We start from the raw sequence: 56093 nt of genomic DNA on the forward strand, positions 1-56093 counted from the left end.
GGAGCCCGCCCACGCAGGGATCAAGCCTGACCGCCCGGAGTGGGCGGGCTCCCCCGGAAAACCCACCCCGAGCGCGCGGGCTCTCCCGGAAAACCCAAAGGCCGAGGACAGACGATCACACCCCCTTGGGGTGCCACACCGTCTTGGTCTCCAGCAGCGCAGTCATCCGGGTCACGCCCGGATCGGCGGACCAGTCCGCCTCGGCCGGTCGGAGCACCCGCTTGAGGTTCTCCGCGGCCTTGACCTCCAGCTCGGTGGCGAGCGACGCGTCGGTCACCCCGGTCAGGTCGATCGCGTTGACGTCCATGTGCGCCGCCAGCGCCGGCGCGGTCTCGGTGATCGCGCCGGTGAGGATGTTGACCACCCCGCCGGGCAGGTCGGAGGTCGCCAGCACCTCGGCCAGCGTCACCGCCGCCAGCGGCTCCGACGGCGAGGCCGCCACCACCACGGTGTTGCCGGTGACGATCGCCGGGGCGATCACGCTGACCAGGCCGAGCAGCGCCGGGCGCTCCGGGGCGACCACGGCGACCACGCCGGTCGGCTCCGGCGCGGAGATGTTGAAGTACGGGCCGGCGACCGGGTTGGCGCCGCCGTACACCTGGGCGAGCTTGTCGGCCCAGCCGGCGTACCAGACCCAGCGGTCCACCGCGGCGTCCACCTCGTCGCCGGGGATGCCCAGGGCGACGAACTGCTCGCGGCGGCCCTCCAGCATCTCGGCGGCCCGGTAGAGGATCTGACCCCGGTTGTACGCGGTCGCGCCGGCCCAGCCCTTGACGGCGGCGCGGGCGGCGACCACCGCGTCCCGGGCGTCCTTGCGGGAGGCCAGTGACACATTCGAGGACTGCACGAGATACGACCGTCCCGACTCGCTGCGCGGGAACTTCCCGCCGATGAAGAGCTTGTACGTCTTGCGTACCGCGACCCGCTCAGACATTCAGGTACCCCTCCAGCCCGTGCCGGCCGCCCTCGCGACCGTAGCCCGACTCCTTGTAACCGCCGAACGGCGAGGTGGGGTCGAACTTGTTGAACGTGTTGGCCCAGACGACGCCGGCGCGCAGCCGGTCGGCCATCCACAGGATGCGCGAGCCCTTGTCGGTCCAGATGCCCGCCGACAGCCCGTACGGAGTGTTGTTGGCCTTCTCGACGGCCTCGGCCGGCGTGCGGAAGGTGAGCACCGACAGCACTGGGCCGAAGATCTCCTCGCGGGCGATGCGGTGGGCCTGGGTGACGCCGGTGAAGATGGTGGGCGCGAACCAGAAGCCCCGGTCGGGCAGGTCACACGGCGGTGACCAGCGCTCGGCGCCCTCGGCGGAGCCGGCGTCGGACAGCTCGCGGATCCGCTCCAACTGGGCGGCGGAGTTGATCGCGCCGACGTCGGTGTTCTTGTCCAGCGGGTCGCCGACGCGGAGCTGAGCCATCCGCCGCTTCAGCGACTCCAGCACAAGGTCGGCCACGTTCTCCTGGACGAGCAGGCGGGAGCCGGCGCAGCAGACGTGCCCCTGGTTGAAGAAGATGCCGTTGACGATGCCCTCGACGGCCTGGTCGATCGGCGCGTCGTCGAAGACGATGTTGGCGGCCTTGCCGCCCAGCTCCAGGGTGAGCTTCTTGCGGGTGCCGGCGACGGACCGGGCGATGGCCCGGCCGACCTCGGTGGAGCCGGTGAAGGCGACCTTGTCCACGCCGGGGTGCTCGACCAGGGCGCGGCCGGTGTCGCCGGCGCCGGTGACGATGTTGACCACGCCGGCCGGCAGGTCGGCCTGCTGGCAGATCTCGGCGAACAGCAGCGCGGTCAGCGGGGTGGTCTCGGCGGGCTTCAGCACCACCGTGTTGCCCGCGGCGAGCGCCGGGGCGATCTTCCACGCGAGCATGAGCAGCGGGAAGTTCCACGGGATGACCTGCGCGGCCACGCCGATCGGCTGCGGGTCGGGCCCGAAGCCGGCATGGCCCAGCTTGTCGGCCCAGCCGGCGTAGTAGAAGAAGTGCGCGGCGACCAGCGGCAGGTCGACATCGCGGGATTCGCGGATCGGCTTGCCGTTGTCCAGCGACTCCAGGACGGCCAGCTCGCGGGAGCGTTCCTGGATGAGCCGCGCGATCCGGTACAGGTACTTCGCCCGGTCGCGGCCCGGCATCGGACCCCAGACCTTGTCGTACGCCTGACGGGCGGCGCGGACCGCGCGCTCCACGTCCTGGGCGCCGGCCTCGGCGATCTCGGCCAGCACCTCCTCGGAGGCGGGGTTGATCGACTTGAAGCTGCCGCCGTCGGTCGGGTCGACGAACTTACCGTCGATGAACAGCCCGTACGAGGGCTTGAGGTCCACCACCGAGCGGGACTCGGGGGCGGGGGCGTATTCGAACATCGGCTATCAGTCCAGGGTGAAGTAGTCGGGACCGGAGTAGACCCCGGTCGTCAGCTTGGTGCGCTGCATGAGCAGGTCGTTGAGCAGGCTGGACGCGCCGAAGCGGAACCAGTCCGGGTCGAGCCAGTCCGCGCCGACGGTCTCGTTGACCATCACCAGGTACTTGATGGCGTCCTTGGTGGTCTTGATGCCACCGGCCGGCTTCACGCCGACCTGCCGCCCGGTCGCCGCCCGGAAGTCGCGAACCGCCTCCAGCATCACCAGCGTCACCGGCAGCGTCGCCGCGACGGGGACCTTGCCGGTGGAGGTCTTGATGAAGTCGCCGCCGGCCAGCATGGCCAGCCAGGAGGCCCGGCGCACGTTGTCGTAGGTGGCCAGCTCGCCGGTCTCCAGGATCACCTTGAGGTGGGCGTCTCCAGACGCCTCCTTGGTGGCCACGATCTCGTCGTAGACCTCCTTGTAGCGCCCAGCCAGGAACGCGCCCCGGTTGATCACCATGTCGATCTCGTCGGCGCCGGCCGCGACGGCGGCCCGGGTGTCGGCCAGCTTGATCTCCAGCGGCGCCTGACCCGACGGGAACGCGGTCGCCACGCTGGCCAGGTGCACGCCTGAGCCGCGCAGCACCTCGGCGACGTACGGGACCATCGCCGGGTAGACGCAGACCGCGCCGACGTGCGGGCAGGACGGGTCGGCCGGGTCCGGGCGCAGCGCCTTCGCGGCCAGCGCGCGCACCTTGCCGGGGGTGTCCGCCCCCTCCAGGGTGGTCAGGTCGACCATCCGGATCGCCAGGTCGATCGCCTGGGCCTTGGCGGTGGTCTTGATGGATCGGGTGCCGAGCTGTGCCGCCCGCTGCTCCGCGCCGACCTGGTCCACGCCGGGCAGGCCGTGCAGGAAGGTCCGCAGAGCGGTCTCGGATCGTCCCAGCTCGGAGAGGTCCGACCGGGCCGACGTCGTTGTCGCCGTCATGCCGAGAAGTCTACGCACGGAACCGCTGAGTGATCTTGGTCACGGTGGGCCCGACGTGAGCGGCGTCGCCGGTACGACCGCACCCGCACCAGCACGCCGAACGGCCCGGTAGGTTGAGCGATCGTGGACGTACACGTCATTGACCACCCGCTGGCCCAGTCCAGGTTGACCGCCATGCGGGACGCGCGCACCGATTCCTCGACGTTCCGGGCGGCGCTGCACGAACTGACCACCATGCTGGTGTACGAGGCGGCGCGCACCTTCCCCGTCGAGCGGTACCCGGTGCAGACGCCGGTCACCGCCACCGAGGGCACCCGGCTGGCGAACCCGCCGCTGCTGGTGCCGGTGCTGCGGGCCGGCCTGGGCATGGCGGACGCCGCGCTCGGCCTGCTGCCCGAGTCCTCGATGGGCTTCGTCGGCCTGGCCCGCGACGAGGAGACCTACGAGCCGCGCGCCTACATGGAGTCGCTGCCGCGCGACCTGACCGGCCTGCCGGTGCTGGTGCTCGACCCGATGCTGGCCACCGGCGGCTCGCTGGAGCACTGCTGCCGGCTGCTGGCCGATCGGGGCTGCACCGACATCACCGTGCTCTGCGTGCTCGCCGCGCCGGTCGGCATCGAGCGGCTGGAGCGCTCCGGCCTGCCGTTGCGCCTGGTCACCGCCGCGATCGACGAGGGCCTCAACGACCGCATGTTCATCGTTCCCGGGCTCGGTGACGCCGGTGACCGCCAGTTCGGCGGCATGCCCCGGTTCTGATCTTCCACCCGGTCCGTGCCGGGTAACGGCGGGTCCGCGCGCGGTGGTGCGCGGACCCGCTACCGTCTCGGGCCATGACTGGTGTTGCGCTCGCCGAGGAGCTGCTGCTCCTCGCCTACGACGACTCGACCGGTAAGGCGACCATGCCGCGGATCAGCCTGGACCTGGGCATGGCGGCCGCGGTGCTGGTCGAGCTGGCACTGGCCGGCCGGATCGCGTACGCCGACGGGAACCTGACCGTCGTCGACCCGACGCCCACCGGCGAGCCGGTCACCGACGAGGTGCTCGGGCGGATCGCCGCCGACACCCCGCACACCCCGGCCTCGTGGGTGCAGCGCCTGCGGCACGGCCTGCGCGACCGCATCCTCGGTGACCTGTGCGCCCAGGGCGTCGTGCAGGACGTCGACGAGACCGAGTTGGGCTTCATCCACGTACACCGGTATCCGGTGGTGGACACCTCCGTCGAGGCGGACACCCGCCAGCGGCTGACCGAGGCGCTGACCGGCGCGGCGGCCCCGGACGAGCGGACCGCCGCGCTGGCCACCCTGGTCGTGGTGCTGCGGATGGAGTCCGCGCTGGGCATGAGCGGCGAGGACGTCGCCGACGCCCGCCGCCGGCTTCAGGAGATCGCCACCGGCGCCGGCTTCTCCGGTGACGTCAGCATCGACGACTCGGTGGTCCGCCCGTCGGTGGGCCTGGTCGTCGCCGCGTTGGGCATCGCCGTCGACCAGGCCCTCGGCCCGCGCCGCTGACCCGCGAGCGGAGGTTCCCCGAGGTGCGACCGGGCGTCGGCCTGGCCCTCCTGCTGCGTGTCCTTTGCTCTGCTTCACCGGAGGCAACAGTCCGGGCCGGTTTTCGTAGCGTGGGTTGAAGCAGAGCAAAGGAAACAGGCAGGGGGCGGGCGGCCGGGTGGTCGGCCCCGGCGTGGCCCGTCGGTCAGAGCCCCAGAGCTGTGGCGATCTCGCCGCGCACGGCGGCCACCGCCTGCGCCGCCCGGCGGCGGGCGGTGGGGACGTCACCGTCCACGACCGGCTCCACCACCTCGAGGTACGCCTTGAGCTTCGGCTCGGTGCCGGAGGGCCGGATCACCACCCGGGCCCGTGCGGTGCGCAGGATCACCACGTCCGCCTCGGGCAGCAGGTCCCGGACGCTGTCGACCGGCTGTCCCAGCAGCGTGGTCGGGGTGGCCGCCCGGATCCGGGCCATCGCGTCGGCGATCTCCCGCAGGTCGTCCACCCGTGCGGAGAGCTGGTCGGTGTGGTGCACGCCGAACTCGGCGGCCAGCTCGTCCAGCCGGTCGGTCAGCGTACGACCCTGCGCCTTGAGGCCGGCGGCCAGCTCGGCCACGGTCAGCGCTGCGGTGATGCCGTCCTTGTCCCGGACGTGCTCCGGGGCGACGCAGTAGCCGAGCGCCTCCTCGTAGCCGAAGACCAGCGGCGCGCTCCCGCCGCCGGCCCGGACGATCCACTTGAACCCGGTGAGCGTCTCGTCGTAGGGCAGGCCCCGGGCCGCGCACATCGCCCGCAGCAGGGACGACGAGACGATGGTGGTGGCGTAGAGCCCGGTCACTCCGCGTCGCATCAGGTGGTCGGCGAGCAGCACGCCCACCTCGTCGCCGCGCAGCATCCGCCAGTCCTGCCCGTCTTCGCCTTCCCGGACGACCACCGCGCAGCGGTCCGCGTCCGGGTCGTTGGCGATGGCGAGGTCCGCGCCGGTGGCGTCGGCCAGCGCGATCAGCCGGTCCACCGCCCCCGGCTCCTCCGGGTTGGGGAACGAGACGGTGGGGAACTCCGGGTCCGGCTCGGCCTGGTCGGGCACCACGCCGGGGATCGGAAAACCGGCCCGGACGAACGCCGCCGTGAGCACCGCCGCACCCACCCCGTGCAGCGGGGTGTACGCCACCGACAGGTCCCGCGGCCCGTCCGGGTCGATCACGGCGGTGGCCCGCTCGACGTACGCGGCGACGAGGTCGTCCCCGAGCACCTCGCCGGGCCGGCCCAGCGGCACCTGGGTCAGCGGACCGACCGCCCGGATCGCGGCCTCGATGCCGGCGTCGGCCGGCGGCACGATCTGCGCCCCGGCGCCCAGCTCACCGCCCAGCTCCGCACCGAGGTAGACCTTGTAGCCGTTGTCCTGTGGCGGGTTGTGGCTGGCCGTGACCATGACACCGGCGACCGCGCCGAGCTGGCGCACCGCGTACGCCAGCACCGGGGTGGGCAGCGGGCGGGGCAGCAGCAGCGCCGGTCGGCCGGCGCCGGTGGCCACCTGGGCGGTGCGCTCGGCGAACTGGCGGGAGCCGTGCCGGGCGTCGTACCCGATCACCAGGGGGCCGGTGCCGCCCTGGGCGGCGAGCCAGCCGACCAGCCCGGCGGCGGCCTGGGTGACCACGGCGAGGTTCATGCCGTTCGGGCCGGCGCGCAGCGGGCCGCGCAGGCCGGCGGTGCCGAAGGTCAGGGGACCGGCGAACCGGTCGGCCAGCTCCGGTGCGCTCGCCGGCAGCCGGTCGAGCACCGCCGTCAGCTCGTCCCGGCTGGCGGGGTCGGGGTCGTCGGCCAGCCAACGTCGGGCTTGCTCGCGAATGTCGTTGATGTCAGTGGTGTCCGCCGCCATGCCCCTTGATAGCACGGCGGCGGATCACCGCTGTCGGTTCCCTCGGCTCAGCCGTCGCCGGTGAGCTGGAACGTGCGCACCATCTCGTCGAAGATCGGCTTGCTCTCGGCGAACTTGGCGTCGTTCGCGGTGAGGTAGAACGAGTACGCCTTGCCGTCCTGCGCCACGCCGCGCCAGATGCCGTGCCGCATGGCGTCGCCCGTGCCGCAGGTGTACTCGAATTCGGCGGCCGGCTTGTCGGCCAGCTTGGTCTCCGTCGACGCGACCTGCGCGTACGGCTTCACGCAGGAGGTGCTCCGGGTCTTCAGGCCGTTCTCGGCCGTCTCGGCCCACCGGGTGGAGCTGCTGGACCACTTCTCGGTGATGATGCGCACCTTGCGGCCGCTGTCCTCCGGGTCGATGTAGTCGGTGTACGAGCCGCCGGTGGCCTTCTTCCAGCCCTTGGGCACCATGACCTGGATGCCGCGGGCCGTGTGCTCCTGCATCTCGACACCCGAGGCTGCGGGCGCGGACGGGGTGGGCTGCGCCTGCGGGGCGCTCGGGGCGGGGTCGTCGCCGCTGGAGAGCGCCACGATGCTGATCAGCAGTACCACGGCCAGGCCGCCGGCCGCGGCGAGCTGCACCTTGCGCGGCCAGCCCTTCACTGTGGTGACGAGCTGGCCCCCGGTGGCGCGGACCTTGTCCAGGGCGCCGCCGCCGGAAGCGGTGGACGGCGTCGTCCAGGGCTGGCCGGTGCCCGGCACCGACCACTGGTTGCCGCCGCCGTAGGTGCTGCCGCCGATGCGCTGGGTGGCCTCGGGCGCGCCGTAGCCGACCGGCTGTGTCGCGTCGGGCCGGTTGCCGTAGGTGACCCGCTGGGTGGCATCGGGGTGGGCGCCGGCATCCACCCGCTGGGTGGCGTCCGCGCTGCCGCCATAGGTGCGCCCGGCGGCGGGACGGCCGGCGGTGGGCATCGCGCCGGTCGGCGTGTGCAGCGGACCGGCGAGCGCGTCGGCGCTGGTCTCGTCCAGCGCGGCGGCAGCGGTGGCGGCTGCGCTGGCCGGCTGCGGACGTTCGCCCCGGCGCAGCGCGGCCAGTCGGTTGGTCAGCGACTCGCCCGGGGCCAGCATGGCCCGGCCGCCGATCTGGTCCTCCGGCTTCGGCTCCGGCTGGGCCGGCTGGTGGACGGGGGCCGGGCGCTGCTGCACGGGCACCACGGCGTACGGGTCGGTGACCGAGTGCACGGCGGTGGCGGTGCTGCCCAGCGGGCCGGCGAGCAGTTCGCGGAGCATGGCCCGGGAGGTGTGCACGTCCAGTCGGCGGGCCGGGTCCTTCTCCAGCAGACCCATCAGCACCCGGGTCAGGGCGCCGCTGCGCTGCGGCGGGGCCGGCGGGTCCTCGACGACGGCGTGCATGGTCTCGATCGGGTCGCCCTTGTCGAACGGCGGACGCCCCTCGACGGCCGTGTAGAGCGTCACACCCAGCGAGAAGAGGTCGCTCGGCGGGCCGAACTCCTGGCCCATGGCCCGCTCGGGCGAGATGAAGTGCGGTGAGCCGAGCACCATGCCGGGGGTGGTGAGCTGCACGTCGGTGGGCATCCGGGCGACACCGAAGTCGGTCAGCACGCAGCGCCCGTCGGAGCAGATCAGCACGTTGGCCGGCTTGACGTCGCGGTGCAGCACGCCGATGGCGTGCGCGACCTCCAGCGCGCCGAGCAGCGCGATGCCGATCTTGGCGACCGCGCGGGGCGCGACCGGACCGTCCTCGATGACCATGTCGGCGAGGCTGCGGGCGTCCAGCAGCTCCATGACGATCCAGGGCCGACCGGCCTCGGTGACCACGTCGTACACCTGCACCACGGCGGGGTGCTGGATGGCGGCGGCGGCGCGGGCCTCGCGCAGCGTCCGCTCGTACATGGCGTCGCGGTCGCTGGGCGCCAGGCCCGGGGGAAGGACGACCTCCTTCACCGCCACGTCGCGGCGCAGCAGGGTGTCTGTGGCACGCCACACCGTGCCCATGCCGCCGTTGCCCACCGCGGACCGCAGCGAGTACCGGCCACCGATGGTGGTGCCGGGCGCTGCTCGTCCGCTGGCGGGACTTACCTGTCCGCCGCTCCACGTCGGGATCTGAGTCACAGAAAAGCCACCGGGGGAAATCGAGGGGGGCTGGGACACAACCCCCCTATCTTGCTGGTTCCGACGCCCGATGCGAAAGCCGACGCGGCGGACGTTTACCGAAGTCCACAGATCGTGCCCAACCGTTCACCTCCCGTCGAGGTGTCGGGACGCACTGTGCGGTATCCCTCACCCGACCATGAGCCGGCGCGTCCTACCATCCGGGGATGAGTGAACGGCGGTCAAGCGAGTCCGGTTTCCCGATCAAGGGCGTCTACACGGCGGCCGACCTTCCGGAGGACCTGGACTCCCGGCTGGGCGGCCCGGGCGAGTTCCCGTACACGCGAGGGGTCTACCCCACGATGTACACCTCCCGCCCGTGGACCATGCGCCAGTACGCCGGCTTCGGCACCGCCACCGAGTCCAACGCTCGTTACCACCAGTTGTTGCGGGCCGGCACCATGGGTCTCTCGGTCGCCTTCGACCTGCCGACCCAGATGGGGTACGACTCCGACGACCCGATCGCGCACGGCGAGGTCGGCAAGGTCGGGGTGGCCATCGACTCCATCGAGGACATGCGGCTGCTCTTCGCCGACATCCCACTGGACAAGGTGTCCACCTCGATGACGATCAACGCTCCCGGCTCGGTGCTGCTGCTGCTCTACCAAATCGTCGCCGAGGAGAACGGGGTGCCGGGCTCGGCGCTCAACGGCACCATCCAGAACGACATCCTCAAGGAGTACATCGCCCGCGGGACGTACATCTTCCCGCCGAAGCCGTCGCTGCGCCTGGTGGCCGACACCTTCGCGTACTGCCGCAAGGAGGTGCCGAAGTGGAACACGATCTCCATCTCCGGCTACCACATGGCCGAGGCCGGCGCGACGCCCGCGCAGGAGATCGCGTTCACGCTGGCCAACGGCATGGAGTACGTCCGGGCCGCGCTGGCCGCCGGGCTCGCGGTGGACGACTTCGCGCCCCGGCTGTCGTTCTTCTTCGTGGCCCGTACGACGCTGCTGGAGGAGGTGGCGAAGTTCCGCGCCGCCCGGCGGATCTGGGCCCGGCTGATGCGTGACGACTTCGGCGCCAAGGATCCGAAGTCGATGATGCTGCGCTTCCACACCCAGACCGCCGGTGTGCAGCTCACCGCCCAGCAGCCGGAGGTGAACCTGGTCCGCGTCGCGGTGCAGGGCCTGGCCGCGGTGCTCGGCGGCACCCAGTCGCTGCACACCAACAGCTTCGACGAGGCGATCGCGCTGCCCACCGAGAAGGCCGCCCGGCTCGCGCTGCGCACCCAGCAGGTGCTGGCGTACGAGACGGACCTGACCGCCACCGTCGACCCGTTCGCCGGCTCGTACGTGGTGGAGGCGATGACCGCCGAGCTCGAGGCCGCCGCCGTGGAGCTGATGGAGCGGGTGGCCGACCACGGCTCGGCCGTCGACGCGATCGAGGCCGGGTTCCAGAAGCGGGAGATCGAGCAGTCCGCGTACCGGATCGCCCAGGAGATCGACTCCAGCGAGCGGGTGGTGGTGGGGCTCAACCGGTTCACGATCGACGAGGAGGAGCCGTACGAGCCGCTGCGGGTCGACCCGACGATCGAGGCCGCGCAGGCCGAGAAGTTGGCCCGGCTGCGCGCCGAGCGGGACGCCGACGCGGTGACGCGTGCCCTCGCCGAGCTGCGGGCCGCCGCCGAGGGCTCGGACAACGTGCTGTACCCGATGAAGGAGGCGCTGCGGGCCCGGGCCACGGTGGGCGAGGTCTGCGGGACGCTGCGCGAGGTGTGGGGGCTGTACCGCCCCACCGACCGGTTCTGACCGACCGGTTCTGACCGACCGGTTCTGACCGAGACGCCCCCGGGTGTGTCCGCCCGGCTTCGGGGGTACGCCGACGGGATGCGTGCCGCAACGCACACGGTGTGCGGTCGGGATGGGCGGACGTATGTGAGCGTCCTTGTCCGGCCCGTTGCGGAGCGTGGTCGTCTTATTGTCGGAGTGTCAGTTCATCACCCCGACTAATGCGACAATTCGCAGAGCGGGTCCAGGGGCCGTAGCGCGATTCGTGGCCGCCCGGTCTGGTTACGCGTTGTAGGAGGTGAGGGGGCAGATGACGGCGTTCGAACGCGATCTACCTGCGGTCCCGCACCTTGACGTGCGCCCTCAGCAGGGCATACGTGACGCTACGCGGTCCGATCATCACCGTAACGAGGTTGCGCAGCGTCACCGCCGGAGGTCTAGGCTGTCTGCTGTCCCCGATGATCCATCCATCTCTAGTGATCGAGAATTCGACGTGACGAGTGCGTTGACGCTGCCCACGGGCGGCCAGCTGGCGTCGTCCTGGCCGGAGACTCCGCCCGGGTCCCAGCCCCTGCCCCGCGACCTGGACCACCTCCTCGCCCTTCGGGTACCGGGGCTCATCGCCACGCGCCGTCACCTCCACTCGCACCCCGAGTTGTCCGGTACGGAATTCGAGACGGCGGCCCTCATCGCCCGGGAGCTCTCCCTGGCCGGCCTGCACCCTCGGCTGCTGCCCAAGGGCAACGGCGTGATCTGCGACGTCAACGGCCGTCCCGACGGCCCGATCATCGCGCTGCGCGCCGACATCGACGCCCTGCCGCTCGACGACCCCAAGGACGTGCCGTACCGCTCCACCGTCGAGGGCGTCTGCCACGCCTGCGGCCACGACGTGCACACCTCGATCCTGCTCGGCGTCGGCATGCTGCTGGCCCAGCTCGCCGACCTCGGCGAGCTGGACGGCCGGGTCCGGCTCATCTTCCAGCCGGCCGAGGAGATCCTGCCCTGCGGTTCGCTGGAGGTCATCGAGGCCGGCGGCCTGGACGACGTCGTGCAGATCTTCGCGCTGCACTGCGACCCGAACCTGCCGGTGGGCCAGGTCGGCCTGCGGGTCGGCCCGATCACGGCGGCCGCCGACAACGTCACCGTCCGGCTCTCCGGGCCGGGTGGGCACACCGCGCGCCCGCACCTGACCGTCGACCTGGTCGACGCCCTCGGCCGGCTGATCACCGAGGTGCCGGCCCTGGTCAGCCGCCGGGTGCCGGCCAACAGCGGGCTGCTGCTGGTGTTCGGCCACGCCTCGGCCGGCACCCGTTACAACGTCATCCCCTCCGAGGCGTCCGCCTCGGGCACGCTGCGCGTCATGGACCGCGACACCTGGGAGCAGGCTCCCAAGATCGTGGCTCAGGTGGTGCGGGACGTGATCGCCCCGACCGGCGCCACCGTCGACCTGGAGTACCTGCGCGGCCGGCCGCCGGTGAGCAACGACTCCCGGGCGATCCAGGTGCTGACCGCCGCCACCGGCGCCGCGCTCGGGCCGGAGGGGATCGCCGAGACGCCCCAGAGCATGGGCGGCGAGGACTTCTCCTGGTATCTGGAGTACGTCCCCGGCGCTCTCGCCCGCCTCGGTGTGGGCCGTACCGGGCCCAACGTCGACCTGCACCGCGCGTCCTTCGACGTGGACGAGCGGGCCATCCCGGCCGGCGTACGCGTCATGGTGCAGACCGCGCTGCGGGCACTGGCGGCGGCGCGCTGACTCCAGCGCCGAGCGCTGGCGTCTTCCGTCGCCGGCTCAGCACCAGCAGCAGGATAGCCAGCGGTACGCCGAACGCCACCAGCCACGGCAGCAGCGCGCCCAGGACGGTGAGCAGGATCGTCATCGAGGAGACGAACGCCTCCCAGCCCCCCTTGAGCCCGACCAGGAAGCCGGTCTCGGCCTTCTCCTCGCTGGTCTTCGCCGCCGGCCCGGCCAGTGACACCGTGATCGTGGACAACGCGGTCAGGTCGGCCAGCCGCCGCTTCTTGGCCTCCAGCGAGGCCAGGTCCGCCTCCCGGCGACCCAACTCGTTCTCCAACGACACCAGGTCGGTGATCGAGTTGGCGCGGGCGAGCAGCCGCCGTGCGCTGTCCACGCGCGCCCGCTGAGTGATGATCCGGGCCTCCAGGTCGACGGTCTCCTCGGTGACGTCCTGGGTGTTGATCTCCCGGTTCTGCTGCCGGCCGAGCTTCGCGACCTCCTCCACGACCCCGGCGAACTTCGCCGCCGGGACTCGCAGCTGCAACTCCGCCACGGCGTCGGCCTCGGCGCTGCGCCGCTGGTCGCCGCCGATGAAACCACCGGCCCGGGTGACCACGGCGCTGACCTCACGGGCGGCGTCGTCCACATTGGCGACCTGCACCCGCATCGATCCGGTGTAGATGATCGCCCGCTGGTCGACCCGCAGGTCCGGAGCACCGGCGCCGGCGCCGGCCGCCCCCGCCGCGTCCGCGCCGCTGTCCTTGTCGGCCGCCCCGCCCGCCGCGGCGGGCGCCTCGGCCGCCGAACCCGCCGAGTCCGCCGAGCCGCTGTCGCCGGCACCGCATCCCGCCAGGGCCAGCGCCGCCGCAAGTGTGACCGCCGCCAGTAGTGCGCCGCGGCGTCGTCCTTCTCGTCCGTCCATCCCCGCTCCCATCGTCGTCAGCTTCAGTGGCGATAGCTCGGACGCGACGCGCCCGCCGGCTGGTTCCGGCAGACTGCGCTGAGGACATCACGATTCGACAGCCGAGGAGTCACGATGCGGCTCACCAAGTACGCCCACTCCTGCCTCCGGGTGGAACACGACGGGGGAGTGCTCGTCGTCGACCCCGGGGTGTTCAGCGACCCCGCGACGGCGTTGGACGGTGTGGACGCGGTGCTGATCACCCACCAACACCCCGACCACCTCGACCTCGCCGCGCTGCGCCTGCAACTGGACCGGCAGCCGTTCGCGATCCACGGGCCCGCTTCGCTCGCCGAGGCCCTCGGCGACGCGGCCGAGGCGTTGCGCCCGGTCAGCGCCGGTGAGTCGTTCACCGCCGCCGGGGTCGCCATCCGCGCGTACGGCGGGCGGCACGCCGTGATCCACCCCGACATCCCGGTGGTGGACAACCTCGGCTACCTGATCAATGACGTGGTCTACCACCCCGGAGACTCCCTGGTGGTGCCCGACGAGACGCCCGTCGACACGCTGTTCGCGCCGATCCACGCCCCCTGGTCGAAGTTCTCCGAGGTGGTCGACTTCATCCGCGCGGTCGCGCCGCGGCGCGCGTACGCGCTGCACGACGCGTTGCTCAACGACAACGGGCTGGCCGTGCTCGACCGGCAGTACGCCGCGCTGTCCGGCACCGACTACCAGCGCCTGGAGCCCGGTAGCCGGGTGGACGTCTGACCGATGCCGGGCCCCTCCGCGGAGCTGGTGCAGCAGCTCTACCGCACTCCACCGGACCGGTTCGTGGCCGCTCGGGACGCCGCGGTGGCCGAGGCTCGCCGGGCCGGCGACCCGACCACCGCCCGGGAGCTGGCCCGGCTGCGTCGCCCCACGGTCGCCGCCTGGCTGGTGAACCTGCTCGCCATCCGACGCCCCGAGCTGGTCGCCGACCTGGTCCACCTCGCCGACGCCCTGCGAGCCGCCCAGCGGGAGCTGCGCGGGCCCCGACTGCGGGAGCTGTCCGCCCAACGCCGGGCGGTGGTCGGGGCCCTGGTCGCCGAGGTCCGCAAGCTCGCCGCGGCGGAGCCGGAGGCCCCTCCGGCCGGCCGACTCCCACTGGCCGAGGTGGAGGCGACCCTGAACGCGGCGCTCTCCGACGCCGAGGTCGCCGAGCAGGTCCGGACCGGGCGCCTGCTCCGCTCGGCCAGCTACGCCGGCTTCGGTGAGGTGCCCCGACCGCAGCTGCGGCTGGTCACCGGCGACGAGGAGGAGCCGGAGGCCCAGCGCCCTGCCCGCCGGCCGGGCGCCCAGCGCGAGGGTCGCGAGCCGGCCCCCGACCGGGCCGGGGAGCGGGCCGCGCAGGCCGAGCGTGCGGCGCAGCGGGCGGCTCGGGCCGAGCGAGCCCGACGCCGCCGGGCACTGGACCGCGAGTTGGACCGCGCCCGGGCCGACCAGCAGCGGGCCGAGGACGAGTTGACCGAGGCGACCGGGCAGGAGCGCGACGGCGCCGCCGTACTCGACGGGATCGAGACCGAGCTGGCCGAGCTGGAGCGACGGCGGGCGGTCGCCGAGCAGGACCTCAGCCGGGCCAAGCTGGTCCGGCGGGCGGCCGAGCGGGCGGTGACGGTGGCCCGGCGGCGCTCGGGTGAGGTCGAGGCCGCCGTCGAGGCACTGGCGGCCGAAGAGGGGGATGCGGACGCGGGCGGTGGCGCGGCAGACTGACCATCGATGGACGACGACGAGCGGGCGGGCCGTCCGGGGCCGGCCGTCCCCGACCGGAACGCCGCCGCCGTGCCGCGACCCCCGCAGGCGGCGCCTCGATGACGCCGGAGCAGATCGCCGCCGCCAGCAAACCCGTGATCCTCGATCTCGGCGACGGATTCAGCAGGTGCCCGAGCACGCTGCGCCGGGCCCGGCAGCTCGGCATCTCCGGCTGGGCCTTCTACATCACCGGTCGGGCCGGCGCACTCGGTGACGTACGGGCGGAGACGGCCGCCGCGGCCATCGGCTTCGTCGCACCGGACGCCGTCGCCGACGGCTGGGACGCCGCCGCGCGGGTCCTGAGGCCGGCCGAGGTGGCCGCCGCGAGTCTCGTCGAGTGCTGCCGGTGGGGGACGCAGCAGCTGGCGGTGCTGCCGGAGGCCGAGCGCCTGGCCGGCCTCGTCGAGCGGGCGGTGGCCGCCGCGGACGCCAGCGGCATGCCGCTCTTCGCCGCGTGGCGAGCCATGCCGCTGCCAGATCTCTCCCCGGGCGCCCGGAGCGCCGCCGGGCTGCGACTGCTGCGGGAACACTTCACCGGCGCCTACCTGCTGGCGGTGCGCGCCGCCGGCATGACCCCGCTGGAGGCGGTGCTGGCCGGGCCGGAGGGGGAGGCCGGCGCGGTGGCGTGCGGTTGGCCGCCGCCGTACCCGCCGGTCGGGCCGTTGGTGCGTCGGCGGCTCTGGGCGGAGGCGGTGACCAACCGGCTGGCCGCACCGGCGTTCGCGGCGCTCGGCCCCGCCGACGGCGCCGAGCTGGTGGAGCTGCTGCACCGCACCCGCGCCGGCCTCGCCGGCTGAGCATCCCGGGGCGAAATCGGGCGGCGTCGTCGGCCGGCAGCTGCCAGGATGTTCTGCCGTGACTCTTCCCGCTGGCTGGACCACACGCCGCCCCACCCTCGACGACGTGCCGGCGATCCTCGCGGTGGTGCACGCGGCCGACACCTTCGCCATCGGCCACCCCGACTTCGACGCCGAGGACGTCGAGCAGTCGCTGACGGCCCCCAGCTTCGACCCGACCCGGGACTCCTGGCTGGCGCTCGACCCGGACGGCACCGTGGTCGCCTGGGCGACGGTGGACAACCCGACCGGGGTCGGCCGGGAGTTCGTGGAGGTCTACGTCGACCCGGAGCGGGCCGCCACCCTCCGCGCGCCACTGCTGGCCCGTCAGCTCGACCGGGTCGCCGAGCGCGCCGCCGAGCGGCGACTGCCGGCGCTCACCGTCCGGTGCGCGGTGTTCGCCCCGGAACGCGAATGGGCCCGGGACCTGCGCGCCGCCGGGTTCACCGTGGCCAAGCGGTACGTCCGGATGCGCCGCCCGCTGGCCGACCTGCCGACCGAGCCGTCGCCGCCGCCCGGGGTCACGGTGCGGCCGGTCCGCCCGGACGAGGCCGAGCTGCGGGAGTTCCACCGGATCCACGACGTCGCGTTCGGCGACACCCCGGATCACGAGCCGCTGTCGTACGAGCGGTGGCGGGCCCGGATCGGTGACGCGACCGCCTGGGACGAGTGGTTCGTCGCCGAGGTCGACGGGGTGCTCGCCGGCGCGTTGCAGTCCTCCGACCAGGCGCTCGACCAGCAGCAGGGCTGGGTGAAGCGTTTGTCGGTGCTGCCCGCGTACCGTCGGCGGGGTGTGGGTGCGGCGCTGTTGCGCCGCGCGTTCGCCCGCTACGCCCAGAAGGGGCGGGAGTCGGCCGGTCTGGGAGTGGACCTCACCAACCCGACCACCCCGCTGTCGCTGTACGAGTCGGTGGGCCTGCGGGAAACCCTGTGGACCGACATGTACGAACGGGTCGTCCCCGCCGCCGGTGTGTGATTGACGACGCCGGCCGGGCCCGACGGGCACTCGGGTCGGCGACGGTTGCAGACTGGGGGCGTGGGATACGCGCTACGGGGACGCGGTGGCGGTGGGACGGGACCGCAGCTCGGTGACGTAGTCGTCCGGCGCACCCGCCTTCTCGGCGGCGTTCGCGATCTCGGACAGGTACCAGGAGGTCGGCAATCCGCCCTCGTACCCGTCGAACACGTAGACCCACGCGGTCACGTCGCCGTCGAGGGTCGAGATCCGCACGTGCAGCTTGCGGTACGTGCCGGCGGTCACCCCCTCGATCTCGTCGAGCTGGGCGGCGTCGTACGGGTGGATGTCGTAGATCGCCACGAACACCCGGTCGCCGGGGGACTCGACGACGGTGCTCACCGCGCCCTCCCAGCCGATCACGTCCGCTCCGGCGAAGGTCAGCCGCCACCCCTCCAGCCAGCCGGTGCCCACCATGGGCGAGTGCGGGCAGTAGGCCCGCATCCGGGCCGGGTCGAGGTTTGAGCCGTAGGCGGCGTGATGACGCACGGCGATGACGATAGCCCGGCGGGCCGGTGGGGGAGAATACGACCGTGCGTGTCGGACGCGTTCGGGAAAAGAAAGTCACTGTGAGCATCAACGAAGGGCGAACGCTGTGAGCCGGATCGTGATCATCGGCGGTGGGCCGGCCGGGTACGAGGCGGCGTTGGTCGCCGCCCAACTGGACGCCGATGTCACCGTGGTCGAGGCCGACGGCGCGGGCGGGGCCTGCGTGCTCTCCGACTGCGTACCGTCGAAGACGTTCATCGCCAGCTCTCAGGTGGTCACCGGTTACCGGGACACCGAGGAGTTCGGGGTGCACTCGGACGGCCTGGAGGCGGTCACCGTCGACGCGCAGGCCGTGCACGACCGGGTCAAGCGTCTGGCGCTGGCGCAGTCCGCCGACATCCACGCCAAGCTGCTCAAGGCCGGGGTCACCTTCGTGGCCGGCACCGCCCGACTGGGCGAGGATGCCCTCGGGCACACCCACCGGGTCGTCGTCACCCCCGCCGACGGGGGCGAGGAGTACTCGATCGCCGCGTCCACCGTGCTGGTGGCCACCGGCTCGACACCCCGCCAGTTGCCCACCGCCGTGCCCGACGGCGAGCGCATCCTGACCTGGCGTCAGGTGTACGACCTGCCGGAGCTGCCCGAGCACCTGATCGTGGTCGGCTCCGGCGTGACCGGCGCCGAGTTCGCCAGCGCGTACCTGGCGATGGGGGTCGAGGTCACCCTGGTCTCCAGCCGGGACCGGGTGATGCCGCACGAGGACGCCGACGCGGCGTCGGCCATCGAGCGGGTGTTCCGCAACCGGGGCATGAACATCCTCAACAACTCCCGCGCCGACGCGGTCCGGCGTACCGCCGACGGGGTGGAGGTGGAGCTGTCCGACGGTCGCAAGGTCACCGGCTCGCACGCGCTGATCGCGGTCGGCTCGATCCCCAACACCGCGAACCTGGGCCTGGCCGAGTACGGCGTGGAGCTGGGCCGGGGCGGCTACGTCACGGTCGACCGGGTCTCCCGGACGAACGTGCCCGGCATCTACGCGGCGGGTGACTGCACCGGCGTGCTGCTGCTGGCGAGCGTGGCCGCCATGCAGGGCCGGATCGCGATGTGGCACGCCCTCGGCGAGGCCGTCCGTCCGCTGCGGTTGCGGACCGTCGCGGCGAACGTCTTCACCGACCCGGAGCTGGCCACCGTGGGCGTCTCGCAGGACGAGGTGGACGCGGGCAAGGTGCCGGCCCGGCAGGTGATGCTGCCGCTGTCCGGCAACGCGCGGGCCAAGATGGACGACCTCTCCGACGGCTTCGTGAAGCTGTTCTGCCGGCCGGCGAGCGGCCAGGTGGTGGGCGGCGTGGTGGTCGCCCCGAAGGCCAGCGAGCTGATCCTGCCGATCACCATGGCCGTGGAGAACAACCTGACGGTCAACGAGTTGGCGCAGACGATCACCATCTACCCGAGCCTGTCCGGCTCGATCACCGAGGCAGCCCGCCAGCTCATGCTCCACGAGCTGGAGTGACGGCGGCGGGCGCTCAGTCCCAGAAGCACTCCAGCTGCCCAACTAGCAGGAGTAGTAGACCGATCGCAAGGCCGATCGGCCGGTCCCTGATGCCCACCACGCCCACCCTTCGTCGTCTGGGCGTGGGAGCTTAGCCGGCGACGACCCGGGTCGATGATCCGGAGCGCGCGAGGACGAGTGCCACTGCGGTGAGCACACCGACCTCGGTGAGAATGAGCAGCCGCTCGGCCAGTCCGATCAACACGCGCTCCCCGGGGTAGGCCGACCACATCATGGCTGCGGCCAGGACGAGACTGGCCACTGCCAACCCGCGCAGCCACCGGGCGGCCGGTGTCAGCTGGTCCCGGCGGGCCAGCAGCCAGCCGCCGGCCGGCAGCGCCAGGAAGGCGACCACCGACGCGTACCGGTGGAGGTAGGCGGCGGTGGTCATGGCGGTGCCCGGCTCGTTCGTCGGCACCACGGCGGCCAGCAGCAGCCCCGCCACCCAGGCGCCGAGTAGCAGCTCGACCGCTCGACTGGGCGGCGGGCCGGTGCGGCGCAGCCCGTACATCACTGCCACGGTGGCGAGCGCCAGCACGACCATGGCGACGTCGATGACGCCGCCCCGGTCGGAGACCGCGAAGTCGCTGATGGTCAACGCCCACGGGTTGAGGTCGTCGTTGACTTCGAGGTGACCGATGACGGTGAGCAGCGCCGCCACGGCGATCCCGCTGAGGGCCACCACACCGGTGTTCCGGGTTCCAGGCATGCCTCAGCCTGTCGCCGCGAACACCCCAGCCAGATCCGGGACCGTCACTGACTTGGCCCCCAAACCCCACCCCTAGAGGCCCCCGCGGCCTGTCCAAGATCTACCCGCCGAGCGTCTCGCGCTACCACTGCGGGCCGGCCCCGGTGGATCGGACCTAGGCGACGTTCAGTTGGATATTCCCGATCCGGGCGACGACGTCGAGGTGGCCGCCCAGGCCAGTGACGTATGCACGAAGGGTGTCCAGGCTGGTGTGCTCGCCGTTCTCGATCTGGCTGATCCTGGCCTGGGTCAACCCTGCGGCCTCGGCCAGTTGAGCCTGGGTCATCCCCAGGTGCTTGCGGATCTCCGCCAGTTGCGCGCCGCTGACCAGTGCCAACATATGTTCACGGTGCTGAGCCCGGCGGGCGACCCGGTCCGGATGTTCCCAGGACGGATCAAGTTCTCGAGCCCTGGCCCGGACGTCCCGCCAGTCCACTCCGTCGGTCATCTCTGTGTGTCCTTCAGCCTCGAGAGGTGCTCCTGGAATCGGTCATCCGCCAACGGGACCGCCGCCTTGTACCAACTCTGCCACTGGCCTGACTTGTCGCCAGCGACCAGGAAGACTGCTTCCCGAATCGGATCAAAAGCGAAGATCATGCGGATCTCGGTGGAACCGGCCGAGCCGGGTCTCAACTCCTTCATGTGGTGGAAGATGCTGCCTTTGAGGCGGTCGACCAGGGGGCGTCCAAGAGCGGGGCCGTGTTCGGCGAGGAGGTCGATGGCCTCGCTGACGAGGTCGGCGCTGGCAGGTTCCGTCTCGCAGAGGTGGAGAAACCACTTCTCGACCTCGGGATGAAGTTTGACCTCCCACATGGCGTCAATATAAGTCCAGCTTATACTCGGCCAGTCTCGCGACACTCAGTCGAGCGGGACTTCGGCGGCGGTGCGGGCGTGGCGGGCGCTGACCAGGGTCATCGCCCATCCGGCTGCGGCGAAGCCGGCCGCCGCGGCGGTGGCGATGATGGCCAGCCGCCAGGCCGACTCGGTCAGCGCGGTGCCGCCCAGGTGCCCGACCAGCGCCCCGTAGGTGGCCCAGCCCAGCGCGGCGATCGTCTCGTAGAGCGCGAACAGCCGGTACGGATACCGGCTGCGGCCGGCCGAGAAGCAGGCCGCCATGCGCCCGCCGGGCACGAACCGGCAGAGCAGAATGACCAGCGGGCCGGGTTGGCGTAATCCCTGCGTGACCCGGCTCGCCATCCGGCGGGCCCGGCTGGGTTCGGCGTGCCGGGGCGCCCGCCGGTCCGGTGCGCCACGGCCGAGCAGGTAGCAGGCGAGGTCTCCGGCGAACACGCCGAGCGCGCCGACGGCGATGGTGACCGGCAGGCTGAGGCCGCCGTACACGGTCAGCGCGCCGCTGGTGATCATGACGATCTGGGTGGGGATCACCGGCACGAAGGCGTCCGCGATCAGCAGGCCGAGCAGCACCAGGTACGCCCACGTCGGCGACGCGACGTCAGTCAGTAGTTCGGGCACGCCTGCCACCTCGCCGGATGCGGCCGATTGGGTGTCTCGAGCCTGACGGCGTGTCCGGCGTCACCGTGGACAGCCCCGTCCCGTCGTGACCGTCGACACCACGGGGCCACCCCGTTCCAACGAGGCGAACCGCCCTCGGGTGACGGCTCGGCGGCTGTCCCACGGCGGCCCGAGGCGGTCGGCGGATCGGCGTCCCTCGGCGTACCGTGGGCGGCGCGGCCCAGCACGTCGGGTCCCCCGTTCCTGACGATTCGGGTCGCCCAGGGCCGCCGGCGGGTCCCGCGCCGGCGGCCCGTCCCCTCTCCCACCGCCGCAAATCCGGGTGCGTCCTCGACCGCCCGAGCGATAGCGTCGCCAAATGCGCAGCGCGGTAGTGATGACGACGACGCCGGGTGTCCCCGGCGTGCCGCTCTGACGTAACCACCGTCGACCAGGCCCCGGGGCGATCCGCCCCCGAGGGCCGCGCGGCGTTCGGTGTCCAGGTCGCCTCCGGGTCGTCCCCGATCCAGGAGCCCGACATGATCGACCACCGCAAGCTCGGCCGTGAGCTGGAGCTGTTCGTCTCCGATCCGCTGGCCGGCGCCGGCCTGCCCATCTGGCTGCCGGCCGGCGCCGCCGCCCGGCACGCCGTCGAGGAGTACGTCCGGGACCTGGAGCGTCGCTCCGGCCACCAGCACGTCTACTCGCCGCCGCTGGGCAAGCGCGAACTCTTCGAACTCTCCGGCCACCTGGGCTACTTCGCCGACGACATGTTCCCGCCGATGCGGCTCAGCGCCGACGACGAGTTCGTGCTCCGCCCGGCGCTCTGCCCGCACCACGCGCTGGTGTTCCGCGCCCGGGGCCGCTCCTACCGGGAGTTGCCGCTGCGGATCGCGGAGCTGGGCGGGATGTACCGCTCGGAGCGCTCCGGCGTGCTCGGCGGGCTGTCCCGGGTACGTGCCATCTCGCTCAACGACGCGCACACCTTCTGCGCCCCGGACCAGGTCGGCGCGGAGGTCGTCGAGATCCTCCGGCTGATGCGCGCGGCGCACTCCGCGCTTGGCGTCCGTCCGGCGGGGTTCCGGCTGTCGCTGCGCGGGCCGGGCGGGAAGTACGTCGGCGACGACGCCCAGTGGGCCCGCGCCCAGGACCTGCTCCGCGGCGCGTTGGCCGGGGTGGAGTACGTCGAGGCCCCCGGAGAGGCCGCCTTCTACGGCCCGAAGATCGACATTCAGATCGTCGACGCGGCCGGCCGCGAGTCGACCATCTCCACCATCCAGGTGGACTTCGACAAACCGGAGAAGTTCGACCTGTCGTACACCGATTCCGACGGCAGCAGGCGTCGGCCGGTCATGCTGCACCGCAGCCTGGTCGGCAGCATGGAGCGGCTGTTCGCGTACCTCATCGAGGTGCACGAGGGCGCGTTCCCGGCCTGGTACGCGCCCGTCCAGCTGGTGTTGCTGCCGGTGGACGACGGGCAGGCCGACGCGGCGGCGGAACTGGCCCGGCGGGCCGTCGACGCCGGCCTGCGGGTCGAGGTCGACGCCGCCGGCTCGCTGGGCGCCCGGGTACGGGACGCGACCCGCCGCCGCGTCCCGTACCTCGGGGTGCTGGGTGCCCGGGAGGCGGCCGACGGCGCACTCGCGCTGCGCCTGCGCGACGGCCGCTCCCTGGCCCCGATGCCCGCCGCCGCCATGCTCGCCCTGATCGGCCGGCAGGTCGCCGCCCGCGCCGCCGACCTGCTCCCGGCGGACTGATCCGCCCACCGGGCTGAGGTGGACCGTCGATCGTGTGGCGCGCACGGCGGTCCGCCCTCAGACCGAGGCCGGCTGGGCCCCGGCGGGCGCGGCTGGTTCCTCGTCGACCGCGGCGCCGTTGAACTGCGAGCGGTAGAGCCGGTGGTACGCGCCGTGGGCGGCGAGCAACTGCTCGTGGGTGCCCTGCTCGACGATGCGGCCGTTCTCCATCATCAGGATCAGGTCGGCGTCGCGGATGGTGGAGAGCCGGTGCGCGATGACGAAGCTGGTCCGGTCCGAGCGCAGCGCCGCCATCGCCCGCTGGAGCAGCACCTCGGTGCGGGTGTCCACCGAGCTGGTCGCCTCGTCCAGGATCAGCAGGGACGGCTCGGCGAGGAACGCCCGGGCGATGGTGATGAGCTGCTTCTCGCCGGCGCTGACATTGCTGCCCTCCTCGTCGATGACCGTGTCGTAGCCATCGGGAAGGCTGCGCACGAACCGGTCCACGAAGGTGGCCCGGGCCGCGGCGATGATCTCCTCCTCGGTCGCGTCCGGCCGGCCGTACGCGATGTTGTCGCGGATGGTGCCGCCAAAGAGCCAGGTGTCCTGCAGCACCATGCCGATCCGTCCGCGCAGGTCGTCGCGGCGCATCGCGGTGATGTCCACCCCGTCGAGGGTGATCCGGCCGGCGTCCAGCTCGTAGAACCGCATGATCAGGTTGACCAGGGTGGTCTTGCCGGCACCGGTCGGGCCGACGATGGCCACCGTGTGCCCGGGCTCGGCGACCAGCGACAGGTCGTCGATCAGCGGCTTGTCCGGCGTGTACCGGAAGGAGACGTGCTCGAACTCGACCCGGCCGTGCGGGTCGACGACCCGGGCCGGCTGGGCCGGGTCGGGGCTCTGCTCGTCGGCGTCGAGCACCGCGAAGACCCGCTCGGCCGACGCCACCCCGGACTGGAGCAGGTTCGCCATCGAGGCGAGCTGGGTCAGCGGTTGGGTGAACTGGCGGGAGTACTGGATGAACGCCTGCACGTCGCCCAGGCTCATCGTGCCGGAGGCCACCCGCAGTCCGCCGACCACGGCGATGGCCACGTAGCTCAGGTTCCCGATGAACATCATCGACGGCATGATGATCCCGGAGATGAACTGGGCGCCGAAGCTGGCCCGGAACAGCTCCTCGTTCTTCGCGTGGAACGCGGCCTCCACCTCGCGCTGCCGGCCGAAGACCTTCACCAGCTCGTGACCGGTGTACGCCTCCTCGATCTGGCCGTTCAGCTCGCCGGTGTGCTTCCACTGGGCGATGAACTGCTTCTGCGAGCGCTTGGCGATGCGCTGGGTGACCAGCACCGACAGCGGGACGGCGACCAGAGCCACCAGGGCCAGCAGCGGGGAGATCCAGAACATCACGGCCAGCACGCCGATGACGGTCAGCAGCGAGGTGAGCAGCTGGCTCAAGGTCTGCTGGAGGCTCGTCGAGATGTTGTCGATGTCGTTGGTGACCCGGCTGAGCAGCTCACCGCGGGGCTGCCGGTCGAAGTAGGGCAGCGGCAGCCGGTTGAGCTTCTCCTCCACCTCGGCGCGCAGCCGCAGCACGGTGCGCTGCACCACCCCGTTGAGCAGCCAGCCCTGCCACCACGACAGCACGCTCGCCGCCAAATAGAGCCCGAGCGCCAACAGCAGCACCCGGCCCAGGGCGCCGAAGTCGATGCCCACTCCGGGCACCACGTCCATCCGGGCCAGCATGTCGGCGAAGCTCTCGTTGCCGCTGGCCCGCGCCGCCGCGACGGCCTGTTCGGTGGTCGTGCCCGGGGCCAGTCGCCGACCGATCACCCCACTGAAGATCAGGTCGGTGGCGTGGCCGAGGATCTTCGGGCCGGCCACGCTGAACCCGACGCTCACCACGGCGAGGGTGATGATCGCGGTCAGGTGCAGGCGGTGCGGGCGCAGCCGACCGAGCAGCCGTCGGGCCGACGGCCCGAAGTTCATCGACTTCTCGGCCGGCATCCCCGCGCTCATCCAGGGCGGGCCGCCGGCCGGCCGGCCGGCCGGCAGCCGCTTCGGCGTCGCCGCGCCGCCGCCGGGTTGCTGCGTGTCACCGCCCGGCTTCTGACTGGGTACGGTCGCGGTCCGCGACTCGTCGGGCTCGCTCATGCCGCCACCTCCGCCGTCTGCTGGGAAGCCACGATCTCGGCGTACGTCGGGCAGGTCTGCACCAACTCCGCATGTCGTCCCACTCCGACGACCCCTCCGTTCTCGAGCACGATGATCTGGTCGGCGTCGACGATCGTGGACACCCGCTGGGCCACGATCACCACTGCCGACTGCGCGGTGACCGGGCGCAGTGCCGCCCGCAGCCGCGCGTCGGTGCCGAGGTCGAGCGCGGAGAACGAGTCGTCGAAGAGGTAGATCTCCGGCTGCCGGACCAGGGCCCGGGCGATGGCCAGGCGTTGCCGCTGCCCACCGGAGACGGTGCTGCCGCCCTGGGCGATCGGCGCGTCCAGGCCGCCGGGCATCTGGGCCACGAAGTCGCGGGCCTGCGCGATCTCCAGCGCCGCCCACAGTTCCTCGTCGGTGGCGTCCGGGTTGCCGTAGCGCAGGTTGCTGGCGACCGTGCCGGTGAACAGGTACGGCCGCTGCGGCACCAGGCCGATGCGTCGCCACAGCTCGTCCGGTTCCAATTCGCGGACGTCCACCCCGTCGACCAGCACCGCGCCGCCGGTGACGTCGACCAGGCGGGGTACGAGCGACAGCAGTGTCGTCTTGCCCGCGCCGGTGCTGCCGATGATCGCGGTGGTGGTGCCAGCGGTGGCCGTGAAGGAGATGTCGCGCAGCACCGGCTCGACCGCGCCCGGGTACTGGAAGCGCACCCCGCGCAGCTCCAGCTCGGCCCGGGTGGGCAGTTCGGTGACCGGCGCGGCGGCGGGGACCACCGAGGAGTCGGTGTCCAGCACCTCCACGATCCGCTCGGCACAGACCGCGGCCCGGGGCACCATCATCAGCATGAACGTGGCCATCATCACGGCCATCAGGATCTGCATCAGGTACTGCAGGAACGCGGTGAGCGCGCCGATCTCGATCGCGCCCGAGTCGACCCGCTGCGCGCCGAACCAGAGCACCGCCACGCTTGACACGTTCAGCACCAGCATGACCACCGGGAAGATCAACGCCATCAGCCGTCCGGTACGCAGGGCGGTGGCGGTCAGGTCGGCATTGGCGACACCGAAGCGGTCCGTCTCGTACGGCTCGCGGACGAAGGCGCGGACCACCCGGATGCCGGTGATCTGCTCACGTAGCACCCGGTTGACCGTGTCGATCCGGGTCTGCATCAGCCGGAAGCCTGGCACCATCCGCCGGATGATCGCGCTCAGCGCGACGGCCAGCACCGGCACGCTGACCAGCATCAGCCAGGAGAGCCCGATGTCCTCGCGCAGCGCCATGAAGACGCCGCCGACGCTCATGATCGGCGCGGCGACCAGCATGGTGCAGCTCATCAGCACGAGCATCTGCACCTGTTGCACGTCGTTGGTGTTGCGGGTGATCAGCGACGGTGCGCCGAACCGGGCCACCTCACGGGCGGAGAAGAGGTTGACGTGCGCGAACAGCCGGGCGCGGACGTCCCGGCCGAAGCCCATCGCGGTCCGGGCGCCGAGGTAGACGGCGGCGATCGAGCAGACGATCTGGACCAGGCTGACCAGCAGCATCCAGCCGCCGGTGTGCACGATGTAGTCGGTGTCGCCCCGGGCCACGCCCTTGTCGATGATGTCGGCGTTGAGGCTGGGCAGGTAGAGCGAGGCCATGGTGCCCACGAACTGGAGCAGCACCACCGCCAGCAGCGGTCTCTGGTACGGGCGCAGTTGACCGCGCAGCAGTCGGATCAGCATGACGGTTCCTCCACGTCGGTGGGTCGTCCGGTCATCCGTGGGTCGTCCCCACTGCTGATGACCTCGAGCAGGAACTCCCGGATCACCTGGGCCTTCGCCGGATCGGCGTCGACCGAGGTGAGCGGGCGTCCGGAGTGCATGAGAGCGCCGAGGGCCGCGACCCGCTCCCGGCCGGCGGGGGTGAGGGCGAGTCGGATGCTGCGCCGGTCGCTGTCGTCGCGCTGCCGCTCGACCAGGCCGTCGCGTTCGAGGGTGTCGACGATGCCGGTCAGGGTGGCCGGGCGGACGAACCCCTTCTCGGCCACCTGGCGGTGGGGCAGCTCGCCGTGGCGGGCGAGCGTCATCAGGGTGATCATGCCGGCCTGGGTGAGGCCGTGCTCCTCGGCGAGGTAGCGGTTCCACCGTTGCCCGACGAGGTGCCCGGCCACCACCAGCAGCCGACCGAGCGGCACATCTTGAAGGGTGACGAGTTCCACGGGAGTAGATTAGCTACCTGATAGTCAGGGGCCAAACGAAATCGCCGCAGCGGTGGCGACGAACACGAGTTGCAGGACGGTGCGCTGCCCGAGCGGGGTGACCGGGCGTCCGGCGAGGGTCAGCCTCCGGCCCGCGGCCGAGACGTTGGCCGGGAACATCGCGAGCATGAGCAGGCCGAGCCCGGCTGCGGCCAGCCGGGCGGTCGCCGGGATCAGCAGCCCGGCGGCGCCGACCAGCTCCAGTGCGCCGGTGACGGTGACCAGCAGATCCGGCCGGGGAAGGCCGGGCGGGACCATCGCGATCAGGCCGGCGCGGCGCTGGCCGACGAAGTGCGCGAGGCCGGTCACCAGGAACAGCAGGGCCAGCCCGACCCGCAGCGCGGGATGCCAGCCGTCGAGTGCGGCGACGCCGGCCAGGCCGGCCAGTCGGGCCAGGGCGGTGCCGACCACGAGCGCGATCAGGGGTGCCATCGAAATCCTCCTCGGCGCAATCTTGTCGATGACAAGATTGCGCGACGGAGTGGCATCTTGTCAATGGCAAGATAGGATCCGGGCATGACCGAGACGCGCGGCTACCACCACGGCGACCTCCGTCGCACCCTGCTCGCGGCGGCGCTCGACGCGATCGAGGAGGTCGGGCCGGCCGCGTTGAGCCTGCGCGACCTGGCGCGTCGGGCCGGTGTCTCGCATGCCGCGCCCGCCCACCACTTCGGCGACAAGGCCGGCCTGCTCACCGCCCTCGCCGCTCAGGGCTTCGACCTGCTGGCCCAGACGTTGAGCGTGGCGGGAGACGACCTGTTGGCCGCCGGAGTCGCGTACGTCGACTTCGCCGTCGGGCACCGCGCGCACTTCGAGGTGATGTTCCGGCCCGAGCTGTACCGGGCCGACGACGCGGAGCTGATCGCCGCCCGGGAGCGCGCCGGCGCCGCCCTGCGTTCCGGAGTCGCCGCACTGCCAACCGGAGGCGACGCCGACCGGGACGCCCTCGCCGCCTGGTCGATCGCCCACGGCTTCGCAACCCTCTGGCTGGCCAACGCCCTCCCCGACCGGGTAGGCGACAACCCGAGCGAGGCGGCCCGCCAAGTCCTGAGCCGCCTAACCCCCTGACCCCACCCCCGGCCCCCGGGCCTCGCCGGCCTCCCTCTCCTGGGTTGATCATGAAGTTATTGCCTCCCGCGTCGGCGTGTCGGGGCAATAACTTCATGATCAACGGGGTGGGGCGTGGGTGGGGTGGGGGTGTGGGGTGTGGGGTTACCAGCTTGTGGGGAGGGGCATTCCTTCGGTGAAGCCGGCGGCGCTCTGCACGCCGACGATCGCTCGTTCGTGGAACTGCGTCAGGTCCCGCGCTCCGGCGTAGGTGAAGGCGCTGCGTACCCCGGCGATGATCTCGTCGATCAGATCCTCGACGCCGGGCCGGGTCGGGTCCAGATACATCCGCGCCGAGGAGATGCCCTCCTCGAACACCGCCTTGCGGGCCCGGTCGTACGGGCTGTCGTCGGCGGTACGGGCGCTTACCGCCCGCGCCGAGGCCATCCCGAAGCTCTCCTTGTACCGCCGACCGTCCGGCTCGGTGTAGAGGTCACCGGGGGACTCGTAGGTGCCGGCGAACCAGGAGCCGATCATCACGTTCGACGCGCCGGCGGCGAGCGCGAGCGCCACGTCACGAGGGTGTCGCACCCCGCCGTCGGCCCAGACGTGCCGGCCCAGCTGACGCGCGGCCGTCGAGCAGTCCAGCACGGCGGAGAACTGCGGCCGGCCCACGCCGGTCATCATCCGGGTGGTGCACATCGCGCCCGGCCCGACACCCACCTTGATGATGTCCGCGCCGGCCTCGACCAGGTCGCGTACCCCCTCGGCGGTGACCACGTTGCCGGCCGCCACCGGAACGCCCGGGTCCAGCTTGCGCACCGCCCGCAACGCCGAGATCATCCGCTCCTGGTGGCCGTGCGCGGTGTCCACGACCAGCGTGTCCACACCTGCCTCCAGCAGCGCGGCGGCCTTGCCGGTCACGTCACCGTTGATCCCGACCGCCGCGGCGATACGCAGTCGCCCCCGGTCGTCCACCGCCGGTGTGTAGAGGGTGGCCCGCAGCGCGCCCTGCCGGGTCAGCACGCCGACCAGCCGACCGTCGGCGTCCACCACCGGGGCGAGCCGGCGCCGGCCGGCGGAGAGCAGATCGAAGCCGGTACGCGGGTCCGCGTCCGCCGGGACGGTGTGCAGCTCGGTGGACATCACGTGCCGCAGCTGGGCGAACCGGTCCACGCCCGTGGTGTCCGCCTCGGTGACCACGCCCATCGGCCGACCGGCCTCGTCGACCACGATCACCGCGCCGTGCGACCGCTTCGGCAGGAGGTGGATGGCGTCCCCGACGGTCTCGGTGGGGCCCAGGGTGATGGGTGTGTCGTAGACCAGGTGCCGCTGCTTGACCCAGGCGACGACGTTCGCGACGACCTCGATCGGGATGTCCTGCGGGATCACGGCGATCGCGCCCCGCCGGGCCACCGTCTCGGCCATCCGTCGCCCGGCGACCGCCGTCATGTTCGACACCACCAGCGGGATGGTGGTGCCGGTGCCGTCACCGGTGGACAGGTCGACGTCCAGCCGGGAGCCGAGGTCGGAGCGGGCCGGCGCCATGAAGACGTCGGTATAGGTCAGGTCGTGCGCGGGAACCGCGCCGTGAAGGAAGCGCACCCGAACATCATTCCTGCTCGCGCCCACTCCCGCCGCCGCTGGTGGCCCAAACCACCCCCACCGCCCGGTCCTGTGCGGCGGGTCACCAGCCGACGGTGTCGGCCGTCGCGCGCGCCGGCGCCGCCGTGGGCTGCGGTCCGTCGGGTACGCCGGCGCCGCCGTGGGCTGCGGTCCGTCGCGTACGCCGGCACCGCCGTGGGCCCGGTCCGTCGTGGGCCCGGTCCGTCGTGGGCCCGGTCCGTCGTGGGCCCGGTCCGTCGTGGGCCCGGTCCGTCGTGGGCCGGTCCGTCGCGAAGCGGGCGGTCCCGGCGGATCGGGTCAGTCGCGGGTGGCTGCCTCGTAGGCCGAGCGAAGCTCGTCGACCGCTCGTCGGGCGTGCGGGTCGGGCCGGGGGACGCCGAGGTGCACCTCGCGCAGGTCGTCCATGAAGCGGGTGAGCAGTTCCGGGCCGCCGTCGCGGAGCAGTTCGGCGCGCACCCGCAGGCGACGGTCGCCACCGCGATGGGCCAGCCCCCACGAGCCGAGCGCTGCCATGATCGGCACTGTCTGAATGCCCGCCTCGGTGAGTGAGTAGGCGGCCCGCTGCCCCCGTCGGGCGTCCTCACGGGTGAGCAGGCCCGCGGCGGTGAGGCGCCGCAGGCGGCTGCTGAGAATGTTCGGCGCGATGCCCTCCTCACTGCCGGCGAGCAGCTCGCGGAAGTGCCGCCGATTGCCGAACATGATGTCCCGAAGAACGAGCATCACCCACGGATCGCCCAGGACCTCGACCGCCTGATTGATCGGGCAACCCGAGCGTGGCGCCGAATCCATCAAGCCCTCCTCGCAAGTGATTGCATCTTGCTATCACCTCATCCTAGGGTAGGTCGAAGCAGTTGCATATCGCTATCACTGAGGGAGGGTCCATGTCGGGGCGATTCGTGTACTGGATGAACGTGTCCGCCGATCTGTTGATCGAGCGTGCTCATGGCGAGCAGGGCGGCGGCACCTGGATGCGCATCGGGGAGTCACTGCACCACGAGTTCAACGCGCGGGCGCGGGCGCTGTCGCTCATGGTCCAGGGGCGCACGATCTACGAGACGATGGAGGGATTCTGGCCGGCAGCGCGCGACGACGACTCGTCGCCCGGCTACCTGCGCGAGTACGGCGAGATCTGGACCTCGAAGCCCAAGGTGCTGGTCTCCCGCACGCGTACCAGCGCCGAGCACAACACCGAGATCATCGGCGGCGACGATGCCGTCGGCGAGCTCGCGGAGCTACGGCGGCGCACCGACGGTGACATCGGCGTCGGTGGCGCCACACTGGCTACGGCGCTGCTCCGGGCAGGGCTGCTCGACGAGCTGCTGCTCTTCACGCACCCCGTCATCCTCGGTACCGGCCGCCCACTGTTCGACAGCCACGACGAGCCGCTGGAGCTGGACCTGCTGGAGCAGGCGCGCTTCGACGAGGGCGTCACTCTCCATCGATACGCCGTCCGGAACGTGCGCACGCCGCTGCCGCAGACCGCGTAACCGACTCCGCGCCGAGCCAGCCCCGCGGCTGCCTCGCCAGCAACAGGGGTCTCGCGCTCGCCCCTCAGGCGATGGTGCAGATGGCGGCGCCGGCGGTGATCACGGCACCGACCTCGGCGGTGAGCCCGCTGACCGTACCCGCCTTGTGGGCGTGCAACGGCTGCTCCATCTTCATCGCCTCGAGCACCACCACCAGGTCGCCTTCGGCCACCGTGTCGCCCTCGGCGACCGCGATCTTGACGATGGTGCCCTGCATGGGAGAGGTGAGCGCGTCGCCACCGACCGGGGCGCCCGCCTTGGCCCCGCCTCCGCGCCGGGTCGGCTTACGGGAGGCGGGTGCCGCGGTGGTCGTACTCCCGCCGAAGCCGGCGGGGAGGCTGACCTCGAGGCGCTTGCCGCCGACCTCGACCACGACGGTGTCGCGTTCGGCCGGCGCCTCGGCGGCGCCGGCGGCGGCGGTGAACGGCGGCACGGTGTTGTGGAACTCGGTCTCGATCCACCGGGTGTGCACGGTGAACGGTTCGGCGGTGAACGCCTCGTCCCGCACGACCAGGCGGTGGAACGGCAGCGCGGTGGCCATCCCGTCGAGGACCATCTCGTCCAGCGCGCGGCGGGCGCGTTCCAACGCTTCGGTCCGCGTCTCACCGACGATGATGACCTTGGCGAGCAGCGAGTCGAAGTTGCCGCCGATCACGTCGCCGGCTGAGATGCCGGTGTCCACCCGGACGCCCGGGCCGCTGGGCAGGCGCAGCGTGGTGACGGTGCCCGGCGCGGGCAGGAAGTTGCGGCCCGGGTCCTCGCCGTTGATCCGGAACTCGATGGCGTGCCCGCGCGGCGTCGGGTCCTCGGTGATCCGCAGCTTCTCGCCGTCGGCGATCCGGAACTGCTCCCGGACCAGGTCGATGCCGGCGGTCTCCTCGGTGACCGGGTGCTCGACCTGAAGTCGGGTGTTGACCTCCAGGAAGGAGATCGTGCCGTCCTTGCCGACCAGGTACTCCACCGTGCCGGCGCCGTGGTAGCCGGCCTCCCGGCAGATCGCCTTGGCGCTGTCGTGGATCTGGGCACGCTGGGCGTCGGTGAGGAACGGCGCGGGGGCCTCCTCCACGAGCTTCTGGTGCCGCCGCTGCAACGAGCAGTCCCGGGTGCCCACCACGATCACGTTGCCGTGCTGGTCGGCGAGGACCTGCGCCTCGACGTGCCGGGGCTGGTCCAGGTAGCGCTCGACGAAGCACTCGCCCCGGCCGAACGCCGCGACCGCCTCGCGGGTGGCCGACTCGAAGAGCTGGGGGATCTCCTCCATGGTCCGGGCGACCTTGAGGCCGCGCCCACCACCGCCGAACGCGGCCTTGATGGCGACCGGCAGCCCGTGGTCGACGGCGAACGCCATCACCTCGTCCGGGCTGCCCACCGGGTCCGGCGTGCCGGGGACCAGCGGAGCGCCGGCGCGCTGGGCGATGTGCCGGGCGGTCACCTTGTCGCCAAGGTCGCGAATCGCCTGCGGGGTGGGGCCGATCCAGGTCAACCCCGCGTCGATGACCGCCTGGGCGAAGTCGGCGTTCTCACTGAGGAAGCCGTAACCCGGGTGCACGGCGTCGGCGTCGGCGCGGGCGGCGACGTCGAGCAGCTTGTCGATGCGCAGGTACGTGTCGGTCGCGCTGTCCCCGCCGAGCGCGTACGCCTCGTCCGCGAGCGTGGCGTGCAGGGCGTCCCGGTCGGAGTCCGCGTACACGGCGACGCTGCCGAGGCCGGCGTCGCGGCAGGCGCGGATGACCCGGACGGCGATCTCGCCGCGGTTGGCGATGAGTACCTTGCGCACCTCGTGGCTCCTCCCGGGAAGTTACTGACCGGGAGTGTATCGGCCACCCGTGATGGCCCTAACGATCGCTCAGTGTGGGATGTGGCACTGACCTTAGTCAAACTTGGCTATTACGCTTGTGTGGTGTCTGCGACTCGGATGATGATTCTCGGCCTGGTGCGGTGGATGCAGCCCGTGCACGGCTACGACGTGCGCCGCGAGCTGCTGAGCTGGAGCGCCGACAAGTGGGCGAACGTGCAGCCCGGCTCGATCTACCACGCGCTGCGCAAGCTCACCGAGGAAGGGCTGCTCCGTGCCGTCGCCACCGAGCAGGTCGGCGCCCGTCCGGCCCGGACCACCTACGAGGTGACCCCCAAGGGCGAGGACGAGTTCGAGACGCTGCTGCGCAACTTCTGGTGGAACCTCAGCGAGCCGTCCGACCCCTTCGCGGTGGCCTTCTCCTTCCTGCCCGCCATGCCGCGCGCGGAGGCCGCCGCGGCCCTGCGCAACCGGGCCAATCTGCTGCGCGCCGGTGTCGAGTCGATGCGTGCCTCCCTGGAGTCGGACTGGGTGCGAAACCGCAAGCCGGTGCACGTGGGGTGGATGTTCGAGCTGTGGGCGGTGCGGGCGGAGGCGGAGATGGGGTGGTGCGACCGGATCGCGGAGCGGATTGACTCTGGAGTGTCGTACCTGCCTGCTGAGCTGGAGAACGTCGAGGGCTGGTCGGGGTGGAAAGAGCGCCAGGAGTCGAGGCCGCCGACCGAGGCGGAATAATCAACGTTGACTAAAAGAGTTATATCGCGTTAGCCTGCTGGCGGCACAGCGGGGGAGTGCGCCGTCCGGCGTCGTCCCACTCGACGGCCGGCACGGCCGGCCCGACCGACCAGGAGCAGAAATGATCGAGACCAGGGGGCTGCGGAAGTCGTTCCGCTCCCGCGCGGGTCGAGAGACGAAGACGGTGGACGCCGTGCGGGGCGTCAACCTCCAGGTCGCCGAGGGCGAGATCTTCGGCTTCCTCGGCCCCAACGGCGCCGGCAAGACCACCACGCTGCGGATGCTCGCCACGCTGATCGAGCCCGACGGCGGCGAGGCCACCATCGCCGGGGCCGACCTGCGCAAGGATCCGGCCGAGGTCCGCCGCCGGATCGGGTACGTCCCGCAGGGCGGCAGCACGTGGGACGAGTCCACCGCCCGTGAGGAACTGGTCCTGCACGCCCGGATGTACGGCATCGGCAAGGCCGACGCGCAGCAGCGCGCCGCCCGCGCGCTGGACGCCTTCCAGCTCACCGAGTACGCCGACCGCAAGTGCAAGACCTACTCCGGCGGCCAGCGCCGGCGGGTCGAGATCGCGCTCGGCATCATCCACGAGCCGAAGATCGTCTTCCTGGACGAGCCGACCACCGGCCTCGACCCGCAGAGCCGCGCCCACATGTGGGACGAGATCCGGCGACTGCGCAGCGACGGAATGACGGTCTTCATCACCACGCACTACCTGGACGAGGCCGACGCGCTCTGCGACCGCATCGCGATCATGGACAACGGCGAAGTCGTCGCCGAGGGCACCCCGGCCGAACTCAAGCGGGAGATCTCCGGCGACGTCGTGCTCGTCGGTCTCGACCTGGCCGCCACCCCGCAGGCCGCCCAGGCGCTCGACGGCGAGCCGTACGTCAACAAGCTGGAGACCACCGACGAGGGCGGCCTGCGGCTCTACGTCGACGAGGGCGCCACCGCCATTCCCCAGGTGCTGCGCCGACTCGACCACGCCGGGCTGGAACTGCGCTCGATCGAGCTGCACCGGCCCAGCCTGGACGACGTCTTCCTGACCAAGACCGGCCGCTCGCTGCGCGAGTCCTGACCACCGGAGAGACGACCCATGAAATTCGCCCGCGACACGTGGCTGATCTTCCAACGGCAGATCCAGCTCCTGCTGCGCAACCCGGTCTGGGTCTTCGTCGGCGTGTTCCAGCCGGTGATGTACCTGCTGCTCTTCGCCCCGCTGCTCAAGCCGGCCCTGAACGCGCCCACCCAGGCCGCCGCCTACAAGATCTTCGTGCCGGGTCTGCTGGTGCTGCTGGCCATCTTCGGCGGCCTGTTCCAGGGCTTTGGCCTGATCGCCGAGCTGCGCGCCGGCGTCATCGAACGGTCCCGGGTCACCCCGATCAGCCGGCTCGCCCTGCTGCTCGGCCGCTCGCTGCGCGACGTGGTCTCGCTCATCGTGCAGGCGGTCATCATCACCCTGCTGGCGCTCCTGTTCGACCTGCGGGTGTTCATCGGTGACCTGCTGCTGGCGTACCTCATGCTCGCCCTCATCGCGCTCATGACCTCGGCCGTCTCGTACGGCGTCGCACTCAAGGTCAAGAGCGAGGACGCGCTGGCCCCACTGATGAACACCGTGGCGCAGCCGGTGCTGCTGCTCTCCGGCATCCTGCTGCCGCTGACCTTCGCACCGGGCTGGTTGCAGGGCATCGCCGACTGGAACCCGTTCTCCTGGGCGGTCGACGGCACCCGCGCGCTGTTCGCCGGCGACCTGGCCAGCGACAAGGTCTGGCAGGGCCTCACCATCACAGCGGTTCTCGCCGCGCTGGGGGTCTTCTGGGCCGCCCGCCAGTTCGCCCGCAGCGTCCGCTGACGCTGGCTTCGGGGTGCCCCCTCCTGAGGGGGCACCCCGAATTCGTGCTGTCGGCGCTGCGCGTTCGGTGGGCTGCCGGCGTTTCGTCGGCGTTCAGCGGTGGCGTCCTTCAGCGGTGGTGGCGCTGAGCGGTGGTGGCGCTGAGCGGTGGTGGCGCTGAGCGGTGGCGGCGCTGAGCGGTGGCGGCGCTGAGCGGTGGGGGCGGTCAGCGGTGGGGGCGGTCAGCGCACCCGGGCGAGGGTGAGGCCATCCGCGATCGGCAGCATCACCGGGTCGACCCGTACGTCGGCGAGCACCTCGTCGTTGAAGGCGGCGATCGCCCGGTCGTTGGCGTCCCGTGGGGCGATCACCCGCCCGCCGCGCAGCACGTTGTCGACGGCGATCACCCCGCCCGGCCGCATCCGGGGCACCAGCTCGGCCCAGTAGACCGGGTACCCGGTCTTGTCCGCGTCGATGAACGCGAAGTCCAGGTGACGCTCGTGCGGCAACTCCCGCAGCGTCTCGCCGGCCGGGCCGATACGCAGGTCGATGCGGTCCTGCACCCCGGCGCGGGCCCAGTAACGCCGGGCGATGCCGGTGTACTCCTCGGAGATGTCGAAGCAGGTCAGCCGCCCACCCTCGGGCAACCCCCGGGCGATGGCCAGCGCCGACAGGCCGGTGAACGTGCCAACCTCGACGGCCTGCCGTACGTCCAGCAGCCGGGTCAGGAACGTCAGGAACGCGGCCTGCTCCGGCGCCACCTGCATGGAGGCGTGCTCGGGCAGCACCGACCGGGTCTCCTCGGCCAGATCCTGGATGATCTCGTCCGGTGGGGCGCCGTGCGCGACCAGGTAGGCGTGCAACTCGTCGGTGAGCGGGATCGACTTCGTGGTCATGAGCGGACGTTACCCAGCGGCTCGACCGATTGGCCGCCCGGCGCGACCTTTGTCCACAGGTCCGTGATCTGCAGCCCCAGTTCGGCGAGGAGCCGACGCAGCAGCGGCATCGACAATCCGACCACGGTCCCCGGGTCGCCCTCGATCCGTTCCACGAACGGCCCGCCCAACCCGTCGATCGTGAACGCGCCGGCCACCGCCAGCGGCTCACCGGTGGCGACGTAGGCGGCGATCTCGTCGTCGCTGATGTCCGCAAAATGGACGGTCGTCGAGGCAACCGCCTCGGCGCGCCGCCCGCTGAAACCGTCGATCAGACAGTGCCCGCTGTGCAGGACACCGCTGCGCCCCCGCATCCGCAGCCAACGCGCGGTGGCGTCCGCCGGATCCGCCGGCTTGCCGAGGATCTCCCCGTCGAACGCGAGCACCGAGTCACAGCCGATGATCAGGGTCCGCTGACTGGTGCCTGCTTCCGTGCTGGTGCCTTCGTCCGTGCCTGTGCCGGCGTTCGTGCCTGCGCTGGTGCCTGTGCCTGCGTCCGTGTCCGTGCCTGCGCTGGTGCCGGCTGGCGCGGTTGCCGTGGCGGCCGGACTCAGCCGGCTCAACACTGCCTCTGCCTTGAGCCGAGCCAACTCCAGACACAGGTCCTCGGCCCGATCGGTCACCACCAGGGATTCGTCCACCCCGCTGACCAGCACGTCCGGCTCAATGCCGGCGGCCTGGAGAGACTTACGACGGGCAGGGCTGGCCGAGGCGAGCACGAGGCGGAGTGGCAGAGAATCAGACACCAGCCCGACGTTACCGGCTCACCACCCACCACACCGGTCCACCCGGCCGCGCCGCGCTCGACGCCGTGCTCTTCATGCCCACACGGCCCGCGCTCTTGATCCACTCCACATCACCGATATCGGCCTATCAACCAGCAACAAAAGCCCCACATCGCCGATATGAAGTCGATCAGCCTGTCGGCACCACCGTGATCGACTCGACATCATGGATATCGGGGTATCCCGCTCGCCCGGACACCCCGATATCAAGGATCCCGAGTCGATCAACGCGCCCCGGCTCGATCAGCGACTGATTCTGGGCGGCGGATCATCACCGCGCCGCCGACGCCGCGCCACCAGCGCCCATCCGACCGCGACGGCCACGATCACGGCGAGAGTGGCCAGGCCGCGAGCTGTCGCGCCATCACCGCCCTCACCAGGCCGATCGCCGGCCGCCGCGGTCGAGCCAGTCGCGGCCGGAGCGCTCACCGACTCAAACCCCAACGGGGGTACGTCTGCCGTCAGCGCTGCCACAAGATCGATCACGCCATACCCGTACTCGTCGTCCCGGCCTGGCGGACCCTTGTCGATGGCCGTGGCCGTAAGCCGATGGGCTACCTCCTGGGCCGGCAGGTAGGGGTACTTCGACCTGATCAACGCCGCCGCCCCAGCCACAATCGCCGTCGCGTCGGAAGTGCCTGTGCCTTTGCGGTACTTGCCGTTAATGCTCGTGCTGTAAATGTCGACTGCAGGTGCAACAACGTCAATGTCTGGCCCGGTCACGGAGATATCAGCATGAGTGCCATCCCGGCCTATCCCTCCAACCGCGATGACTCCATCCTCTGATGCTGGGTACCCAACCTTGGTATCGTCCGGCTTATTGCCGGCAGCGGCGACCAGCACGATATTCGCGGCGAGTGCTGCTTTGATGGATCGTTGCAACGGGATACCGGCACCGCCGACCGAAGATATGCAGATCACATCAGCGCCTTGGCGAACAGCATAATCAATGCCGGCGGCCAAGGCGTCCGCCTCCCCTTGGCCGTCGGTAGGAGTATCGCGGATCGGGAGTATCTTTGCATCGGGAGCTAGTCCCAAGGCACCCAAAGTGCCTCCTTGTCCGTGGGCTGCGATCAAGCCTGCCATGCCGGTGCCGTGGCTATTCTGGTCATTCTGGCCATCGCCGTTACCGTCTGGGACAATATCGATCCCACGAAGCAGGTTGTTCCGCAAATCAGGGTGCGGTTGAACTCCCGTATCTGGAACTGCGACGATTACCCCCGCACCGTGTGTGATCTGTTGCGCGTCGGAAGCTCTGAGGTATTCCAAATGCCATTGATCCGCCCGGACCCGTTCGGCCTCGCTGGGTTCGCTGTTCGGCTGGCCAGGGCTGCCTCTCGTAGGTAACGCTGTTGGTGCGATTAGCGACAGAAGAGCGGCAAATGCTGTCAGGCTCTGCCGGCTGAAGTGTTTCACCGATCGAGGCCGATGGCCGGTCCTGGGTCAGGTGGGCCAGGCTCCTCCGGCGAACGAACAACAGGGTTGACGCCCTGGTCGGTCTTCCATGGATGGTCGGGATCCCAGGCGTGCCCCTCTTCTTCATATCCGTTTTTAGCGGGACGGCCAGGGGGGTAGCTTGTGCCGTAATTGCCGCTTGTACCAGGGGCGCCACCGATAGGCGAGAAGGCGTGTCCTCCGGCCGCACTACGGCCACTGCCCGGCCGCGAGCCGGCACCGCCGGTCGGCGTGGTGCCGGCACCGCCACCGCCTATTACGCCGCCGATCGGATTAACCTTCCGCGTTGGATTCCCAGCGGACGCAGGCGAGCCGAGTCCGGAGCCAGGCGTACCACCGATAAGGCCGTTAGTTGGCGTCGATCGGGCCTGCGGGGCCGTCGGAACTCGGGAAACGCCCTTGGCCGCTCCGCTCGCGGACCGCCCGATAGCGTCGGTTTGCCCTTGCGGCGGCACCTGCGGCGGAACGAGAGAGCTGGGTGGTAGTGAAGGTGCCGTCCCGAAGCCCGTCGCCGGTATGTTCGGTGTAACTCCCGATAACCCTCCGTTTGGCAGTGCTGGTGCAACGCCAGCACCAGCACTGCCAAGTACTGGCCCCACGGCGGCTGTCTGAACGGGATGCGAGCTGCCAGCTGGATTTGGCGAGGGTGGGCGGACGGCTGTGTCGGGGGCGATTGGCACTGGAACAATCGGCGGAATCGTCGGTCCGGTGCTGGCATCGTAAGCGTCTGTGCTGGAGGGGTCTCGCCTAAACCTCGGGGGTGGCGGCGGGGGTTTTTGGAGGGTGGCTTGGGCTTGTTGGAGTTCGCCGCTGAGGTTGAACATCATGGCCCGCGCCTGCACGTTCAGCCGTTCCAGGTCGCTGTCTGTCACCGGTGACTCGACGACCCGGTTGCCCATGATCGCTTTGGGGTCGGCGGCTGTGGCGTCGTACGCCTGCTTCTGCTGGAGCTTGGTCGCGTACTCCTCGTGGATTTTGCGAAGCTCGGCGCGGGTGGTGCCGATGGCCTGGGTGGCGGCGGACAGCGCGGTGTAGTTCGCGGCGGCGGCGTCGTGGGTGTGCCGCACCTTGGCGATCAGGTCGTCGAGTTGGGCGAGGTACGTGCCGGAGGCGGCGCTGGTTTCCGGGGGCCACGTTTCGGCGAGCCCGCGCCGGTACTCCTGGAGCCGGCCGAGGTGGATCTGGGCCAGGTCGCAGACCTTGCGCCACCCAGCGACCTGTTTCCAGTGGTTGGTGGTGTCGTGGTCCTGGAGGCACGCCCACATGCTGTTGACGTCCATCAGGTGCCAGTCGGTCTGGCCGGAGGTGCGGCCGCCACCTCGTTCGATCATGGCAGGACCACCGGCCTCTGGCTCTCGGGACCGGTGGGGTCGGTCAGCGTCGGCGTCCGGCCGCCGGGCAGGACGGTGCCGGGGTCGGCGAGGGCCCGCTGAACGTCCACGGCGCGGGCGGCGGAGAAGGCGTCGCTGTCGGCGTACTGGGTGGCGACCCGGTCGGCGACGGCGGCGAGGTGGCCGGTTGCGCCCCGGACGGCGTACACCATGTCGGCGGTGGCCTGCTGCGTCTCGTGGTGGGCGTGCAGGAAGGTGACCAGCTCGATGAACGCGTCGCAGGGGTTGGGCACCTTCGCGGACATGTCGTCGGCGATGTACGACAGGTGGGGCGCGTAGTTGCGTTCGACCTCGGCGGCGAGCCGGTCGGCGAACTCGCGGAGCTGGCGGATGTCGGCCTCGATGCCGCCGTAGCTGTGCAGCCAGGGCGCCGGCTGGTCCTCTTCGGGGATCATCGATCCTCCCTATCCGTCACGGCACCGTTTCCCTGAGTGAGGTTAACGGCTGGACGCCCACTCTGGCAGCCCCCGCGTGGCGGGTCGGTCAGCGGGGAAGGCCGGAGGCGCGCCAGGTGTCGGGGCGGGCCGGTCGGCCGCTGCGGGCCCACGCGGACGCGGTCAGTGGCGCGGGGGCGGCGGCCGGGCGGGACCGCACGATGACCGCACCGACCAGAGCGGCCAACTCGTCGGCGGTGGGCACGCCGCGAACGACCCGGAACAGCGGCTCTTCGGCAGACATGCCGCCAGGGTACGCGGCTCGAAGTCACGGGAAGCGAACAGTGGCGTGCCGGCGGTGTGAGCGTCGGCGGCTCCGGGTACCGTCTCAGCGATGTCGAACGCGCTCCCCCAACTCGTCGCTGACCGATACCGGCTTCTGTCGCCGCTCGGCCAGGGCGGCATGGGTCGGGTGTGGAAGGCGCGCGACGAGGTGTTGCACCGCGACGTCGCCATCAAGGAGTTGGTGCCGCCCCCCGGCCTCACCGACGAAGAACGCCGCGAGATGCGGGAGCGTTCGCTGCGCGAGGCGCGGGCCATCGCCCGGCTCAACAACGTCAACGTGGTACGCATCTTCGACGTCCTGCGCACCGATGGCGACCCGTGGATCGTCATGGAGTACGTGGCGTCGAGGTCTCTGCAGGACACCCTCGCCGAGGACGGGCCGGTGTCGGTGGCCCGGACCATCGAGATCGGTCTCGGCGTGCTGGGTGCCCTCAACGCGGCCCATAAGGCGGGCGTCATGCACCGCGACGTCAAGCCGGGCAACGTGCTGCTGGGCGACGACGGCCGGGTCGTGTTGACCGATTTCGGTCTCGCCACGATCCCCGGCGACCCGAACGTCACCCGCACCGGCATGGTGCTCGGTTCGCCCGCGTACATCTCGCCGGAGCGGGCCCGCGAGGGCACCGCCGGGCCGGAGGCCGACCTGTGGTCGCTGGGGGCGACGCTCTACGCGGCGGTCGAGGGCAAGTCGCCGTACGCGCGGCCGTCCGCGATCGCCACGCTTGCCGCGCTGGCCACCGAGCCGATGCCGCCGCCGAAGAACGCCGGCCCGCTCAAGGCGGTCCTCACCGGGCTGCTTCAGAAGGACCCGAACGAGCGGATCACCGCCGAGGTGGCCGAGCGGCTGCTGCGCCGCGCCGGAGGCAAGCGGGCACGGGGGATCTCACTGCTCGATGGCGTACGCCGGCCGGGGCCGAACGGTCCACGCGAACCGCGCCCGCCGCTCGTGCCGGCGCCGCGCCCCGCCGAGGAGAGCGCCGCCCGCCCGGTGTCGCCGCCTGCGCCGCGTACCCCGCCGCCGGTCGCCGCGGCCGCGGCCGGGCCGGCAGCGGTCGACGCCTCGCCGACGGAGGTCGTGCCGGCCGACGCCGACCCGACGGCGGCGGTGCCGGCCGAGCCGACCGCGACTATCGACCGTCCGGCCACGTCCGACGCCGACCCGACCGCGACGGTGGCGGCCGCCGACGACAACCCCGACGACGGTACGACGGAGCCCGACGACGAGCCGACGGCCGTCGACGAGCCGACGGCCGTCGACGAGCCGACGGCCGTCGACGGGCCGCCGGTGGCGCCGGAGCAGCGCAAACCGTCGGCCCCGACGTCGGTCATGCCGCCGGTGAGTCCGGCCGGGCGCGCGGCGGTGCCGGTGTTCGACGGTACGAAGCCGACCAACACCCGCCGGAACGTCCTGATCGGTGCGCTGGTGGCCCTGCTGCTGGTCGGCCTCGTGGTGATCGTGCCGATGCTGACCAAGGGCGACGACAACGAGAGCCCGCAGGCCGACGCGACGACCGGGGCGGCCGCGTCGTCGGCCCCGGCGCAATCCTCCGCTCCGGCGGCGCCTGCACCCACCACGGGCGCACCGAGTGCGACGCCCTCGGCCACGCCGTCGGCCGACCCGAACGCGCTGCCGGCGGGTTGGAAGCTGCACAAGGACCCGGCGGGTTTCTCCCTGCCGATCCCCGACGGATGGGTCCGCAGGCAGCCCGACGGCAACACGGTCGTCTTCGACGAGGCCAACGGGCCGGGCGAGCTGCTCGTGCAGTGGACGCCGACGCCGAAGAAGGACGCGTACGCGGACTGGAAGAGCATCGAAGGCGGCCGAAAAAACGAAGTCAAGAACTACCAGTACATCAACATCACGCACTGCAACTTCTGGAAGACCTGCGCGGACTGGGAGTGGCTGGAGACCCGGGACGGTACGCGGATCCACGTCCGTAACCGCGGGTTCGTGACGGCCACCAACCGGGGTTACGCCCTGCGGTGGGAGATCGCGGAGAAGGACTGGCAGGCCAACCTGCCGAACTTCGACCGGATCGCCAAGGGCTTCGTGCCCGACCGCCAGGACTGAAACTCATTCGCATGACCTTGCGTCGTCCGGGGTAATTGACCTTCGACGACGGAAGGAGGTACGACATGGGTTACCGACGGAGGGACGCCAAGCCCCGGCTGGCACTGTGGATGCTCGTCGCGTTCGGCGACGCGGTCCTGTTGCTGGTCGCTGCGGGGGTTCCGGCGTTCATCGCACTGCTCAGTGTCGTGACCGTGGCCGTCTGCGGGGTGGGCGCCTGGCGGCTGAGCCGGCGGGGAGCGCTTGCTCCCGAGGAGGCTCGGGCGCAGGCCCTGAGCGAGACCCAGATGCCGGCCCTGAGCCGTCGGCGGGCCTGACCCGTACGCGGTGGCGTGGCGGCAGCCGGACCGATTGTCGACCGTGAGGTGACCGTCGATCCCGCTGCCGCCAACCGCCCGATCAGGTGTTGTTGGCCAGCGCGATCAGTCGGCTCCGGTCACCGTTCCAGTAGTTGCGGTCCACGTTGCCGCTGATCCCGGAGACGGCGCCGCTGCTGGTGTACTGCCAGAAGCTCCACACCGGCGCACCGGCCGGCAGGGCGCCCGGCGTGCTCGACCAGCGGGCCAGCCAGAGCGGGTGGTTGGCCCACGGGCCGGTCCAGCTGCCCGTGCACTGGTTCCACCAGCTGGTGGTGGTGTAGATGACCGCGTACCGGCCGGTGCGGGACCGGTAGGTGTTCAGGAAGTCCTGCACCCAGTTGCGCATCCCCGTGGTGCTCAGCCCGTAGCAGTAGCCCCCGCTGTACGGGTTGGCCTCGATGTCCAGCGCCGCCGGCAGGGTGCGGCTGTCGGCCGACCAGGCGCCCCCGTTGGACGCCAGGTAGTTGGCCTGGGTCGAGCCGGCGGAGATGTTGGGCCGGGCGAAGTGGTACGCCCCGCGGATCACCCCGGCGTTGTACGCGTTGACGTAGTTCGCGTTGAAGCTCGGGTCCTTGTAGCTGGTCCCCTCGGTTGCCTTGATGAAGGCGAACTCGATGCCCGCGTTGCGGACGCTGGTCCAGTTGATGCTGCCCTGGTAGTTGGACACGTCGACGCCGGCGGTGGTGGCCGCCGCCGCCGGGCCGGCGGTCGCAACGAGGGTCGCCGCCGCGGCGGCGAGGACGGTGAGGCCGGCCGCGAGCGCGCGGCGCAGCGATGATCGGGTACGGGCCATGAGTGCCTCCAGGGACGCTGGTCTATTGACGCCCATCTTTGGAGGTAAGTGCCCTTGATCGCAAGAGCTGTCGAGGAAACTTTCATCGACGACTGTCGGTGGTCTCTGGCGATTGCGCTGGGAACGGATCAGCGCAGCGTGGCCGGGTCGAGCTGCAAGCGGAAGGGCTCGGCCACGGTCAACGTCTCGCCGGCCTTGGCGACCTGGTCCTCGACGTAGTGCTCGCCGTCCAGCCGGTAGAGCCGCAGCGAGTGACCGTCGCCGTCCTGCTCGACCAGCAGGTACCAGGGGATTCCCGCGATGGCGTAGAGCTGCATCTTGAGCAGGCGATCGGCAGCCGCATTGCCGGGCGGCAGGACCTCGCCGACGAGGACCACCTCAACGGCCTCCACCGCGGTGCCCTCGTCGTCGGTGTCGGCGACGACCAGGTCCGGGATGGCGATCCGGTCCACCCCGAGCCTGACGTTGACCGCTCTGAAAACCGCGAGGCCAGCGGCAGCACGCTCGACGTGGTTCGCCAGTCGACGTGAGACCAACTGATGCCGCTTGCTCGGGACCGGGCTCACCAGCAGGCTCCCGTCGAGCAGTTCGATCCGGTCCGGGGTCTCACCGAGGGCAAAATAATCGTCCTCGGTCCAGGGGCCGAGGTGGTGCTCCAAGGACACCAATCCTCCGGCTTCGCTTGTCATCCGATCAGTTTCGAGCGTGACGAGCCGGTGCCTCGGGAACGACACGGAACGCCGCCGGTAGGCTCGCGCCCCATGATGTCGATCGACGGGCTGGGCGAGAAGTGGGACACGCTGTTCGGCGCTCAGCCGGACCCGCCCCCGCTGCTGGTGCTGATAACCGCCGCAGTCGCGCTGGTGGTGGTGTCCACCCGGCTGCCGTGGCGGATCGCCCGCAACGCCATCACCATTGCGCACGAAGGCGGGCACGCGCTTGTCGCCCTGCTCACGGGCCGTAAGCTGCGCGGCATCCGGCTGCACTCGGACACCTCCGGCCTGACGCTCTCCGCCGGTCGGCCCACCGGGCCGGGCATGATCCTCACGCTGCTCGCCGGCTATGTCGCCCCGCCGCTGGTCGGGCTGGCCGGCGCGTGGCTGCTCGGCGGCAACCGGATCACGCTGCTGCTCTGGGTGGCGGTGGCGCTGCTGCTCGCCATGCTGGTCATGATCCGCAACGCCTTCGGCGTGGTGTCGCTGCTGGTCACCGGGGCGCTGGTGCTCGCCGTCTCGTGGTACGCCACGCCGCAGGTGCAGGCCGCGTTCGCGTACACCGGGGTGTGGTTCCTGCTGCTGGGCGGGGTGCGGCCGGTGGTGGAGCTGCAACGGCTGCGCTCCCGCGGCCGGATGCCCGCCTCCGACGCCGACCAGCTCGCCGGGCTGACCCCGTTCCCGGCGTTCTTCTGGGTGGTCCTCTTCGCCCTGGTCAACCTGGCCGCCCTGGTCGCCGGCGCGCTTCTGCTCACCGGCTCCATCCTCACCGACGCCGGCCTGACGCTCTGACCCTGCCGGGGCAGAATGAGGCCATGCGATACGTGATCATCGGGGCGGGCGCGGTCGGCGGGACCATCGGCGTACGGCTGGCACAGGCCGACCGGGACGTGACCCTGGTGGCGCGCGGCGCGCACCTGGACGCGATCCGGGAGCGCGGTCTGACGCTGCGGCAGCCCGACGGCGACGTGACCGCCCGGCTGGCTGCCGTCGACGGCCCGGGCGACCGACCGTTGCCGGCCGACACGGTGCTGGTGCTCACCGTCAAGTCGCAGGACACCGAGGCCGCGCTGGCGACGTGGGTGGACGCGCCGGTCGCCGGTGGCGGCACGGCCGGCGAGCGGCTGCCACTGGTCACCGCGCAGAACGGGGTGGCGAACGAGCGGGCCGCCCTGCGGCTCTTCGCCGACGTGCACCCGATCTGCGTCTGGCTGCCGGCCACCCACCTCGACCCGGGCGTGGTGGTGGCCAACGGGCACCCGCACCCCGGGATGCTCCACATCGGCCGGTACCCGGGCGGCGCCGACGACGCCGACCGGGCGATCGCCGCCGACCTGACCGCCGCCGGCTTCGTCGCGCCGGTGCGCGAGGACGTGCTGCGCTGGAAGTACGGCAAGCTGCTCAGCAACCTCGGCAACGGCCTCCAGGCGTTGCTCGGGCAGGACATCCCGGACGCGTTGGCCGAGCGGGTACGCGCCGAGGGCGTCGCCGCGCTCGCCGCCGCGCGCATCCCGCACACCTCCCCGGACGAGGAGAAGGCCGAACGCGGCGACCTGGTCCAGCAGCGCCCGGTCGACGGCGCGGGCCGCTCCGGTGGATCCACCTGGCAGAGCCTCGCCCGGGGCGCCGGCTCGACCGAGGTCGACCACCTCAACGGAGAGATCGCGCTGCTCGGCCGGCTGCACGGCGTACCGACGCCGGCCAACGTGGCCGTGCAGCGGGCGGTACGGCGGGCCACCCGGGAGCGGATCGCGGCCGGCGCGTTCCCGCTCGCCGAGCTGGAGAAGATGATCGCCTGACCGGGGCAACCGGCGGCCGTGCCCGGCGCGTGTTCCCTGCGACCGACACGGGGAGGTAGCGGGTGCCGGACGTCGACGGGTTCGACGAGTTCTACCGGGGGAGTCGACAACGGCTGCTCGGTTTCGTCTACGCCCTCACCGGCGACCGGGTCGAGGCCCAGGACGCGGTGCAGGAGGCGTACATCCGGGCGTGGCAGCGCTGGTCGACGATCAGCGGGTACGACGACCCGGAGGCGTGGGTGCGGGTGGTGGCCAGCCGTATCGCGGTCAGCCGCTGGCGCAGCCTGCGCAGTCGCGCCCGCGCGTACCTGCGCCACGGGGCGACCGAGACCGTGCCCGGGCCGGGCACCGACACGGTCGAGGTGGTCGCCGCGCTGCGTCGACTGCCCGAGGAGCAGCGCACCGCCATCGCCCTGTACTACCTGATGGGCATGCCGGTCGCCGAGGTGGCGCGGGAGACCGCCGCCCCGGTGGGCACGGTCAAGGCCCGACTCTCCCGGGGGCGTACCGCGCTCGCCGGTCTGCTCGCCGTCTCTGATCTGGAGGAGGCAACCGATGCGTGACGACGACCTGGCATTCGTCGAACGGGTCCACCGGGACCTACGTGACGTCAGGTGGCCGGAGCCCGAGGAGATCCGGGCGACCGCCCGCAGGCGTAGGCGTCGCACTGTCGCGTTGGCGGCGGTCGCGGTGCTCGCGGCGGTGACCGGCCCGGCGTACGCCATGACGGAACGCACGTCGGCTCCGCCGACTGCTGCCTTGCCTGCGGCGACGCAGAGCCCCGCCCGGGCGGAGATCCCACTTGACTCCCTGCTGACTGTCACCGAGGTGCCGGTGAAGAGCGCCGTGCAGCTCGGCGAAGCCGGCCTCGGTGAGGCCGTCCGGTTGGACCCGACGCTGCAGAGGTGCGGCGACGACCGGGGCGTGCCTGGGGTTCCCGCGTACTCCCGTTACTCGCGGTCGCAGACCCTGTTGTCGCCGACGAAGGACGGCGCCGCGCCGGTGCGGGTCGAACTCAGCCAAGACGTCTACCGCCTCGATCCGCTGGTGGGCGCGCGAGTCTTCACTCATCTGAGGGCGCTGCTCGACGCCTGCCCCGAGTGGCATCTCGCCGAGTCCATCGTGGTGGCGGGCGAGACGACGCCGAACGAGAGCAAGCACGCCTGGGAGACGGCGGCGAGCAACTTCGCAGGTGACGAGTCGATTCTGGTGCGCCACGTGCCGTTCGCTCCCCGTGGCCCGGCCTCCGGAAGGACGCTGCAGCGCTCCAGGCCGTTCGGGATGACCGTCGTGGTCCGGGTAGGCGACCTGATCACGGTACTGGAGCCCAATCCGGACCTGGGCCTACGCGACGCGGATCTTGAGGCGCTGGGCCGCACGGCCGCCCGGCGAATGTGTGCCGCCGCGAACCCGGCCTGCTGACCCTTCTTGACCCGCACAACATCAGGGATGTCGCTGCCTCCCGGGGCCGGGAGGCACTTTCCCCGAAGTTGCGCGGACCAAGCGAGCAGGGCGTCGCGCCTCAGAGCGGGATGTTGCCGTGCTTCTTCGGCGGCAGGGTCTCGCGCTTCGTGCGCAGGACCCGTAGCGCCCGGACGATCTGGGTGCGCGTCTCGTGCGGCGGGATCACCGAGTCGACGTACCCGCGCTCGGCGGCCACGTACGGGTTGGCGAGGGTGTCCTCGTACTCGGCGATCTTCTCGGCCCGGACCGCCGCCGGGTCCTCGGCGCCGGCCAGCTCCGAGCGGTAGAGGATGTTGACCGCGCCCTGCGCGCCCATCACGGCGATCTGCGCGGTCGGCCAGGCGAAGTTCAGGTCCGCGCCGAGGTGCTTGGAACCCATCACGTCGTACGCCCCGCCGTACGCCTTGCGGGTGATCACGGTGACCTTCGGGACGGTCGCCTCGGCGTACGCGTAGATGAGCTTGGCGCCCCGGCGGATGATGCCGTCCCACTCCTGGCCGGTGCCGGGCAGGAAGCCGGGAACGTCCACGAAGGTCAGCACCGGGATGTTGAACGCGTCGCAGGTGCGCACGAACCGGGCGGCCTTCTCGCTGGCGGCGATGTCCAGGGTGCCGGCGAAGTGCATGGGCTGGTTGGCCACCACGCCGACCGGGCGTCCCTCCACCCGGCCGTAGCCGACCACGATGTTCTGCGCGTAGAGCGGCTGGACCTCCAGGAACTCCCCGTCGTCGAGGACGTGCTCGATGACGGTGTGGATGTCGTACGGCTGGTTCGCCGAGTCCGGGACGAGCGTGTCCAGCTCGCGGTCCTCGTCGGTGATCGTCAGGTCGGCGGGGGCCTCGAAGACGACCGGCTCGTCGAGGTTGTTCGACGGCAGGTACGACAGCAGGGCCTTGACGTAGTCGACCGCGTCGTCCTCGTCGGTGGCGAGGTAGTGCGCGTTGCCGCTGCGGGTGTTGTGCGTGCGGGCTCCGCCCAGCTCCTCCATGCCGACGTCCTCGCCGGTCACCGTCTTGATCACGTCGGGGCCGGTGATGAACATGTGCGAGGTCTGGTCGACCATCACGGTGAAGTCGGTGACGGCCGGGGAGTAGACCGCGCCGCCAGCGCAGGGCCCCATCACCAGCGAGATCTGCGGGATGACCCCGGACGCGCGGACGTTGCGGAAGAAGATCTCCCCGTACAGGCCGAGCGACACCACGCCCTCCTGGATGCGGGCGCCGCCGGAGTCGTTGATGCCGACGACCGGGCAGCCGATCTTCATGGCGAGGTCCATCACCTTGACGATCTTTTCGCCGAAGACCTCGCCGAGGGAGCCGCCGAAGACCGTGAAGTCCTGGGCGAAGACGCACACCTGCCGGCCGTCCACCGTGCCGTAGCCGGTCACCACGCCATCGCCGTACGGGCGGTTGCGCTCCAGCCCGAAGGCCGTGGACCGGTGCCGGGCCAGTTCGTCCAGCTCGACGAAGGAGCCCTCGTCGAGCAGCATCTCGATCCGCTCGCGGGCGGTCTTCTTGCCCCGGGCGTGCTGCTTCTCGACCGCACGCGCCGACCCGGCGTGCACCGCCTCGTCGACCCGGCGCTCCAGGTCCGCCAGCTTGCCCGCGGTGCTGTGGATGTTGGTCCCGGTCTCGGTAGTCACCCAGGGAATATAACGATGGTTCAGGTCGGTGCTGCTGTGCAGTACGCCTCAATACCTCCCGCGGTCACCGCCGTAGGCTGACGGGATGCCGGGCTCCCCGTACACCGATCTGGACCGACCGCCGCTGTCGGCGGCCCGGCTGCGGCGCGCGCTGGTCGCGCCGAACGGGCCGTGGGCCCGCCTGGAGCTGTACGCCGAGACCGGCTCCACCAACGCGGACGTGGCCGAGGCCGCCGCGGCGGGCGAGCCGGAGGGCCTGGTGGTGGTCGCGGAGCGGCAGACCGCCGGGCGCGGCCGGCGCGGCCGGGTCTGGCAGTCACCGCCGCGCGCCGGAATCGCCACCAGCGTGCTGCTGCGGCCCGGCGAGGCCGTGCCGGACCGCGGCTGGGCCGCGGTGCCGTCCACCGGGTACGGGTGGCTGCCGCTGCTCGCCGGCGTCGCGCTGGTCGAGGCGGTGGCCCGGTTGGCCGAGTTGGAGGCCGCCCTCAAGTGGCCCAACGACCTGCTCATCGGCGACGCCAAGTGCGCCGGCGTGCTGGCCGAGGCGGTGCCGGGGCGCTCCTCGGCCCAACCGCCGGCCATCGTCCTCGGCGTCGGCCTCAACGTGACCCTGCGCGCCGACGAGTTGCCGGTGAACCCGACCGGGCTGCCGGCCACCTCGCTGCAACTGGCCGGTGCGGCGGCCACCGACCGGGATCCGCTGCTGCGGGCTCTGCTGCGGGCACTGGCCGACTGGTACGACCGCTGGCGTGCCGCCGGTGGGGACGCCGTGGCCAGCGGCCTGCGCGACGCCTACCTGGCGGCCTGCGCGACGATCGGCCGCGAGGTACGCGTCCTGCTTCCCGGCGGCGACGACCTGACCGGCACCGCCACCGGTGTGGACAACGACGGCCAGCTCCAGCTCACCACCCCCACCGGAACCCGCGTCGTCGCCGCAGGAGACGTGCTCCACCTGCGCTAACCCGCCCCGCGCCCTCCGCCCCCGCGATCGTGCGGTCTCTGTCGTGGCGTGACGGTCTCAGGCCGTGTGACGGCGACCGAAAGTGCAAGATCGCGCAAGGTGGAGTGGGGCCGCGTGGCGGATGTTGTGGCGGGGCTTGGGGGGTTTACGGTCGGCGCGTCGAGTAAAAGGCGTTGGAGGTTGTCGTGGCGTTTCCCGAAGACGTGCTCACGAAGGACGAGCACGTCGTGCTGCACCTGCACCCGCACTGGAAGGCGCTGATCCGGCCGATCGCGGTGCTGGTGCTGGCCATCGCCGCGGTGGTGGTCGGCGTGCTCCTGCTGCCCGAGAGCAGCGGTGGTTCGATCGCGCTGGCCGTGATCGGGGTGATCGCCCTGGTCGCGGTCCTCTGGCTCGGTCTGTGGCCGTTCCTGGTCTGGCGTACCACCCACTACCTGTTCACCAACGAGCGTGTGCTGTTGCAGCAGGGTGTCTTCTCCCGGGACCGGCGGGACCTTCCGCTCACCCGGATCAACGACCACTCGATGAACCAGCACTTCTTCGAGCGGCTGCTCGGCTGCGGCACCCTCACGATCGAGTCAGCTGGTGAACGCGGCCAGTCGGTGCTCGCCGACGTGCCGGGTGTCAGCCGGGTGCAGACCACCCTCTACGAGCTGGTCGAGGCGCAGCACGACAAGCACTCGCTGGGCGACGGGGAGATGCGCGACATCCTCGCCGACATGCGTGAGGGCAAGCCGCTGCGCGACACCACGACCTGATCGCGATCCGCGCTGACCGTCCCGGCCCGAGCGCCGGGGCGGTCAGGCGCGTTGTTCGACCACGGGCCCTGCGGCCGCCGACGGCCGTCCGGCCTCGGACGGCCCGCCCTTCGACGACGCGGCCTCGGCTGGCCCGCTCTCCGACGGTCCGGCCTCCGCCGCTCCGGCCTCGGCTGGTCCGCTTTCCGGCGGGCCGGTCTCGCCTGGTGTGGCCTCGGGGTTCGTCTCGACCGGGCGTAGCGCGAACCAGCCACGGAAGCGGGTCCGCAGCACCTCCTGATCGGGCCGGTTGTCCGGGCCGAGGCGGAGCATGGTGCCGGTGAGGATGACGGTGCCGAGCCCGGGGCGGGCGTCCGACGGGCGGGCGCCCATCACGTCGACCCGGACGGCGAGACGGTCCCCGGCGCGTACCGGGGCGAGCCACCGCAGCTCCTCCAGACCGGGGGAGGCGTCCGCCGCCGCGCGGGACAGCAGGTGATCGACGTACGCCCGCATGAACAGGCTGACCGTGTAGAAGCCGCTGGCGATCACACCGCCGTGCCGACTGGCCTCGGCCAGCTGTGGGTCGACGTGGTACCACTGCGGGTCGAAGCGACGAGCGAAGGCCAGCATCTCGTCGCCGTCCACGGTGACCGTCCCGAGATCGACGGTGAGCCCCGGGACGAGATCCTCGAAGAACAGCTCGGCGGGCGCCCCGGTGCCGGAGCGGATGGCGGGAGGCGTCACCGGCGGGGCGCGCGACGGGTGCCGGCGTGCAGCTCCGCGGCGAGTTCCGCGTCCAGGTCAGCGGGGAGGCCGGCGGTCATCGGTGTGGGCCGTTGCTGGGCGGGAGCCGCGCCGGTCGGGCCGGGCGTCGCGTCGGGGCGATCGCTGGACTCCGCCTCTTCCAGCTCGGAGACGGATTCGGCCAGCTCGGCGACCGGGTCCATCTCGGCCATGGTGTCCCACTCGTCGCGCGGGATGTCATGCCAGGTGGGGTCGGCCTTCGTCTCGTCCTCGGCCGGCGAGACGGGCTGGAAGACGAAGGACCGGTACGACCAGAACCGGAACAGCGTGGCCAGCAGAACGCCGGCGGTCTTCGCCACGTTCAGCCCCAGCAGACCGTGCACGCCGAGCCCGTACTTGGCCGCGGCCACGGCACCCAGTTCGATGAGCAGGCCGGCCCCGTTGAACAGGAAAAACAGGACGTACTCCCGACGAAGCGCCGATTTCGGGCGATCCCGGTACGTCCAGTGGCGATTCATCAGATACGACGTGATCGTTGCGACGACGGTCGCGATCACGGTCGCCTTCAACTGACCGTTGACGAAAACGGTAAGTGCAAGGACATTGAACACCGCGTAATTGATGACGGTGTTGATGCCGCCGACGATGCCGAATTTGAGCGCCTCGTGGATGAACTTCTGCCAACGCTCAGGCAGCAGACGGACAAGACGCATGCGAAACACCTTAGGGCAGTCGGTGAAGCCGGCGATCACCGGCCGGACGAGGTGGGCGGCAGGTCACGCACCGTGGTCTCGGTCGTGCTCCGCCTGCGGAACGGTCGGAGTTCCCGCTTCGACGAAGACGAACCGCCGGTAGGACCAGAATCGGAACAGTGTCCCGAGGCCCGTGCCGACGACGAAGCTGGCGATGTTGTCGGCCAGTTGCGTCTGGAACACGCCCGGCCAGATGCTGCCGAGCCCGTACCGGCTGATCGCGAGGCAGGCCACCGCGATGCCGAGGCCGACGGCGTTGAAGAAGAAGAACAGCGCGTACTCCCGCGCAGGGTTGCTGCGCTGGCGGTGCCGCCAGGTCCAGAACCGGTTGCCGAGGAAGGCGAAGGTCGCCGCGAGCACGGTCGAGATCGTCTTCGCCGTCAGCTGCTCCATGCCGCGCGCGGTGGTCAGGTAGTTGAAGAGCGCGAAGTCGATGAGGAAGGCGATCCCGCCCACGGTGGCGAACTTGCTCAGCTCGCGCACGAGGTGACCGAAACGGTCGAGCAGCCCGCGGACCAGACCCGGTCGGGTCTGCCGGGGACCCGGTTGCTCCCCGGTCATCGTGGCGGCCACGGGACGAGCCTACCGGCTGTCGGCCAGTCGGCGGGGTAGCAACGGCGACCGGACATCGTCGCTCGTGCCGGCCCTTTCGCCCGGTACGCCGCAGTTGAACGCAGCGTGACCAGAGGGGAGGACTGACGCGCCCCGGAACGGGAATCCCCGCACCGGTCGGCCGGGCGGGTTGGCGGCCCGACCGCCAAGCGCGTCGACCGGGGTGCACGACAAGATTTGCGTGAAACTGCGCAGGAAAGCGGGTATCAGATCGTGATGCCGCAGCGTGGCCGTACCTTGTGCAGTTCTTCACAACCAGTCCCACTGACTCGGAAGGCTGCCCGGTTTACGCTGAGGCCAATCCCAGGTTTCCACGAAGGCGGCGCATGGCGTCGCTGACACTCGTGCATCCCATAGATCGGTCAGCGTCGACCACAAGGAGATGTGTCATGGTTGCTCCGGCTGTAGTGCGGGGTATCGATCAGGCCCCGACGTCCCATCCGAAACTGCTTGCCTGGGTCCGTGAGGTCGCGGAACTGACCACCCCCGACCGGGTCGTGTGGGTGGACGGGTCGGACGAGGAGTGGCGTCGCCTCACCGATGAGCTGGTCGAGGCCGGCACCCTCATCCGGCTGAACCCGGAGAAGAAGCCGAACTCGTTCTACGCGCGCACCGACCCGACGGACGTCGCCCGGGTCGAGGAGCGCACCTACATCTGCTCTGTCGACGAGGCGGACGCCGGCCCCACCAACAACTGGATGGCGCCGGCCGAGATGAAGCGGACGATGAACGAGTTGTACCGCGGCTCGATGCGCGGGCGCACCATGTACGTCATCCCCTTCGTGATGGGCCCGGTCGAGGCCGAGAGCCCGATGTTCGGCGTCGAGATCACCGACAGCCCGTACGTGGTCGCGTCCATGCGCATCATGACCCGGATGGGCGCGAAGGTCCTCGACGCGATGGGGGACGACGCGGACTTCGTGCACGCGTTGCACTCGATCGGCGCGCCGCTCGCCCCCGGTCAGCAGGACGTGGCGTGGCCGTGCAACGAGACCAAGTACATCTCGCACTTCCCGGAGACCCGGGAGATCTGGTCCTTCGGCTCCGGCTACGGCGGCAACTCGCTGCTCGGCAAGAAGTGCTACTCGCTGCGGATCGCCAGCGTGATGGGCCGGGACGAGGGCTGGCTCGCCGAGCACATGCTCATCCTCAAGATCACCTCCCCCGAGGGCAGGGTCCACCACATCGCCGGCGCCTTCCCGTCCGCGTGCGGCAAGACCAACCTGGCCATGGTGGAGCCGACCATCCCGGGTTGGAAGGTCGAGACGATCGGCGACGACATCGCCTGGATGCGGTTCGGCCCGGATGGCCGGCTCTACGCGGTCAACCCGGAGTACGGCCTCTTCGGCGTCGCGCCCGGCACCGACTGGAAGACCAACGCCAACGCCATGCGCACCCTGGACCGGGGCAACTCCGTCTTCACGAACGTCGGCCTCACCGACGACGGTGACGTCTGGTGGGAGGGCATGGGTGAGCCGCCCGCGCACCTGATCGACTGGAAGGGCAACGACTGGACGCCGGACAGCGACGGCCTGTCCTCGCACGCGAACAGCCGGTTCTGCACCCCGATCACCCAGTGCCCGATCCTCGCCGACGAGTACTTCGACCCGAACGGCGTGCCGATCGACGCGATCCTCTTCGGCGGACGCCGCAAGGACACCGTCCCGCTGGTGACCGAGGCCCGCGACTGGGTGCACGGCGTCTACATGGGCGCCACGCTCTCCTCGGAGACGACCGCCGCCGCGTCCGGCGCCGTCGGCGTGGTTCGGCGGGATCCGATGGCGATGCTGCCGTTCATCGGCTACCACGCCGGTGACTACTTCCGGCACTGGATCGAGATGGGCAAGGGCGCCGACGGCGACGAGGCGAAGCTGCCGAAGATCTACTACGTCAACTGGTTCCGCAAGGACCCGGACGGCTCGTTCCTCTGGCCGGGCTTCGGGGAGAACTCCCGGGTGCTCAAGTGGGTCGTCGAGCGGATCGAGGGCACGGCCGACGCGGTGGAGACCCCGGTGGGCATGGTGCCGACCGCCGACGCGCTCGACGTCGAGGGCCTGGACATGACCCCGGAGGACGTCCGGATCGCGCTGAAGGTCGACCCGGAGGAGTGGCGCAACGAGCTGCCCCTGATCACCGAGTGGTTCGAGAAGTTCGGTGACAAGCTGCCCGGCGTGCTCTGGGCCGAGTTGGACGCGCTGCGCGCCCGCCTGGATGCCGTACAGCCGCAGCGCTAGGTGTGAACATCGCCCGCCGCGGGCAACAAGGAATCCCATGAGGACGGCCGCCGAGACCGAGGTCCGGCGGCCGTCCGCCGTCCGGGTGCTCACCTTCCTGCTCGCGACGACGGCGGCGGCCACCGTCGTGGTCGAGCTGCTCAA

The 56093-nt window shown here is 71.3% G+C and carries 54 protein-coding genes and 1 pseudogene (1 of these 55 running past the window's edge); 25 read left to right on the forward strand and 30 right to left on the reverse strand.

Going from position 1 to position 56093, the window contains the following annotated elements; all coding sequences use genetic code 11:
• Positions 1–115 precede the first annotated feature (115 nt).
• From ABZU46_RS01065 to deoC, 3 genes are read right to left on the reverse strand one after another with little or no spacing between them, the layout of a single operon-like run.
• Positions 116–934 (reverse strand): aldehyde dehydrogenase family protein, encoded by an 819-nt coding sequence (locus tag ABZU46_RS01065; protein WP_354853953.1) that lies wholly within the window; start codon positions 932–934, stop codon positions 116–118.
• Positions 927–2357, reverse strand: a complete 1431-nt coding sequence (locus ABZU46_RS01070; RefSeq protein WP_354853956.1) for an aldehyde dehydrogenase family protein — start codon at positions 2355–2357, stop codon at positions 927–929. Before ABZU46_RS01070 ends, ABZU46_RS01065 begins: the two co-directional genes overlap by 8 nt.
• Before the next feature lie 6 nt (positions 2358–2363).
• Positions 2364–3323 (reverse strand): deoxyribose-phosphate aldolase, encoded by a 960-nt coding sequence (gene deoC / locus ABZU46_RS01075; RefSeq protein WP_354853959.1) that lies wholly within the window; start codon positions 3321–3323, stop codon positions 2364–2366.
• Positions 3324–3446: 123 nt separating this feature from the next.
• Between deoC and upp the strand changes: the two genes are divergently transcribed.
• Together upp and ABZU46_RS01085 are read left to right on the forward strand one after the other, a co-directional pair.
• Positions 3447–4079 (forward strand): uracil phosphoribosyltransferase, encoded by a 633-nt coding sequence (gene upp, locus ABZU46_RS01080; RefSeq protein WP_354853962.1) that lies wholly within the window; start codon positions 3447–3449, stop codon positions 4077–4079.
• A gap of 74 nt (positions 4080–4153) precedes the next feature.
• A complete protein-coding gene (locus tag ABZU46_RS01085; protein WP_354853964.1) occupies positions 4154–4831 on the forward strand; it encodes a GPP34 family phosphoprotein in 678 nt (225 codons plus the stop codon).
• 184 nt (positions 4832–5015) lie between these two features.
• On the opposite strand, the gene ABZU46_RS01090 is transcribed toward ABZU46_RS01085, so the two are convergent.
• Positions 5016–6689, reverse strand: coding sequence for a phospho-sugar mutase (locus ABZU46_RS01090; RefSeq protein ID WP_354853966.1), 1674 nt, complete (start codon positions 6687–6689; stop codon positions 5016–5018).
• A 47-nt stretch (positions 6690–6736) separates the two neighbouring features.
• Positions 6737–8803: a serine/threonine-protein kinase gene (locus ABZU46_RS01095; RefSeq protein ID WP_354853969.1), complete on the reverse strand. Its 2067-nt coding sequence runs from the start codon at positions 8801–8803 to the stop codon at positions 6737–6739.
• A gap of 206 nt (positions 8804–9009) precedes the next feature.
• Between ABZU46_RS01095 and ABZU46_RS01100 the strand changes: the two genes are divergently transcribed.
• Complete coding sequence (locus ABZU46_RS01100) at positions 9010–10593, forward strand: methylmalonyl-CoA mutase family protein (protein ID WP_354853972.1); 1584 nt, start codon at positions 9010–9012, stop codon at positions 10591–10593.
• Positions 10594–11065: 472 nt separating this feature from the next.
• On the forward strand, positions 11066–12325 hold the full coding sequence (locus ABZU46_RS01105) for an amidohydrolase (RefSeq protein WP_354853975.1): 1260 nt from the start codon (positions 11066–11068) through the stop codon (positions 12323–12325).
• On the opposite strand, the gene ABZU46_RS01110 is transcribed toward ABZU46_RS01105, so the two are convergent.
• Complete coding sequence (locus ABZU46_RS01110) at positions 12282–13250, reverse strand: DUF4349 domain-containing protein (RefSeq protein ID WP_354854296.1); 969 nt, start codon at positions 13248–13250, stop codon at positions 12282–12284. The genes ABZU46_RS01105 and ABZU46_RS01110 overlap by 44 nt on opposite strands.
• A gap of 93 nt (positions 13251–13343) precedes the next feature.
• Here ABZU46_RS01110 and ABZU46_RS01115 point away from each other — a divergent pair, with 93 nt between their 5' ends.
• The 4 genes from ABZU46_RS01115 (at position 13344) to ABZU46_RS01130 (ending at position 16808) form a co-directional block, all read left to right on the forward strand.
• Entirely contained in the window at positions 13344–13976 is a 633-nt protein-coding gene (locus tag ABZU46_RS01115; RefSeq protein WP_354853978.1) for an MBL fold metallo-hydrolase, read from the forward strand.
• A gap of 3 nt (positions 13977–13979) precedes the next feature.
• Positions 13980–14957, forward strand: a complete 978-nt coding sequence (locus tag ABZU46_RS01120) for a hypothetical protein (protein WP_354853981.1) — start codon at positions 13980–13982, stop codon at positions 14955–14957.
• Positions 14958–15055: 98 nt separating this feature from the next.
• A complete protein-coding gene (locus tag ABZU46_RS01125; protein WP_354853984.1) occupies positions 15056–15793 on the forward strand; it encodes a hypothetical protein in 738 nt (245 codons plus the stop codon).
• 58 nt (positions 15794–15851) lie between these two features.
• The gene (locus ABZU46_RS01130) at positions 15852–16808 is read left to right on the forward strand and encodes a GNAT family N-acetyltransferase (protein ID WP_354853987.1); all 957 of its coding nucleotides are present in this window, start codon (positions 15852–15854) and stop codon (positions 16806–16808) included.
• Between the two features lie 72 nt (positions 16809–16880).
• Here ABZU46_RS01130 and ABZU46_RS01135 read toward each other — a convergent pair whose 3' ends face one another.
• The gene (locus ABZU46_RS01135; RefSeq protein WP_354853990.1) at positions 16881–17336 is read right to left on the reverse strand and encodes a gamma-glutamylcyclotransferase; all 456 of its coding nucleotides are present in this window, start codon (positions 17334–17336) and stop codon (positions 16881–16883) included.
• A gap of 106 nt (positions 17337–17442) precedes the next feature.
• Between ABZU46_RS01135 and ABZU46_RS01140 the strand changes: the two genes are divergently transcribed.
• Positions 17443–18846, forward strand: a complete 1404-nt coding sequence (locus ABZU46_RS01140; RefSeq protein WP_354853992.1) for an NAD(P)H-quinone dehydrogenase — start codon at positions 17443–17445, stop codon at positions 18844–18846.
• A gap of 130 nt (positions 18847–18976) precedes the next feature.
• Here the strand turns inward: ABZU46_RS01140 and ABZU46_RS01145 are convergent, their stop codons facing one another.
• The 4 genes from ABZU46_RS01145 to ABZU46_RS01160 all read right to left on the reverse strand — a co-directional run bounded on the left by ABZU46_RS01145 (position 18977) and on the right by ABZU46_RS01160 (position 21106).
• Complete coding sequence (locus ABZU46_RS01145) at positions 18977–19594, reverse strand: DUF998 domain-containing protein (protein ID WP_354853995.1); 618 nt, start codon at positions 19592–19594, stop codon at positions 18977–18979.
• A gap of 154 nt (positions 19595–19748) precedes the next feature.
• Positions 19749–20081, reverse strand: coding sequence for a helix-turn-helix transcriptional regulator (locus ABZU46_RS01150; RefSeq protein ID WP_354853998.1), 333 nt, complete (start codon positions 20079–20081; stop codon positions 19749–19751).
• On the reverse strand, positions 20078–20446 hold the full coding sequence (locus ABZU46_RS01155) for a type II toxin-antitoxin system RelE/ParE family toxin (RefSeq protein WP_354854000.1): 369 nt from the start codon (positions 20444–20446) through the stop codon (positions 20078–20080). The genes ABZU46_RS01150 and ABZU46_RS01155 overlap by 4 nt, the downstream gene beginning before the upstream one ends.
• A gap of 45 nt (positions 20447–20491) precedes the next feature.
• On the reverse strand, positions 20492–21106 hold the full coding sequence (locus ABZU46_RS01160) for a DedA family protein (protein WP_354854003.1): 615 nt from the start codon (positions 21104–21106) through the stop codon (positions 20492–20494).
• 518 nt (positions 21107–21624) lie between these two features.
• Between ABZU46_RS01160 and thrS the strand changes: the two genes are divergently transcribed.
• The gene (thrS, locus tag ABZU46_RS01165; protein WP_354854006.1) at positions 21625–22842 is read left to right on the forward strand and encodes a threonine--tRNA ligase; all 1218 of its coding nucleotides are present in this window, start codon (positions 21625–21627) and stop codon (positions 22840–22842) included.
• 57 nt (positions 22843–22899) lie between these two features.
• On the opposite strand, the gene ABZU46_RS01170 is transcribed toward thrS, so the two are convergent.
• The 4 genes from ABZU46_RS01170 to ABZU46_RS01185 all read right to left on the reverse strand — a co-directional run bounded on the left by ABZU46_RS01170 (position 22900) and on the right by ABZU46_RS01185 (position 27649).
• Positions 22900–24825, reverse strand: a complete 1926-nt coding sequence (locus tag ABZU46_RS01170; protein ID WP_354854298.1) for an ABC transporter ATP-binding protein — start codon at positions 24823–24825, stop codon at positions 22900–22902.
• A gap of 143 nt (positions 24826–24968) precedes the next feature.
• Positions 24969–26702, reverse strand: coding sequence for an ABC transporter ATP-binding protein (locus ABZU46_RS01175; protein WP_354854009.1), 1734 nt, complete (start codon positions 26700–26702; stop codon positions 24969–24971).
• Positions 26696–27178, reverse strand: a complete 483-nt coding sequence (locus ABZU46_RS01180) for a MarR family transcriptional regulator (RefSeq protein ID WP_354854011.1) — start codon at positions 27176–27178, stop codon at positions 26696–26698. The genes ABZU46_RS01175 and ABZU46_RS01180 overlap by 7 nt, the downstream gene beginning before the upstream one ends.
• A 24-nt stretch (positions 27179–27202) precedes the next feature.
• Entirely contained in the window at positions 27203–27649 is a 447-nt protein-coding gene (locus ABZU46_RS01185) for a DoxX family membrane protein (RefSeq protein ID WP_354854013.1), read from the reverse strand.
• Between the two features lie 84 nt (positions 27650–27733).
• Between ABZU46_RS01185 and ABZU46_RS01190 the strand changes: the two genes are divergently transcribed.
• The gene (locus ABZU46_RS01190) at positions 27734–28285 is read left to right on the forward strand and encodes a TetR/AcrR family transcriptional regulator (protein ID WP_354854016.1); all 552 of its coding nucleotides are present in this window, start codon (positions 27734–27736) and stop codon (positions 28283–28285) included.
• Between the two features lie 144 nt (positions 28286–28429).
• On the opposite strand, the gene ABZU46_RS01195 is transcribed toward ABZU46_RS01190, so the two are convergent.
• Together ABZU46_RS01195 and ABZU46_RS01200 are read right to left on the reverse strand one after the other, a co-directional pair.
• Complete coding sequence (locus ABZU46_RS01195) at positions 28430–29869, reverse strand: GuaB1 family IMP dehydrogenase-related protein (protein ID WP_354854018.1); 1440 nt, start codon at positions 29867–29869, stop codon at positions 28430–28432.
• Between the two features lie 318 nt (positions 29870–30187).
• Positions 30188–30679: a helix-turn-helix domain-containing protein gene (locus tag ABZU46_RS01200; protein WP_354854020.1), complete on the reverse strand. Its 492-nt coding sequence runs from the start codon at positions 30677–30679 to the stop codon at positions 30188–30190.
• Between the two features lie 92 nt (positions 30680–30771).
• Here ABZU46_RS01200 and ABZU46_RS01205 point away from each other — a divergent pair, with 92 nt between their 5' ends.
• Positions 30772–31377 (forward strand): dihydrofolate reductase family protein, encoded by a 606-nt coding sequence (locus ABZU46_RS01205; protein ID WP_354854023.1) that lies wholly within the window; start codon positions 30772–30774, stop codon positions 31375–31377.
• A gap of 64 nt (positions 31378–31441) precedes the next feature.
• Here ABZU46_RS01205 and ABZU46_RS01210 read toward each other — a convergent pair whose 3' ends face one another.
• On the reverse strand, positions 31442–33193 hold the full coding sequence (locus ABZU46_RS01210) for a biotin carboxylase N-terminal domain-containing protein (RefSeq protein ID WP_354854026.1): 1752 nt from the start codon (positions 33191–33193) through the stop codon (positions 31442–31444).
• Positions 33194–33331: 138 nt separating this feature from the next.
• Here ABZU46_RS01210 and ABZU46_RS01215 point away from each other — a divergent pair, with 138 nt between their 5' ends.
• From ABZU46_RS01215 to ABZU46_RS01225, 3 genes are all read left to right on the forward strand, one after another.
• Positions 33332–33946, forward strand: coding sequence for a PadR family transcriptional regulator (locus tag ABZU46_RS01215; RefSeq protein WP_354854300.1), 615 nt, complete (start codon positions 33332–33334; stop codon positions 33944–33946).
• 121 nt (positions 33947–34067) lie between these two features.
• Positions 34068–35027 carry an ATP-binding cassette domain-containing protein gene (locus ABZU46_RS01220; RefSeq protein ID WP_354854029.1) on the forward strand — a complete coding sequence of 320 codons (960 nt, stop codon included), beginning with the start codon at positions 34068–34070 and terminating at the stop codon, positions 35025–35027.
• Between the two features lie 18 nt (positions 35028–35045).
• The gene (locus ABZU46_RS01225) at positions 35046–35801 is read left to right on the forward strand and encodes an ABC transporter permease (protein ID WP_354854032.1); all 756 of its coding nucleotides are present in this window, start codon (positions 35046–35048) and stop codon (positions 35799–35801) included.
• 221 nt (positions 35802–36022) lie between these two features.
• Here ABZU46_RS01225 and ABZU46_RS01230 read toward each other — a convergent pair whose 3' ends face one another.
• From ABZU46_RS01230 to ABZU46_RS01255, 6 genes are all read right to left on the reverse strand, one after another.
• Complete coding sequence (locus ABZU46_RS01230; RefSeq protein WP_354854035.1) at positions 36023–36676, reverse strand: O-methyltransferase; 654 nt, start codon at positions 36674–36676, stop codon at positions 36023–36025.
• On the reverse strand, positions 36673–37461 hold the full coding sequence (locus ABZU46_RS01235; protein WP_354854038.1) for a nucleoside triphosphate pyrophosphatase: 789 nt from the start codon (positions 37459–37461) through the stop codon (positions 36673–36675). Before ABZU46_RS01235 ends, ABZU46_RS01230 begins: the two co-directional genes overlap by 4 nt.
• A 282-nt stretch (positions 37462–37743) precedes the next feature.
• Positions 37744–38916: a S8 family serine peptidase gene (locus ABZU46_RS01240; protein WP_354854041.1), complete on the reverse strand. Its 1173-nt coding sequence runs from the start codon at positions 38914–38916 to the stop codon at positions 37744–37746.
• Positions 38913–40286 (reverse strand): hypothetical protein, encoded by a 1374-nt coding sequence (locus tag ABZU46_RS01245; protein ID WP_354854044.1) that lies wholly within the window; start codon positions 40284–40286, stop codon positions 38913–38915. The genes ABZU46_RS01240 and ABZU46_RS01245 overlap by 4 nt, the downstream gene beginning before the upstream one ends.
• The gene (locus tag ABZU46_RS01250) at positions 40283–40741 is read right to left on the reverse strand and encodes a hypothetical protein (protein WP_354854047.1); all 459 of its coding nucleotides are present in this window, start codon (positions 40739–40741) and stop codon (positions 40283–40285) included. The genes ABZU46_RS01245 and ABZU46_RS01250 overlap by 4 nt, the downstream gene beginning before the upstream one ends.
• An 88-nt stretch (positions 40742–40829) precedes the next feature.
• Positions 40830–41024 carry an acyl-CoA carboxylase subunit epsilon gene (locus tag ABZU46_RS01255; RefSeq protein ID WP_354854050.1) on the reverse strand — a complete coding sequence of 65 codons (195 nt, stop codon included), beginning with the start codon at positions 41022–41024 and terminating at the stop codon, positions 40830–40832.
• Between the two features lie 90 nt (positions 41025–41114).
• On the opposite strand from ABZU46_RS01255, the gene ABZU46_RS01260 reads away from it, so the two are divergent.
• Complete coding sequence (locus tag ABZU46_RS01260; RefSeq protein WP_354854052.1) at positions 41115–43136, forward strand: protein kinase; 2022 nt, start codon at positions 41115–41117, stop codon at positions 43134–43136.
• A gap of 65 nt (positions 43137–43201) precedes the next feature.
• Positions 43202–43453 carry a hypothetical protein gene (locus tag ABZU46_RS01265; protein WP_234589102.1) on the forward strand — a complete coding sequence of 84 codons (252 nt, stop codon included), beginning with the start codon at positions 43202–43204 and terminating at the stop codon, positions 43451–43453.
• An 82-nt stretch (positions 43454–43535) separates the two neighbouring features.
• Here ABZU46_RS01265 and ABZU46_RS01270 read toward each other — a convergent pair whose 3' ends face one another.
• Both ABZU46_RS01270 and ABZU46_RS01275 read right to left on the reverse strand, forming a co-directional pair.
• Entirely contained in the window at positions 43536–44288 is a 753-nt protein-coding gene (locus tag ABZU46_RS01270; protein WP_354854055.1) for a GH25 family lysozyme, read from the reverse strand.
• 128 nt (positions 44289–44416) lie between these two features.
• Complete coding sequence (locus ABZU46_RS01275; protein WP_354854058.1) at positions 44417–44953, reverse strand: Uma2 family endonuclease; 537 nt, start codon at positions 44951–44953, stop codon at positions 44417–44419.
• A gap of 96 nt (positions 44954–45049) precedes the next feature.
• On the opposite strand from ABZU46_RS01275, the gene ABZU46_RS01280 reads away from it, so the two are divergent.
• From ABZU46_RS01280 to ABZU46_RS01295, 4 genes are all read left to right on the forward strand, one after another.
• Positions 45050–45793, forward strand: coding sequence for a M50 family metallopeptidase (locus ABZU46_RS01280; RefSeq protein WP_354854061.1), 744 nt, complete (start codon positions 45050–45052; stop codon positions 45791–45793).
• Positions 45794–45816: 23 nt separating this feature from the next.
• Complete coding sequence (locus ABZU46_RS01285) at positions 45817–46800, forward strand: 2-dehydropantoate 2-reductase N-terminal domain-containing protein (RefSeq protein ID WP_354854064.1); 984 nt, start codon at positions 45817–45819, stop codon at positions 46798–46800.
• Positions 46801–46862: 62 nt separating this feature from the next.
• A complete protein-coding gene (locus ABZU46_RS01290) occupies positions 46863–47363 on the forward strand; it encodes a SigE family RNA polymerase sigma factor (protein ID WP_266248870.1) in 501 nt (166 codons plus the stop codon).
• On the forward strand, positions 47356–48222 hold the full coding sequence (locus ABZU46_RS01295) for a hypothetical protein (RefSeq protein WP_354854067.1): 867 nt from the start codon (positions 47356–47358) through the stop codon (positions 48220–48222). The genes ABZU46_RS01290 and ABZU46_RS01295 overlap by 8 nt, the downstream gene beginning before the upstream one ends.
• Before the next feature lie 100 nt (positions 48223–48322).
• On the opposite strand, the gene ABZU46_RS01300 is transcribed toward ABZU46_RS01295, so the two are convergent.
• Positions 48323–49906, reverse strand: a complete 1584-nt coding sequence (locus ABZU46_RS01300) for an acyl-CoA carboxylase subunit beta (protein WP_234589112.1) — start codon at positions 49904–49906, stop codon at positions 48323–48325.
• Between the two features lie 85 nt (positions 49907–49991).
• Here ABZU46_RS01300 and ABZU46_RS01305 point away from each other — a divergent pair, with 85 nt between their 5' ends.
• Both ABZU46_RS01305 and ABZU46_RS01310 read left to right on the forward strand, forming a co-directional pair.
• On the forward strand, positions 49992–50867 hold the full coding sequence (locus tag ABZU46_RS01305) for a biotin--[acetyl-CoA-carboxylase] ligase (RefSeq protein ID WP_354854070.1): 876 nt from the start codon (positions 49992–49994) through the stop codon (positions 50865–50867).
• A gap of 185 nt (positions 50868–51052) precedes the next feature.
• Complete coding sequence (locus ABZU46_RS01310) at positions 51053–51625, forward strand: PH domain-containing protein (protein WP_354854073.1); 573 nt, start codon at positions 51053–51055, stop codon at positions 51623–51625.
• Between the two features lie 42 nt (positions 51626–51667).
• On the opposite strand, the gene ABZU46_RS01315 is transcribed toward ABZU46_RS01310, so the two are convergent.
• From ABZU46_RS01315 to ABZU46_RS01325, 3 genes and pseudogenes are all read right to left on the reverse strand, one after another.
• Positions 51668–52351 carry a MaoC/PaaZ C-terminal domain-containing protein gene (locus ABZU46_RS01315; RefSeq protein ID WP_354854076.1) on the reverse strand — a complete coding sequence of 228 codons (684 nt, stop codon included), beginning with the start codon at positions 52349–52351 and terminating at the stop codon, positions 51668–51670.
• Complete coding sequence (locus ABZU46_RS01320) at positions 52348–53064, reverse strand: GtrA family protein (RefSeq protein ID WP_354854302.1); 717 nt, start codon at positions 53062–53064, stop codon at positions 52348–52350. The genes ABZU46_RS01315 and ABZU46_RS01320 overlap by 4 nt, the downstream gene beginning before the upstream one ends.
• Before the next feature lie 63 nt (positions 53065–53127).
• Positions 53128–53968: pseudogene (locus ABZU46_RS01325) on the reverse strand (GtrA family protein).
• 136 nt (positions 53969–54104) lie between these two features.
• Between ABZU46_RS01325 and ABZU46_RS01330 the strand changes: the two are divergent.
• Entirely contained in the window at positions 54105–55949 is a 1845-nt protein-coding gene (locus ABZU46_RS01330; RefSeq protein WP_354854079.1) for a phosphoenolpyruvate carboxykinase (GTP), read from the forward strand.
• 37 nt (positions 55950–55986) lie between these two features.
• Positions 55987–56093, forward strand: partial view of a hypothetical protein gene (locus tag ABZU46_RS01335; protein WP_354854082.1) — the 5' end (the start) only. The gene runs 754 nt beyond the window's last position; only the first 107 of its 861 coding nucleotides appear in the window; the start codon lies at positions 55987–55989; its stop codon lies beyond the right edge, outside the window.

It is taken from the genome of Micromonospora sp. NPDC005197 (assembly GCF_040608295.1).
GTDB lineage: Bacteria > Actinomycetota > Actinomycetes > Mycobacteriales > Micromonosporaceae > Micromonospora.

Excerpts from the sequence above, each read along its gene's own strand:
- ABZU46_RS01065 (WP_354853953.1), bottom strand. The coding sequence starts at position 934 with ATGTCTGAGCGGGTCGCGGTACGCAAGACGTACAAGCTCTTCATCGGC.
- ABZU46_RS01070 (WP_354853956.1), bottom strand. The coding sequence starts at position 2,357 with ATGTTCGAATACGCCCCCGCCCCCGAGTCCCGCTCGGTGGTGGACCTC.
- deoC (WP_354853959.1), bottom strand. The coding sequence starts at position 3,323 with ATGACGGCGACAACGACGTCGGCCCGGTCGGACCTCTCCGAGCTGGGA.
- ABZU46_RS01085 (WP_354853964.1), top strand. The coding sequence starts at position 4,154 with ATGACTGGTGTTGCGCTCGCCGAGGAGCTGCTGCTCCTCGCCTACGAC.
- ABZU46_RS01090 (WP_354853966.1), bottom strand. The coding sequence starts at position 6,689 with ATGGCGGCGGACACCACTGACATCAACGACATTCGCGAGCAAGCCCGA.
- ABZU46_RS01100 (WP_354853972.1), top strand. The coding sequence starts at position 9,010 with ATGAGTGAACGGCGGTCAAGCGAGTCCGGTTTCCCGATCAAGGGCGTC.
- ABZU46_RS01115 (WP_354853978.1), top strand. The coding sequence starts at position 13,344 with ATGCGGCTCACCAAGTACGCCCACTCCTGCCTCCGGGTGGAACACGAC.
- ABZU46_RS01120 (WP_354853981.1), top strand. The coding sequence starts at position 13,980 with ATGCCGGGCCCCTCCGCGGAGCTGGTGCAGCAGCTCTACCGCACTCCA.
- ABZU46_RS01125 (WP_354853984.1), top strand. The coding sequence starts at position 15,056 with ATGACGCCGGAGCAGATCGCCGCCGCCAGCAAACCCGTGATCCTCGAT.
- ABZU46_RS01145 (WP_354853995.1), bottom strand. The coding sequence starts at position 19,594 with ATGCCTGGAACCCGGAACACCGGTGTGGTGGCCCTCAGCGGGATCGCC.
- ABZU46_RS01150 (WP_354853998.1), bottom strand. The coding sequence starts at position 20,081 with ATGACCGACGGAGTGGACTGGCGGGACGTCCGGGCCAGGGCTCGAGAA.
- ABZU46_RS01155 (WP_354854000.1), bottom strand. The coding sequence starts at position 20,446 with ATGTGGGAGGTCAAACTTCATCCCGAGGTCGAGAAGTGGTTTCTCCAC.
- thrS (WP_354854006.1), top strand. The coding sequence starts at position 21,625 with ATGATCGACCACCGCAAGCTCGGCCGTGAGCTGGAGCTGTTCGTCTCC.
- ABZU46_RS01170 (WP_354854298.1), bottom strand. The coding sequence starts at position 24,825 with ATGCCGGCCGAGAAGTCGATGAACTTCGGGCCGTCGGCCCGACGGCTG.
- ABZU46_RS01175 (WP_354854009.1), bottom strand. The coding sequence starts at position 26,702 with ATGCTGATCCGACTGCTGCGCGGTCAACTGCGCCCGTACCAGAGACCG.
- ABZU46_RS01185 (WP_354854013.1), bottom strand. The coding sequence starts at position 27,649 with ATGGCACCCCTGATCGCGCTCGTGGTCGGCACCGCCCTGGCCCGACTG.
- ABZU46_RS01190 (WP_354854016.1), top strand. The coding sequence starts at position 27,734 with ATGACCGAGACGCGCGGCTACCACCACGGCGACCTCCGTCGCACCCTG.
- ABZU46_RS01200 (WP_354854020.1), bottom strand. The coding sequence starts at position 30,679 with ATGGATTCGGCGCCACGCTCGGGTTGCCCGATCAATCAGGCGGTCGAG.
- ABZU46_RS01205 (WP_354854023.1), top strand. The coding sequence starts at position 30,772 with ATGTCGGGGCGATTCGTGTACTGGATGAACGTGTCCGCCGATCTGTTG.
- ABZU46_RS01215 (WP_354854300.1), top strand. The coding sequence starts at position 33,332 with ATGATGATTCTCGGCCTGGTGCGGTGGATGCAGCCCGTGCACGGCTAC.
- ABZU46_RS01220 (WP_354854029.1), top strand. The coding sequence starts at position 34,068 with ATGATCGAGACCAGGGGGCTGCGGAAGTCGTTCCGCTCCCGCGCGGGT.
- ABZU46_RS01225 (WP_354854032.1), top strand. The coding sequence starts at position 35,046 with ATGAAATTCGCCCGCGACACGTGGCTGATCTTCCAACGGCAGATCCAG.
- ABZU46_RS01230 (WP_354854035.1), bottom strand. The coding sequence starts at position 36,676 with ATGACCACGAAGTCGATCCCGCTCACCGACGAGTTGCACGCCTACCTG.
- ABZU46_RS01245 (WP_354854044.1), bottom strand. The coding sequence starts at position 40,286 with ATGATCGAACGAGGTGGCGGCCGCACCTCCGGCCAGACCGACTGGCAC.
- ABZU46_RS01250 (WP_354854047.1), bottom strand. The coding sequence starts at position 40,741 with ATGATCCCCGAAGAGGACCAGCCGGCGCCCTGGCTGCACAGCTACGGC.
- ABZU46_RS01255 (WP_354854050.1), bottom strand. The coding sequence starts at position 41,024 with ATGTCTGCCGAAGAGCCGCTGTTCCGGGTCGTTCGCGGCGTGCCCACC.
- ABZU46_RS01260 (WP_354854052.1), top strand. The coding sequence starts at position 41,115 with ATGTCGAACGCGCTCCCCCAACTCGTCGCTGACCGATACCGGCTTCTG.
- ABZU46_RS01265 (WP_234589102.1), top strand. The coding sequence starts at position 43,202 with ATGGGTTACCGACGGAGGGACGCCAAGCCCCGGCTGGCACTGTGGATG.
- ABZU46_RS01270 (WP_354854055.1), bottom strand. The coding sequence starts at position 44,288 with ATGGCCCGTACCCGATCATCGCTGCGCCGCGCGCTCGCGGCCGGCCTC.
- ABZU46_RS01280 (WP_354854061.1), top strand. The coding sequence starts at position 45,050 with ATGATGTCGATCGACGGGCTGGGCGAGAAGTGGGACACGCTGTTCGGC.
- ABZU46_RS01285 (WP_354854064.1), top strand. The coding sequence starts at position 45,817 with ATGCGATACGTGATCATCGGGGCGGGCGCGGTCGGCGGGACCATCGGC.
- ABZU46_RS01295 (WP_354854067.1), top strand. The coding sequence starts at position 47,356 with ATGCGTGACGACGACCTGGCATTCGTCGAACGGGTCCACCGGGACCTA.
- ABZU46_RS01305 (WP_354854070.1), top strand. The coding sequence starts at position 49,992 with ATGCCGGGCTCCCCGTACACCGATCTGGACCGACCGCCGCTGTCGGCG.
- ABZU46_RS01320 (WP_354854302.1), bottom strand. The coding sequence starts at position 53,064 with ATGCGTCTTGTCCGTCTGCTGCCTGAGCGTTGGCAGAAGTTCATCCAC.
- ABZU46_RS01330 (WP_354854079.1), top strand. The coding sequence starts at position 54,105 with ATGGTTGCTCCGGCTGTAGTGCGGGGTATCGATCAGGCCCCGACGTCC.